Origin of the sequence: Rhodococcus sp. A14, from assembly GCF_011603105.1 — a bacterium.
Classification (GTDB): Bacteria; Actinomycetota; Actinomycetes; order Mycobacteriales; family Mycobacteriaceae; genus Rhodococcus_F; species Rhodococcus_F opacus.
The window spans coordinates 1-57671 of sequence record NZ_JAAOQS010000041.1 but is presented as its reverse complement, the minus strand read 5'-3'; the positions used below and the strand labels follow the sequence as shown (position 1 = coordinate 57671).

The following is a 57671-nucleotide window of genomic DNA, read 5'->3' as shown; positions in this document are numbered from 1 at the left end:
GATCATCGGCGCGGCGTCTTCCTCGGTGTCGCTGAAGGTCATCGACAAGGTGTCCAGCGCCGGCGTCGTGATGTTCTCCCCGGCCAACACGTCCGACCAGTTCGTCTGCTACCCGGACAAGGGCCAGTACTTCCGCACCGCCCCCACCGACGTGTTGCAGGCTCAGGCTGTGTCGCAACTCATCTCGGACGACGGCGGCCAGCGCGTGTCCATCCTGGCCCTCAACGACCCGTACGGAACCGGGCTCGCCGACAACATCCAGAAGAACCTCGTCGACGCGGGCATCCCCGAGGACCAGATCCAGAAGATCATCTACGACCCCAACGCGCAGTCCTTCAACTCCGAGATCGACCAGGTGAAGGACTTCGCCCCCGACGCCGTCGCGGTGGTCGGATTCGAGGAGTCCGCGAAGATCATCACCCGCATGCATGAGGTCGGCATCGGCCCGTCCGACGGGATGAAGGTCTACGGCGTCGACGGCAACATGGGTAACGCTCTCGGCGAGTCGGTGGCCGCACCGTTGCTCGACGGCATGCAGGGCACCACGCCGCTCACGGACGTCGGCCCGGCCTTCCAGGATCGTCTCAAGGGCATCAACCCGGGACTGATCGACTTCAACTACGCCGGTGAATCCTACGACGCCGTAGTCGTTTCCGCGCTCGCCGCGGAAGCCGCGAAGTCGACGGCCGGTCGCGACATCGCCGCGAACATCAACGCCGTCACCGAAGGCGGAACCCCGTGTACGTCGTACCAGGAGTGCCTGCCGCTCGTGCAGGCCGGCACGGACGTCGACTACAACGGCATCACCGGCAAGCTCGACTTCACCGCCGCGGGCGAGCCGTCCATCGGTTCGTACGGCAAGCTGAAGTTCGGTGCCGACAACAAGCTGACGACGGACGGATACATCGTCGTCGGCGGGTGATCGCACTCCCCTGAAACGGACTGTGGGCCAGGGAAACCTGGCCCACAGTCGTATCCGGAACCACCGGACCTACTTCTTCTCCTGACTTCCCGCGAGGGTCCCCAGGTACAGCTCGATCACCTTCGGGTCGTGCATCAGGTTGGGTCCCGAGTCGGTGTAGGCGTTGCGGCCCTGGTCCAGGACGTAGCCGCGGTCGCAGATCTGCAGGCACCGGCGGGCGTTCTGCTCGACCATGATCACCGAGACTCCCGCCGCGTTGATCCGCTTGCAGCGAATGAACACCTCGTCCTGGAACATCGGGGACAGTCCGGCGGACGGCTCGTCGAGCAGCAGCACGGACGGTTCCATCATCAGCGCACGTCCCATCGCGACCATCTGCCGTTCACCGCCGGACAGGGCGCCCGCCTTCACCTTCTTCCGCTCGACGAGCAGCGGGAAGAGGTCGCCGACGAACGCGAATCGCTCCGCGAAGAGCTTGGGCCGCAGATACATCCCCATCTCGAGGTTCTCCTCGATGGTGAGCGACGGAAAGACGTTCTGCGTCTGCGGGACGTAGCCGACGCCCTTCTGCACGAGAACGTGGGCGGGTTTGGACGTGATGTCCTCGCCCCTCAGGGTCACCGATCCCTCACGCACCGGTATCAGCCCGAACAGCGACTTCAGGAGCGTGGACTTCCCGGCGCCGTTGGGACCGATGATGCCGACGATCTCACCCTCGCGCAGGAAGAAGTTGCATTCGCGGAGGATGTTGACGCCGGGGATGTAGCCGGCCACCACACCGTCCGCGCGGACGAGGGCACCCTCGGCGAGCCGGGCATGCTCCTCGGGTGTGGCCGCGAATTCCGCAGGGGTCAGTTCGGTCATGGGTTCTCACGCCTCAGCTCGGTGATGTCGGGTTCGGAGAGGTCGCCGCCGGTCTCGAGGGTTTCGGCCTCGGCGTTCTCGAGTGCCTCGGCCAGAACGGCCGTCGCGCCCACCGGGTTTCCCTCGTCGTCGAACTCGAGTGCCTGATCGTGGTGGCTGCCCAGGTAGGCGTCGACCACCGCGTTGTTGGACGAGAGGTGTCCCGGTGTGGACTCGGCGATCACGCTGCCCTGCGCCATCACCACCACCCAGTCGCTGATGTCGCGGATGACGTCCATGTCGTGTTCGACGAACACGACGGTCATGCCCTCGTCCCGAAGCGATTTGATGTGACCGAGCAGGCTCTGGGTGAGCGCCGGGTTCACGCCGGCCATCGGCTCGTCGAGCATCACCACGGTCGGCTCCGTCATCAGCGCCCGCGCCATCTCGAGCAGCTTGCGCTGACCGCCGGACAGCGAGCCGGCGAGGTCGTCGGACTTGGTGTCGAGCTTGAACCGCGCGAGCAGTTCGTTGGCCCGTTCGGTGACGGCCCGTTCCTGCGCCTTCCACGTCCACGGCAGAAGCGTGTTGAAGATCCGCTCGCCGCGTTGCCCGGTGGCGCCCAGCCGCACGTTGTCGAGCACCGTCAGCTTCGACAACGCCTTGGTGAGCTGGAACGTGCGGACGACGCCGCGGCGGGCCACCTGGTGCGGATACATCCGGCCCAGCGAATGGCCATCCATCGACCACGTGCCGCTGTCCGGCCGGTCGAAACCGGTGAGCAGGTTGAACAGGGTGGTCTTACCTGCGCCGTTCGGACCGATCAGTCCGGTGATGCAGCCGCGCTGAATCTCCAGATGCGCCACGTCGACGGCCTTGAGCCCGCCGAACGTACGGGACACGTTGTCGACCACGAGGATCGGGTCGGGTTTCGGTGCGCCGGGGGAGTGCGGGACGTCGGCGAAGATCGAGGCCCGTTCCTCGGCGGTGAGCACGGTGGCGGTCTGCAGATGATCCGGCAGTCTGTGGTCAGGCATTGAGCTGCACCTCCCGCTTGTTGCCCAGTATGCCCTGCGGCCGGAAGACCATCAGCACCGCGATCATGATGCCGAGCAGGACGAACCGCATGGCCCCGACCTGCTGTTCCGTCAGCGGCAGCAGCGGATCCGGCCCGGAGATGGCCTGCCGCAACAGGGCGTCCGGGATGGCCAGCAGGAACCAGAACAGCATCGCGCCGACCACCGGTCCGAAGACCGTCGCCGCGCCACCGAGGATGAGGGCGCCGAACGCGAAGAACGTCTGCGCGGTGGAGTAGAAGTCGGGGTTGATCGACTTGGTCTGCAGCGCGTTGAACACGCCGCCGAGCCCGCCGATCATGCCGCCGAGGACCAGCGCCTGCATCTTGTAGACGAAGACGTTCTTGCCGAGTGCGCGAGCGGCGTCCTCGTCCTCGCGGACGGCCTTGAGGACACGGCCCCACGGACTGTGCGTCAGGAGGAACACGAACCCGCACAGCACCAGGACGAGAGTCCATCCGACGACCATCGACCAGAGGTCGTCGCCGTAGAACTTCACGCCGAGGAAGTTGTACTGCTTACCCGAGTCGAACGGGCTGAGCGTGGTGAACGGGTCGGCGAAACCGAACAGGCCGTTGGTGGATCCGGTGATCGAATCCGAAGCGGTGGACCGGAAGATCAGCCGCAGGATCTCGGACGCGGCGATCGTGACGATGGCGAGGTAGTCGGCCCGCAACCGCAGCGTCGGGATACCGAGGACGACGGCCAGCAACCCGGCCGCGGCGAGACCGACGAGGATGCCGACCCACAGCGGCTGCTGGTAGGTGACGGTCATGATCCCGACGCCGTAGCCGCCGAGGAGGGCGAACCCGATCTGACCGAAGTTCAGCAGTCCGGCGTAGCCGAAGTGCAGGTTGAGGCCGATCGCCAGCAGCGCGTAGAAGATCGCCGACGGGCCGATCAGCTGGGCGAGCGAGACCTGGAGTGCTCCTGCGATGTCCATGCCCTCACCCGATCCTTTGCCGGCTGCCGAGAATGCCCTGGGGCCGGACGACCAGGATGACGATCAAGATGAGCAGTCCTCCGATGTACTTGAGGTCGGGGTTGATCACCAGCGTCGACAGCTGGACGAGCAGACCGACGATCACACAGCCGAGCAGCGCGCCGTAGGCGGTGCCGAGTCCGCCGAGCGTGATACCGGCGAACATCAGCAGCAGGAGCTTGAAGCCCATCTCCCACTGCACGCGGCCGCCGAGTTCGGAGATGCCGAACAGGACGCCGCCGAGCGCGGCGAGACCGCCGCCGAGACCCCACACGAAGCGGATCACCCGTTCGACGTCGATGCCGGACGACGCGGCCAGGTCACGGTTGTCGGACACGGCGCGCATGGCCTTGCCGATGCGCGTCTTCTGCAGCAGCAGGGCCACTCCGACGAGAACGACGAGACTGATGCCGATGCTCACGAGGTTGGCGTCGGTGATCGCGATCGGACCCCAGTGCCTCTCCACCTGTGCCTGGTAGTCGACGAACGGCTCCGCGCGATCGGAGAAGAAGATCAGGATCAGGTAGCGCAGGGAAATCGCGAGTCCGATCGACACCACCAGCTGCGCTATCAGGCCGGTCTTGCGTCGTCGCAGCGGTTTCCAGATCCCGGCATTGTTCAGCAGTCCGATCAGGATTCCCACGAAGACCGCGAGGATCGTGGCCGGGATCAGCTGCACACCGAACGTCACATTGATCACCCACGCCGCGACCGCACCGAGGGTGACGAGTTCGCCGTGCGCGAAGTTCGTCAGGCCGGTGGTGCCGTAGATCAGGCTCAGCCCGACACCGGCGATGGCGATCACGAGACCGAACCGGAGCCCGTCGATGGTCTGGCGAATCAGCTTCTCGTAGAACGGGACCGCGGAACCGGTGCGGGCCTCGCCGAACGAGAAGATCACCGTGTTGGTGCGACCGGCCACCACCTCCCGCTGCACCGTGGCCTGCACGCTGACGTCGTCGGGAAGCGAGTCCGCCACGATCTCGAACGTGTACGTGCCGGGCGCGACCTGGAGTTCCCAGCGGCCGTTCGACTCCGACGTCGCCTTCGCCACCTCGTTGCCCGACGAATCGAGAGCGCGCACCTCGACGTCCGCGAGCCGTTCGCCCGCGTTGTTCAGATTGCCGCTGACCCGCACCGCGTTCTCCGGGGGCGCCGGTTGCCCGCTCGTCGCGGGCGGTGGGGGCGGTGGGGTAGGTTCCTGCGCCGCCGCGGGACCGCCGAATGCGATCGCCGCGACGAGGCCGAGCAGGACGAGGACGAACGCACGGCCGAGCTGCCGGGTGACCGACCCTCGCCTCGTGCGTTTCCTCGCGGATTTCGGTCGCGTCCTCACTGCTGGGAGTCGCTTCCTCACGGTTGGGGCCACGCAGGTCCTCCGGGGACGTGTAGATCGGTCAGGAACGTGCTGCGACGGACTCGACTACCGCCCGTGCCGCAATTTCCGGACTCTAACGGCTCCGGTCGCGCGAAATGGGGTTCTCGGATTTCCGGCACGTTTCGGTTGGGTATCGAACCATCCGGCTGATCGGTGTCGGATCGGCTCCCTAGACTGGGCAACCGTGAGCCCTGCAACCACCCCCCGGTCCACCACGTCCCCCGCGTCCGGCGCAGCCGCGTCGTCCGACGATCGCCCCACACTGATGCTGCTCGACGGCCACTCCCTGGCCTTCCGTGCGTTCTACGCCCTGCCCGCCGAGAACTTCAAGACGCACAGCGGTCAGGTCACCAACGCCGTCTACGGGTTCACATCGATGTTGATCAACCTGCTGCGCGACGAACAGCCGAGCCACGTGGCGGCGGCGTTCGACGTGTCCAGGCAGACGTTCCGGGCGGAGAAGTTCCCCGAGTACAAGGCGAATCGCAGCACGGCTCCGGACGAGTTCAAGGGGCAGGTCGAGATCACCAAGGACGTCCTCGGGGCTCTCGGCATCCCGGTGATGGCCGAGGCAGGCTTCGAGGCCGACGACATCATCGCCACGCTCACCACCCAGGCCGAGGCGCTCGGGTACCGCGTCCTCGTGGTGACCGGCGACCGGGACTCGCTCCAGCTGGTCACCGACGGGGTGACGGTGCTGTACCCGAAGAAGGGCGTCTCGGACCTCACCCGGTTCACGCCCGCGGCCGTCGAGGAGAAGTACGGGCTCACACCTGCGCAGTACCCCGACTTCGCGGCACTGCGCGGCGACCCGAGCGACAACCTGCCGGGCATCCCGGGTGTGGGGGAGAAGACCGCCACCAAGTGGATCAAGGAGTACGGCGATCTCGTCGGCCTGGTCGACAACGTCGACAAGGTCCGCGGCAAGGTGGGTGACGCGCTGCGGGAGAACCTGCCGAACGTCCTGCTCAACCGGGAACTCACCGAGATGGTGCGCGACGTCCCGCTGCCGTACACCCCGGACCAGCTGATGCTCGCGCAGTGGGATCGGGAGAAGATTCACGCGCTGTTCGACGACCTCGAGTTCAAGGTGCTGCGCGACCGGCTGTTCGCCACGTTGGCGCCGGTCGAAGCGGAGGCCGAGGAGGGTTTCGAGGTGCGCGGGAGCGCGCTCGATCCCGGGGCCGTCGCGGACTGGTTGTCGGCGCACGCGTCGACGGGCGAGCGATCCGGCGTGTCGGTGGTCGGCACCCGCACCCCGTACGGCGGTGACGTGACGGCGATCGCCATCGCCGCCGCAGACGGTGAGGGCGCCTACATCGCCACCGCGTCCGCCACCCCGGAGGACGAGAAGGCGCTCGGCACCTGGCTCGCGGACGCGGATCAGCCGAAGGCCCTGCACGAGGCCAAGTGGGCGATGCACGCCCTGCGCGGACGCGGCTGGGTGCTCGGTGGTCTCACCAGCGACACCGCGCTGGCGGCCTACCTGGTGCGCCCCGGGCAGCGCACGTTCAACCTCGACGACCTGTCGCTGCGGTACCTGCGCAGGGAGCTGCGGGTGGAGGAGACCGGCCAGGAGCAGCTGTCGCTGCTCGACGACGCCGACCAGGTCGACGCGGAAGCCGCCGAGACCGAAATTCTCAGCGCCCGCGCCGTCCTCGACCTCGCGGCCGCGCTCGACACCGAACTCGCGAACATCGAATCCACGGCGCTGCTGTCCGAGATGGAGTTGCCGCTGCTGGAGGTGCTGGCCGTCATCGAGGCGTCCGGCATCGCCGTCGACGGTGACCACCTGCACGACCTGCAGAGCCGGTTCGCGGCCGAGGTCTCCGCGGCGGCGGAGGCGGCCTACGGGGTCATCGGCAAGCAGATCAACCTCGGGTCGCCCAAACAGCTGCAGGTCGTGCTGTTCGACGAGCTGGAGATGCCCAAGACGAAGAAGACGAAGACCGGATACACCACGGACGCCGAGGCGTTGCAGAACCTGTTCGAGAAGACGTCGCACCCGTTCCTCGAGCACCTGCTCGCGCACCGCGACGCGACGCGGCTGAAGGTGACCGTCGACGGGCTGCTGAAGACGGTCGCCGAGGACGGGCGCATCCACACGACGTTCAACCAGACCGTCGCGGCCACCGGCCGGCTGTCGTCGACCGAGCCCAACCTCCAGAACATCCCGGTGCGCACCGACGCCGGCCGGCAGATCAGGGACGGTTTCGTCGTCGGCGAGGGCTACGACTCGCTGCTCACGGCCGACTACAGCCAGATCGAGATGCGGATCATGGCACACGTGTCCGGTGACGAGGGGCTGATCGAGGCGTTCAACACCGGGGAAGACCTGCACAGCTTCGTCGGCGCGCGTGCGTTCGGCGTGCCGATCGAGGAGGTCACGCCGGAGCTGCGCCGCCGTGTGAAGGCGATGTCCTACGGGCTGGCGTACGGGCTGAGCGCGTTCGGTCTGGCCGCCCAGCTCAAGATCTCGACCGAAGAGGCCAAATCGCAGATGGAGGCGTACTTCGCGCGGTTCGGCGGGGTGCGCGACTACCTGCACGAGGTCGTGGAACAGGCCCGCAAGGACGGCTACACGTCGACGCTGTACGGGCGTCGCCGCTACCTGCCCGACCTCACCAGCGACAACCGCCAGCGTCGGGAGGTCGCCGAGCGCGCCGCGCTCAACGCCCCCATCCAGGGCACGGCCGCCGACATCATCAAGGTCGCGATGATCAACGTGCAGCGCTCACTGCGCGAGGCGGGCCTGAAATCGCGGATGCTGCTGCAGGTCCACGACGAACTCGTGCTCGAGGTCGTCGATTCGGAACGGGAACAGGTCGAACAGCTGGTCCGCGACAAGATGTCCTCGGCCATCGAGCTGTCGGTGCCGCTCGACGTGTCCGTCGGCACCGGGCGCAGTTGGGACGCCGCCGCACACTAGGCGGCGGCGGTCCTCCGCCCTATTCGGCCGGCGCCTGCTCGGCGATCTGCTTGCGCACCTCGTCCATGTCGAGGGCCTTGACCTGCGTGAGAAGATCCTCGAGCGCCGCGGGCGGCAGCGCGCCGGGCTGGCTGAACACCAGCACACCCTCACGGAACGCCATGATGGTCGGGATCGACCGGATGTTCGCGGCGGCGGCGATGCCCTGTTCCGCTTCGGTGTCGACCTTGGCGTGTACGACGTCGGGGTGCTGCTCCGACGAGGCCTCGAAGGTGGGGGCGAAGGAGCGGCACGGTCCGCACCACGATGCCCAGAAGTCGACCAGAACGACATCGTTGCCGGTCACGGTCTCGTCGAAGTTCTGCTGAGTCAGAGTCTTGGTGGCCACGAGGGTCCTTTCTTTCGGTGACTGCTTTGCGTGTGCAACGCCGCGTCGCCGTCGATTCTTCCCTGCGGCGTCGTCAGCCGGTGCGCTCCGTGTCCCGGAACGTGCGGCGGTAGGCCTGCGGGGTGGTGTGGCGCAGCCGCAGGAAATGCTGCCGCAGGACGGCTCCGCCGCCGAAACCGACCCGTTCGGCGATCACGTCGACCGAGAGATCCGAGTTCTCCAACAGATGCTGCGCGGCCAGCACCCGCTGATCGCTGAGCCAGCGGGCCGGGGTGGTCCCGGTCTCGGCCTGGAACCTTCGCGCGAACGTGCGGGGAGACATGTTGGCCTTGGCCGCCACCGCGGTCACCGACAGGTCGAGGGCGAGGTGCTCGGTCATCCAGTCGAGCAACGGCCCGAGGGTGTCGATCGTCGTCGACGGCAGCGGCATCGCCACGTACTGCGCCTGACCGCCGTCCCGGTGCGGCGGGACCACCATGCGCCGCGCGATCCCGTTGGCCACCCGGCTGCCCTGTTCCTTGCGCACGATGTGCAGGCACAGGTCGATGCCCGCGGCGGTGCCCGCGCTGGTCAGGACGGGATCGTCGTCGACGTACAGGACGTTCGGGTCGACCGTGGCGGCCGGGTGGAGGTCGGCGAGCCGCTGGGCGTGCCGCCAGTGGGTGGTGCAGGTGCGTCCGTCCAGCAGCCCGGCCGCGCCGAGCACGAAGGCGCCGCTGCAGAGGCTGGCGACCTTGGCGCCCCGGTCCACCGCGGCCCGCAGTTTGTCGAGGAGGGGGTCCATGCACGGGTCGGGGTCCTTCGCGCAGACGAAGGTGCCGTCCGCCTCGGCGTAGGTTCCGCCCGCGGGAACGACGATGAGGTCGGCGTCGTCGAGCCGGTCGAGGTCGTACGGGACGTCGATGCCGTATCCGAAGCGGGTGCGGATGGGTTCCGGTGAGCCGGCGACGAGCGAGAAGTCGTACGTGGGGAGTCCGTCGTCGGATCGGTCGAAACCGAACACCTCGCAGGCGACACCGAGCTCGAACGCTTCGGTGAGCGGCATGAGCGGTACGACGACTTTTTTCAGCACCGTCCCAGTGTGGCAGAAATCCGGTCAACAATGTCGTTTCTGCCACTTTTTCTCGGAGGTCGATGCTACGAGGCTGAAGACATGACAATCCTGGTCGTGGTACTCCTCGTGTTCCTGGCGCTCGACGCGCTGGCGCTCGCCGGCCGCACGCCCGACACGCACAACGAAGTCATCCAGCACGGGGACTTCCGGTTTTGAAAGGGAATCTGGCGGTCCAGTATGCGGGCGCGGCGCTCGCCTGGGGCGCGAGTTTCCTCTTCATCAAGGTCGGCCTCGAGGGCCTGTCCTTCACGCAGGTCGTGCTGTGGCGACTCGTGTTCGGGGCGGTGACCCTCGGTGCCGTCCTCGGACTCACCCGGACACGGTTGCCGCGCGAAGCGGCGACGTGGGCGCACCTGTCGGTCCTGGCGGTCTCCCAGTGTGTGGTGCCGTGGTTGCTGTTCAGCTGGGCAGAGCAGAGCATCAGTTCGGGCCTGGCCAGCATCTACAACGCGACCACGCCCCTCATGACGATGTCGGTGGCCCTGGCGTTCCTGCCTGGGGAGAAGCTCACGGACGCAAAGCTGTTCGGCCTCCTGCTCGGATTCACGGGGGTGGTCGTGGTGCTGGCGCCGTGGCAGGCGGGGATCATCGGCAGTGTCCCCGCCCAGCTCGCGTGCCTCGGCGCCACCGCGTCGTACGGCGTGGCACTGGTCTACCTGAGGCGGTTCATCCTTCCGCGGGGCGTCGGCACGCCCACCATCGCGTTCATGCAGGTGTCGATCGCCGCAGCCGCCATGGTCCTCGCCGCCCCATGGGTCGCGAGCACGCCGATGCACCTGACTCCCGCGATCGTCGCGTCGATGATCGGGCTCGGGGCGTTCGGCACCGGGCTGGCGTTCGTGTGGAACACGAACGTGGTGCGCGGCTGGGGGCCCACCGCGGCCTCCACCGTCACTTACCTGACACCGGTGGTCGGCGTCGTGCTCGGTGCGGTCGCACTCGACGAGCACATCTCGTGGAACCAGCCCGTCGGGGCACTCGCGGTGATCGCGGGAATCGTCGTCACCCAACGGTCTTCGCGCACGGCAGCCGAGACGGTCGCCGCGGACGCGCCGTGATCATGGTGGTGCCGTGACGACCCACTCGCGTTTGGCGTCCCCGTCCCACCGGCGCACCACCGACGCCCGGCCGATGATGTCGCCGCCGTCGAGGAGCCGCGCGGCCTCTGCGATCTGATCGGCAGGCAGTCGCCGTGCGAGAGTCACGTGCGGCGTCCACTCGCCCGGGCGGATGTGCGGCGTGATCTCCGTGGCGTGCGCCGCGAGATCGAACACGCTGCGGTGCAGGGACAGCAGCGCCTTCGACGGCACCACCAACCGGGACAGCGTGACGTGCCTGCCGCCGAACATCACGAGCCCGCCCAGCCGGATGTGGAACGAGGGCGTCGCGATCCGGCGGCCCAGCAGTTCGTCGATCTCGGGTGGGATGTGGCGTGCCACGAACAGGGTGATGTGGGGCCGATTCGATTCGGCGCGAACGCGAGTGCGGCTGGGCATCCCGGCATCCCACAGGCGTTGCCACTCCGCGCGCACGGCAACGTCGGTCGCTTCGTCGAACAGCAGTTCCACCGACTGGACCATGGTAGGCAATGATGGCCTCATGAGCGGTGCTACGGCAAACATTTCCGATACCCGGATCGGGGTGCTCCTCGGCGACGGCATCGGTCACGAGATCGTCCCGGCAACCCAGCGGGTGGTCTCGGCCGCGGTGACCGCGGCAGGAGGCGGCGACGTCGACTGGGTGGAACTGCCCCTCGGCCTGGGCGCCATCGAGTCGCACGGAACGCCGATCCCCGAGTCCACGCTCTCCGCGCTGGACGAACTCGACGCCTGGATCCTGGGCCCGCACGACAGCGCCGCCTACCCGGAACCGTTCCGCGGCCGGCTGACCCCCGGCGGGGTGGTGCGCAAGAGATTCGACCTCTTCGCGAACATCCGCCCCGCGCGCTCGCTCGAGGGCGTCGCGTCGACGGTCCCGGACATGGACCTGGTGATCGTCCGGGAGAACACCGAAGGCTTGTACGCGGATCGGAACATGTTCGCCGGCAGCGGCGAGTTCATGCCCACTCCGGACGTGGCGCTGGCGGTCGGCGTCGTGACGAGGAAAGCGTGTGAGCGCATCGCGCACACCGCATTCGCGCTGGCGCGCACCCGCGGCCGGCACGTCACGATCGTGCACAAGGCCAACGTGCTGTCGATGACGACCGGGCTGTTCCGCGACGTCTGCCGGGAGGTGGGGGAGCGCGACTACCCGGACGTGCGGATCGACGACGAGCATGTCGACGCCATGACCGCGCACCTCGTCCGCAGGGGACGCGACTTCGACGTCGTGGTGACGGAGAACATGTTCGGCGACATCCTGTCGGACCTGACCGGTGAGCTGTCCGGCTCGCTCGGCACGGCCCCGTCGATCAACAGTTCCGAGACCAAGGTGATGGCGCAGGCGGCGCACGGAGCCGCCCCCGACATCGCGGGCCACAACCGGGCCAACCCCACGGCGCTGATGCTGTCGGCCGCGATGATGCTGGAGTGGCTCGGGGACCGTCGCAAGGACCGGCATCTGGGCGGCGCGGCCCACCGGATCCGCGACGCGGTCCGTGTGACGATCGCATCGGGAGTCGCCACGGCTGACCTGGGTGGACTCGCGTCGACCGGTGAATTCACCGAGACGGTCCTCGCCCGCACACTCCGTCGCTGAAACCGCCGCCACGGGCCGGGACAGGCCGTTAATGTTCGGTAACGACGTCCGCAGATGCGGGTGCCGTAACCTACCGTTCGACTATTCGGAGTTCGCGAGTTCTCCGTCGCCGTAGCTCGCTCGGTGTACCACGATTTCCTTGGAGGACATGCCAGTGTCTGGTCGATCCGTCTTCGCGCGAGGCCGAGTGGCCCGCACCATCTGTGCACTGGCGGGCGGCAGTGCTCTGCTGCTCGCCGGATGCGCCAGCAACACCGAGGGCGGTGGTACGCCTTCCGGAGAAGAGACCGTCGCCGTGGAAGTCGACAAGGTGGATGCCATCGCGGCGACACTGCCCGAGAAGATCGCCTCGTCCGGCAAGATCATCGTCGGTGTCAATATTCCCTACTCGCCCAACGAGTTCAAGGATCCGAGCGGCAAGATCGTCGGCTTCGACGTCGACCTCGTGGACGCCGTGAGCAAGGTGCTCGGCGTGACACCGGAGTACACCGAGGCGGACTTCGACAAGATCATCCCGTCGATCCAGGCCGGCAGCTACGACATGGGTATGTCGTCGTTCACCGACACCAAGGAACGCGAGCAGTCGGTCGACTTCACCACCTACTTCAGCGCCGGAGTGCAGTGGGCGCAGCCCGCCGGCAAGTCCGTCGACCCCACCAACGCGTGCGGCCTGCGGGTCGGCGTGCAGACCACCACCATCGAGGATCTCGAGGAGGTGCCCGCCAAGAGCGCGGCGTGCGTCGCAGCCGGGAAGCCGCCCATCGAGATCGTGAAGTTCGACAGCCAGGACGACGCGGCCAACGCCGTCGCCCTCGGCAAGGTCGACGCGATGTCCGCCGACTCGCCCGTCACCGCGTACGCGATCAAGCAGAGCGACGGCAAGATCGAGGCCGCGGGCGAGGTCTTCGACGCCGCGCCGTACGGCTGGCCCGTCGCGAAGGGGTCGCCGCTCGCACAGACCCTCCAGCAGGCCCTGCAGCATCTCATCGACGACGGCACCTACCGGACGATCGCGGAGAACTGGGGTGTCGAGGCGGGCGTCATCACCACGTCCCAGATCAACGGCGCCACGAGCTGAGCGGTTGACGAGTGTCTGACGTGGAGAAGGCCCCGGACCGGTCCGGCACCGAGACGGGGCAGGAACCGGAACCGATCAAGGCGATCCCGCTGCGGCGGCCCGGCCGCTGGATCGCCGCGATCGTCGTCGGCCTGCTGCTGGCGTTGTTCGTCAACGGTGCGCGCACCAACGAGGCGTACCGCTGGGACGTCTACGCCCGCTATCTGTTCGATGCACGGATCTCGGCCGCGGCGTGGAACACCATCCAGCTGACGATCCTGTCGATGGCGATCGCCATCATCCTGGGTGTCGTCCTCGCCGTCATGCGGCTGTCGCCGAACCCGGTGCTGAAGGCGGCGTCGTGGGGGTATCTGTGGATCTTCCGCGGGACCCCGGTCTATGTGCAGTTGGTGTTCTGGGGACTGTTCCCGTCCATCTACAAGCAGCTGGATCTGGGCATCCCGTTCGTCCACCAGTTCGTGCACATCGACCTGCAGGGAATCAACGCGGCGTTCCTGTTCGCGGTGATCGGGCTGGGACTCAACGAGGCCGCGTACATGGCCGAGATCGTCCGGGCCGGCGTGAACTCGGTGGCCGAGGGGCAGACCGAGGCGTCGGTGGCGCTCGGCATGACCTGGTCGCAAACCATGCGCCGCACGGTCCTGCCCCAGGCCATGCGGGTGATCATCCCGCCCACGGGCAACGAGCTGATCAGCATGCTGAAGACGACATCGCTGGTCACCGCGGTGCCGTACAGCCTGGAGTTGTACGGACGTGCCAGAGACATCTCGGGCGCGAACTTCCAGCCCATCCCGCTGCTGATGGTGGCCGCCACCTGGTACCTCGCCATCACCAGCCTGCTCATGATCGGCCAGTTCTACCTGGAGCGGTACTACTCGAAGGGTGCGTCCCGCAAGCTCACCCCGCGGCAACTGCAGGCGCTCGCCGACGCGCAGGGCAAGCCGCTCGTGATCGAACCCGGGCCGGAGACCTTGCCCGACACACCCGGAGGGGAACGACGATGACGCCGATGGTCAAGGCGGACCGGGTGTGCAAGAACTTCGGGGCGCTGAAGGTACTCAAGGGTGTGTCGCTGGAGATCGACGCCGGCCAGGTCCTGTGCCTGGTCGGGCCCTCGGGCTCGGGGAAGTCGACGTTCCTGCGATGCATCAACCACCTCGAGCAGGTCAACGCCGGGCGGCTGTACGTCGACGGCGAGATCGTCGGGTACTCCGAGCGGGGCGGCAAGCTCTACGAACTCCATCCCAGGGCGGCCGCGAAGCAGCGCCGCGACATCGGGATGGTGTTCCAGCACTTCAACCTGTTCCCGCACCGGACGGCACTCGAGAACATCATCGAGGCGCCCATCCAGGTGAAGAGGCTGAGCAAGAAGAAGGCGCTCGAGCGAGGGCGTGATCTCCTCGAGCAGGTGGGACTGAGCGAGAAGGCGGACGCATACCCGGCGCAGCTGTCGGGTGGTCAGCAGCAGCGCGTGGCTATTGCCCGCGCGCTGGCGATGGACCCCAAGCTGATGCTGTTCGACGAGCCGACGTCCGCCCTCGACCCGGAGCTGGTCGGGGAGGTGCTGACCGTGATGAAGGATCTCGCGGCCGGCGGCATGACGATGGTCGTCGTCACGCACGAGATGGGTTTCGCGCGCGAGGTGGCCGACCAGCTCGTGTTCATGGACGCCGGCGTCGTCGTGGAATCGGGCAATCCCCGCGAGCTGCTCGCCAATCCGCAGCACGACCGCACCAAGTTGTTCTTGTCGAAGCTGCTGTAGTGGCCTCCGGCCCCGTGAGTACTTCTCAACCGCGGGCGGTTAAGAAGTACTCACGGGTTTGCGGCAGCTGAAGATGGCGGTGCCGGGGAAGATTTGTCCCCGCAGCGGGCTCCACTGCCCCCATTCCCGGTCGAGCCACTCGGGCCACTCCGGCTCGATGATGTCGCGCACCTCCAGTCCGGCCGCCACGATCTCGCGCACCCGGTCGCCGATGGTCCGGTGGTGCTCGACGTAGGTGGGGACGCCGTCGCCGTCGACCTCCACGTAGGGCGTGCGGTCGAAGTAGGGAAGCGACGCAGTGAGTCCACGGGGGCCCGGATCGTCCGGGAAGATCCAGCGGATCGGATGGTTGACGGCGAAGACCCACAGCCCACCCGGGCGAAGAACCCGGGCCACCTCGCTCATCACCTGCTGTGAGTCCGCCACGAACGGAACTGCTCCAAAAGCCGAACACACGATGTCGAAGCTCGCGTCGGCGAAGGGGAGGTGCTCGGCTCCCGCATGAACGAGCGGCACGGTCGTGCCGCCGGCCCGCATGGCCTCGACCCCGCGGGTCAGCATCGACATGGACAGGTCGAGCCCGACTGCCCGGGCGCCCCGGCCGGCGAGCCACCGCGCGCAGGGAGCGGAACCGCAGCCCACCTCGAGGACGTCCTTGCCCGCCACGTCACCGAGAAGGTGGTAGTCGCCCTCGTGGAGTCCCTCCGGACACCAGACGAACTCACCCTCGGACGAGTCCACGCCGAGGAACTCGCCGTGGGTGCGGTGGTAGTCGTCCGCATCGGCGTCCCACCAGGCACGGCTCGCGCGTTCGCTGGACTCGGAATCGACGCGGACGCGGCTCACCCCGGACGTTCCGAGGACGCTGTTGGCGGTGCCGTGACGGTCGTCTTCGGGCGAGAGGGGAGAATCGGACGGGCGAGGATCGGGCATGGGCAACAGAGTAGAGCGTGGGAACGTGCCCGGGTTTGCCCAGCTTGCCCACGGGCGCGTAGCCTATTGCACGCGAGTGTCTCTGTGTGCGGCATCGGATTCGGTTCAGTTCGAGTTTGTTCGGTTCCAGTCGGGTGTCGTTCACTGCGCTTGCGGTGATCTGATTCGGCGGAATGATTCGTCGGTTCAGGTTGCTTGTCCGACAGAACACCATCAACCGACCACAACCCGTCCGGAGCAACTCAACACATGCCCTCCACCACCGTGACCTCGCCGCAGGTAGCCGTCAACGACATCGGCTCCGCCGAGGACTTCCTCGCCGCCATCGACGCAACGATCAAGTACTTCAACGATGGCGACATCGTCGAAGGCACCATCGTCAAGGTCGATCGTGACGAGGTCCTGCTCGACATCGGTTACAAGACCGAAGGCGTCATCCCTTCCCGTGAGCTCTCCATCAAGCACGACGTCGACCCCAACGAGGTCGTCTCCGTGGGCGATGAGGTCGAAGCTCTCGTCCTCACCAAGGAGGACAAGGAAGGCCGACTGATCCTGTCGAAGAAGCGCGCTCAGTACGAGCGTGCCTGGGGCACCATCGAGGAGCTCAAGGAGAAGGACGAGGCCGTCAAGGGCACCGTCATCGAGGTCGTCAAGGGCGGCCTGATCCTCGACATCGGTCTGCGTGGCTTCCTCCCCGCTTCGCTCGTCGAGATGCGCCGTGTCCGCGATCTGCAGCCGTACGTCGGCAAGGAGATCGAGGCCAAGATCATCGAGCTCGACAAGAACCGCAACAACGTCGTCCTCTCGCGCCGTGCGTGGCTCGAGCAGACGCAGTCCGAGGTTCGCAGCGAGTTCCTGCACCAGCTGCAGAAGGGCCAGGTCCGCAAGGGCGTCGTGTCCTCCATCGTCAACTTCGGTGCCTTCGTGGACCTGGGCGGCGTCGACGGCCTGGTGCACGTTTCCGAGCTGTCCTGGAAGCACATCGACCACCCGTCCGAGGTTGTCGAGGTCGGCACCGAGGTCACCGTCGAGGTTCTCGACGTCGACCTGGACCGCGAGCGCGTCTCCCTGTCGCTCAAGGCGACGCAGGAAGACCCGTGGCGTCAGTTCGCCCGCACGCACGCCATCGGCCAGATCGTGCCCGGCAAGGTCACGAAGCTGGTTCCGTTCGGTGCCTTCGTGCGCGTCGAAGAGGGAATCGAAGGCCTCGTCCACATCTCCGAGCTGGCCGAGCGCCACGTGGAGGTCCCGGACCAGGTTGTCGGCGTCAACGACGATGCACTCGTCAAGGTCATCGACATCGACCTCGAGCGTCGTCGCATCTCGCTGTCGCTGAAGCAGGCCAACGAGGACTACAACGCCGAGTTCGATCCGTCCAAGTACGGCATGGCGGACAGCTACGACGAGCAGGGCAACTACATCTTCCCCGAGGGCTTCGATCCCGAGACCAACGAATGGCTCGAGGGCTTCGACAAGCAGCGTGAAGAGTGGGAGAACCGCTACGCCGAGGCTGAGCGTCGCCACAAGATGCACACCGCTCAGATGGAGAAGACCGCTGCAGACGAGGCCGCCGAGGCTGCCACCGCTGCTGCCGGCTACTCCTCCGAGTCGGGTGCCGGCGACGCCGACGCCGCTTCGGCCGCCAGCACCTCGTCGTCCGAGTCTGCCGGCGGATCGCTGGCCAGCGACGCACAGCTCGCCGCTCTGCGCGAGAAGCTGTCGGGCAACGCCTAGCAAGTCCGCCTGACGCGTCAGGCAAAGCCGAAGACCCCGCTCCTGCACCGCAGGGGCGGGGTCTCGTCGTTGCCGGACATCCGAACATGACTGTGGCCCAACCTCTCCGGAGGTTGGGCCACAGTGGTGTGTCGGGTGAGGAGGGTGCTCAGTTCGCGGTGGCGGGAATCCAGTAGCCGGACGACGACTGCACCTCGGCACGCTTGCGCATCGTTGCGAAACTGTGCCTGCCCTGGCCGATGAGTGCGGTGAGCCAGGTCCGGCGATGCTCGGCGAGTGCGGACGCCACCTCGGGGATCTCGATGCAATGCACCCCGCCCGCGATGCCGAGGCGGTGCCGACCGAACTGGTTGCGGTGATCGCGCATGGCGTTCCTCTTCTTCGAGAAGGTGCAGGTCGGGTGCGTTCGGTCGAACATAACCGACCATGTCGGAGATCTGTGGTATTTGGGGCAGGTGAGTCTGCAGAGAGGGAAGAGGGTGGAGATCGGCGAGGGACGTGCGTACTCGGTCCGCGGCGGGTGCAACACTGGGAGGCGTGTTGAGAATCGGCCTCACTGGAGGCATAGGAGCCGGTAAGTCCACCGTGTCGAAGGTCCTCGCCGAACTCGGGGCCGTCATCGTCGACGCCGATCTGATTGCGAGGGAAGTTGTCGAACCCGGAACACCCGGCCTCGCTGCCCTCGTCGACCGGTTCGGTGAGGAGATCCTGACGGAGGACGGCGCACTCGACCGGCCCGCCCTGGCAGCGCGTGCCTTTGCCGACGACGAATCACGGCTGGCGCTGAATTCGATCGTCCACCCGCTCGTCGGGGCGCGCACCACCGAGACGATCGAATCGGCGCCAAAAGACGCGATCCTCGTTCAGGACATTCCACTGCTGGTCGAGGGCGGAATGGGCGCCGCGTTCCACCTGGTCGTCGTCGTATTCGTCGATGCCGAGGAGCGGGTGCGGCGGCTCGTCGGATCGCGGGGGATGCCCGAGAACGATGCGCGGGCGCGGATCGCAGCTCAGGCGGACGACGATCAGCGGCGGGCGGCGGCCGACGTCTGGCTCGACAACAGCGGCGCCCCGGGCGCGCTCGAGCCGGAGATCCGGGCACTGTGGTCGGAGCGACTCGTGCCCTTCGAGTCCAACATCCGCACACGGTCCGTCGTCCGTGTCCGGCCCGAACTCGCCCCGCCGAATCCGCAGTGGCCCGCGCAGGCGGATCGGTTGATCGCTCGATTGACACTGGTGTGCGGTGACCGCGCCGTCCGGATCGACCACATCGGGTCGACGGCCGTCGAAGGATTGCCCGCCAAGGACGTCATCGACGTCCAGGTGACCGTCGCGAACCTCGAGACGGCCGACGACCTCGCAGAATCTCTCGCCGACGCCGGTTTCCCTCGCATCGAGCACATCACCGCCGACGACCCGAAGCCCTCGTACCAGGGCGGAGAGACGGACCCGGCGCTGTGGGGCAAGCGGATCCACGGCGGCGCGGATCCGGGACGGCCCGTCAACATCCACATTCGTGTCGACGGATGGCCCGGACAGCAGTTCGCGCTCGTGTTCCGCGATTGGCTCCGCGCCGACGCCGACGCCCGGACCGAGTACCTCGCGGTCAAGGAAGGTGCGGCGGAGAAGGCGGCCGGTCACACGGACTACCGGGACGCGATCACCGCCTATGTGGACGCGAAGTCCCCGTGGTTCGACCGCGCCTATCACCGGGCGTGGGAATGGGCCGAGCGGACCGGCTGGAGCGCGTAGGTCACCGCCAGTCGATCGGCATTCCGATCGAGGCCAGCCAGCGGCCGAGGTCGTGGCCGTGCGCGGCGATGCCGTCGATCGCCGTGGTGGCGGTGAGGATCGCCTGCTCGACCGTCGCGGTGTCGAGCAGGCCGGTGCTGTGCGCCTCGATCAGCTCGTCGACGTCGAGGAGTTCGGTGTCGCGGCCGGTGCGGACGACCAGATCCAGGTAGTGGTCCTCCGACTTCCACACGTCGTCACCGCGGATGAAGGTGCCGATGTCGACATAGTGGTCCTGATCGCGCTGGTGGTAGGGGTGGTAGTGGAAGACCGACGCGCGCAGACCGAGGTCGGGGAGCAGCCACGACTCCAGGTAGTGGAACTGCCGGTGGTCGGAGGTGCGCGCCATGTACAGCCCCCACGGTTCGACCCGGTAGTGATCGACGTGGCGGACGAAACCCTTGGGGTCGGTGTTGGTGTGATCTCTCAGGTCGAAGTATTCGACCTTCGGTGGGTGGATGTCGTGACTCGCGCCTGCCATGGTGGGGAACCTACCGGGTTTTTCAGCTGACCGAGATCGTCGGGGAGTTTGTCGGTACCTGCGCCTACCCTGGTTGCATGGCGTTTGCATCCGAGCACCCCGTCGTGGCACATTCCGAGTTCCGTCCCATCGGGGACATCGAGCGGTCGGAAGCGCGGTTCGAGGTCGTCAGCGACCACAAGCCGGCCGGCGACCAGCCCACCGCGATCGCCGATCTGGAACGCCGCATCAACGCCGGCGAGAAGGACGTGGTCCTGCTCGGCGCCACCGGTACGGGTAAGTCCGCGACCACGGCGTGGCTGATCGAGAAGGTGCAGCGGCCCACCCTGGTGATGGCGCCCAACAAGACGCTCGCCGCACAGTTGGCCAACGAGCTGCGCGACATGCTGCCCAACAACTCGGTGGAGTACTTCGTCTCGTACTACGACTACTACCAGCCCGAGGCGTACATCGCGCAGACCGACACCTACATCGAGAAGGACTCGTCGATCAACGACGACGTCGAGCGACTGCGCCACTCCGCGACGTCGAGCCTGCTCTCGCGACGGGACGTGGTCGTGGTGGCGTCCGTGTCGTGCATCTACGGCCTCGGCACCCCGCAGTCGTACCTCGACCGGTCGGTGCAGCTCGAGGTCGGTGTGGAGGTTCCGCGCGACGCTCTGCTGCGGCTGCTGGTCGACGTGCAGTACACCCGCAACGATCTGGCGTTCACCCGTGGCTCCTTCCGGGTGCGCGGCGACACCGTCGAGATCATTCCCTCGTACGAGGAGCTGGCGGTCCGGATCGAGTTCTTCGGTGACGAGATCGAAGCGCTGTACTACCTGCACCCCCTCACCGGGGACGTGGTGCGGAAGGTCGACTCGGTGCGCATCTTCCCGGCCACGCACTACGTCGCGGGTCCCGAGCGGATGGAACGCGCCGTCAAGGACATCGAAGCCGAACTCGAGGAACGGCTCGCCGACCTCGAGAACAAGGGCAAGCTGCTCGAGGCGCAGCGTCTCCGGATGCGCACCCAGTACGACCTCGAGATGATCAAGCAGGTCGGGTTCTGTTCCGGCATCGAGAACTACTCGCGTCACATCGACGGTCGCGGGCCGGGCACGGCGCCCGCGACGCTCATCGACTACTTCCCGGAGGACTTCCTGCTCGTCATCGACGAGTCCCACGTGACGGTCCCGCAGATCGGCGCGATGTACGAGGGCGACATGTCGCGCAAGCGGAACCTCGTCGAGTTCGGGTTCCGGTTGCCGTCCGCCACCGACAACCGCCCGCTGACGTGGGAGGAGTTCACCCAGCGCATCGGGCAGACGGTGTATCTGTCGGCCACGCCCGGCAAGTACGAGCTGGGGCAGGCCGGCGGGGAGTTCGTCGAGCAGGTCATCCGCCCCACCGGTCTCGTCGACCCCCAGGTCGTCGTCAAACCGACCAAGGGGCAGATCGACGACCTCGTGCACGAGATCCGCGAACGCGCGGACCGGGACGAGCGCGTCCTCGTCACCACGTTGACGAAGAAGATGGCGGAAGACCTCACCGACTATCTCCTCGAGCTCGGTATCCGGGTGCGGTACCTGCACTCGGACATCGACACCCTGCGCCGGGTCGAGCTGCTCCGGCAGCTCCGGCTGGGGGAGTACGACGTTCTGGTGGGTATCAACCTGCTGCGTGAGGGCCTCGACCTTCCCGAGGTGTCGTTGGTTGCCATCCTCGACGCCGACAAGGAGGGGTTCCTGCGGAGTTCGACCAGCCTCATCCAGACGATCGGCCGTGCGGCTCGTAACGTCTCCGGCCAGGTCCACATGTACGCCGACAAGATCACCGACTCGATGCAGCACGCGATCGAGGAGACCGAGCGTCGGCGGGAGAAGCAGATCGCCTACAACGAGAAGATGGGCGTCGATCCGCAGCCGCTGCGGAAGAAGATCGCAGACATCCTCGACCAAGTCTACGAGGAAGCCGAGGACACGGCCAGCGGAGTCGACGTCGGCGGTTCCGGACGCAACGCCACCCGCGGGCGCCGCGCGCAGGGCGAGGCCGGGCGCTCGGTCAGCGCCGGGGTGTACGAGGGACGCGACACGAAGTCGATGCCCAGGGCGGAGTTGGCGGACCTGGTCAAGGAATTGACCGATCAGATGATGAACGCCGCCCGTGATCTGCAGTTCGAACTCGCCGGACGACTGCGCGACGAGATCGCCGACCTGAAGAAGGAACTGCGCGGCATGGACGCTGCGGGCCTGAAATAGCGACGGCGCCGAGGCAGTACGGTCTGAAGCATGGATGCACACAGCGCAGGTCGTACCGCCCGGTCATTGGAGCTGCTTCATTCCCTCAGCTACTTCGTTCCCGAGGTCGAGGATCGTCTGGTCGAGGCAGGTCTCGAGCCGGGTCGGATGGGCTACTTCGCGGGCCGCTCCGCGCCGATGGGCGCGGTCGGTGCGGGCGTTGTCACTGCGACCTTCTTCAACTTCAGTCCCGTCGTGATCGAGTCGGTCATTCCGCGTGCCTGGGGTCTGACCGCGCCCGGGGCAGTCGTCGAGGCGCGGTACCGGGCGGTCGGGGAGGCGTACGTGCGACTTCTCGGCGAATCGGTGACGAGTTCACCGGAGATGGCCGAGGCCGCCGAACTCGCGTCGATCGCGGCGCGGGGGATCCCGGGTGTCGAGGGCAGGCCGCTGTATGCGGGGTACGCGGAGGTGGCGTGGCCGGACGCACCGCACCTCGCTTTCTGGCATGCCCTCACACTGCTGCGGGAGTACCGCGGCGACGGTCACGTCGCCGCCCTGCAGACCGCGGGACTGAGCGGACTCGAATCGCTGATCACGCACACCGCGACCGGGTTCGGCTTCCAGAAGAAGTTCGCGATCACGCGCCGCGCCTGGACCCAGGACCAGTGGGACTCGGCATGCGACAGTCTCCGTGACCGGGAGATCCTGGACGCCCGGGGCGAACTCACCGCCAACGGTAAGGAACTGCGGGAACTGGTCGAGGATCTCACCGACGATCTCGCGCTGGCCCCGTGGGCCGCGCTGGGGGAGGACGGGGCGGCCCGGCTCGTCGAACTCGCGACCCCGTGGCGTGACGCGATCGTCGCGGCGGGGGTGTTCCCCGCCGGCGTGTTCGGTCCCAAGGTCGGCACGTCGCACTGACGCTGATCACAGCCTGCGCGCATCCGGAATGGGATCCGTCATGCACTGGGGATCTCCCTTGTGGCATGTGTTGCAAATGCACCTATGCGGGCACCGATACGGCTAGGGTCAGCGCAGTGGCTGCTGGGTCCAGGCATGACGTATGTCCGGACCCCGGCCAGTTGACCACCGCAGACATGGAGGAATGAATGAGCGCCTACCGGACCGTTGTCGTCGGAACCGATGGCTCCGAGTCGTCGTTTCTGGCCGTCGAGAAGGCTGCTGCCATCGCGGGGGACGCCGGTGCCAAACTGATCATCGCCTGCGCGTACTACCCGGCCGATCCGAAGGACGTCGGGCAGGCCGCCGACGCGCTCGGTGACGAGGCCTACCAGATCACCGGTTCCGCCCCGACGTACGACATCCTCCGCACCGCGAAGGAGCGCGCCCACGCGGCCGGCGCCAAGGAGGTCGTGGAGCGGGCTGTCGTCGGTGCCCCGGTCGAGTCGCTGCTGAACCTGGTCGACGAGGTCGAGGCCGGTCTTCTGGTGATCGGCAACCGCGGACTCAACACCCTCACCGGGCGTCTCCTCGGGTCCGTTCCTTCGGATGCCGCACGCAAGTCGACGTCCGACGTCCTGATCGTCCACACGGTGCGCTGAGACCGGAGACGGCTCAACAGTAGTTCGCCTCGGCGGCATCGAGATAGACCTGCGCCACCTGTTCGGTGGTGAGGCCGATATCCGATGTCGCCGAGGCGAACTGCGCCATGGGGGTCAGATGCGCGAGGATCGTGGCCTCGTCGGTGCCCTCGGACCGTTGACCGCAGATGCCGTTGGCCAACGCCATCACCGTGTCGTCGGGCAGCGCCGGTATGCCGGACTCGATCAGCGCCTCCTTGTAGCGCAGGCCACGCGAGTCCAGGTGTGATGCGGACGTAGTGGACGCAGGCGGGGCCGTCGGCGGCGGGCCGGAGGCGGTGGCCTCCGAGCACGCGGTCAGCACGATCGTGGTGAGGGCGAGCCCACACCCGATCAGCCGACCGCGACCGCCCGGTGTCACGACAGGATCCCGACCTCGGCCGGACCGAGTTCGGACAGCACCGCGGGCAACGCCTTCGTGTGCACCACACCGAGTCGTTGCGTCGCGCGGGTCAGGGCGACGTAGAGGTCGTTCATTCCCCGCGGCGACTCGTCGAGAATGTCCTGTGGCTCGGCGATGAGCACCGAGTCGAACTCCAACCCCTTGACGTCCCGCACCGTCAGGACGCTGACGGTGTCCGACTTCAGATCGGCCAGTGCGGCGACCAGGTCGTGGCCCCCGATCACGACAGTCGTGCCCGGTCCCGATTCCTGAGACACGCAGGTGCGCACCGTGTCCGCGAGTTCGGATTCGGACACCTGCAGTGCCCATGGTGCGAAACCGGATTCGCGCACCGACCGCGGCACGGTCTGCTCGGCGTCGATCTCGACGAGAACTCGCCGTGCCGACGTCATGATCTCCGCCGGAGTGCGGTAGTTGACGGTCAGTTCCGTGAGCTTCCACCGCGCGGCCACGTACGGCTCGAGGATCCGTTGCCACGACGACGTTCCCGCCGGGTCGCCGGTCTGCGCCGTGTCGCCGACGAGCGTCATCCAACGATTCGGTATGCGCCGCATCAGCATTCGCCAGGCCATCTCCGAGAGTTCCTGCGCCTCGTCGACGATGACGTGGCCGTAGGTCCAGGTTCGGTCGCCCGCTGCGCGCTCCGCGGTGGTCTGGTGCTGTCCCACGTCGTGGCGTTCGGCCAGCTGGCTGGCGTCGATCAGGTCGTACGCCATCAGAATTTCCGGGTCCAGCTCGTCCTCGAGATCCTGCGGCGCCGAACCTGTCAGGATGTCCAGGGCGCCCTGGGCATCCGCGATCTGCGCTCGCCACTGGCGGCGGGCGCGTTCCCGTTCGGCGGCGTCGTCGACGCCGAGCAGTTCAGCCAATTCGTCGAGGAGTGGCGCGTCGGCGGCGCTGAAGCCGCGCATGACGGGGCGTCGCAACGACTCACGTTGCGTTTCGGTCAGATTCGGGGCGGCGTCGGCCAGTCGCTTCGGCGACGCATACAGCTCGGCGAGGACCTGCTGCGGCGACAGTTCCGGCCACAGCGCGCTGATCGCCGTCATGATCTCCGGGTCTTCACGCATCTCGTCCCGCATGTCGGCGATGTCGTCCCGGCTCAGCAGGTTCCCGCCGTCGACGACGTTGGCGCCCAGTGTGTCCGCGAGTTGCTGGGCGAGCGCCTCGATGACCGACGAGACGAAGATGGGCCGGGCCAGGTTGTGCGGGCGCCGCGACGACCTCGCCCGGCCACGAGCGCGGGTGACGACTTTGCGGTCGAGGGTGATCCGGTAGGTGTCGAAGGTCAGCTCGACGGGACGCGACGGCACTTCCTGCCGATCCCGGACCGCCTTCTTGAGCACGTCCAGCATGTCGAGCGAGCCCTTGATCTCGCCGGCGTCGAGGCTGTCCTCGACGGTGGCGCGGACACCGGGGTAGAGGTCGCCGATGGTCGAGAGCAGCACACCGGTCTCGCCGAGCGACGGCAGCACCTGGCCGATGTAGTCGAGGAACGTGGCGTTGGGGCCGATGATGAGGACACCGGCTTTCGCGAGCTGCTGCCGGTAGGTGTAGAGCAGGTAGGCGGCGCGGTGCAGCGCGACCGCGGTCTTGCCGGTTCCCGGTCCTCCCTGGACCACCAGCACACTCTTGTGCTCCGACCGGATGATGGCGTCCTGCTCACCCTGGATGGTCTCGACGATGTCGTTCATCTGACCGGTGCGGGCCGCGTTGAGCGCGGCGAGCAGTGCACTTTCACCCGCGACGCCGTCCGAGCCGGTGATCGTGCCCGCGGCCTCCGCCGCCGCCAGATCCAGATACTCGTCGTTGACGGCCGTCACTCGGCGGCTTCGCGTCCGGATGTGCCGTCGACGGGAGACGCCGTCGGGGGCTGCGGGGGTGGCGAGGTAGAACGGGCGGGCCAGGGGCGCACGCCAATCGAGGAGCATCGTCTCGTAGTCGTTCTCCTCGTCGAGGATTCCGAGTCGGCCGATGTAGCGGTGCTCGCCGTCGAGATCGATGCGCCCGAAGCACAGCCCGTTCTCGGCGGCGTCGTACTTGGCGAGGTCTTCGGTGTAGAGCTGGTTGAACGACTCCCGCTCGCTGCGGGCCTGCGGGGTCCCGCCGGTTTCGAGCAGTACACGGCTCAGCCGGTTCGCCGCGTATTGGCGAAGGCCGTCCAGTCGGGTGTAGAGCATCGTCACGTACTGCTGCTCGAGCTCGCGCTCGTCGCGTGACGTGTCCTCGTCGGGCAAGAGGTCTCCTTGACTGGTTCGGCTGCAACCGGATCGGCTGCAAAAGTGCCTGGACAGTCTAGTCGGCCCCGGAGGCCGCCCGCTGACATTGCAGGTCAGGGGCGGTCTCCGGGGCCGATCAGATCGATTATCCGGCGCAGGTCGGCGCCGCGACTCGGGGGTCAGTGGGACAGTTCGTCCCGCTTCGCTCGGGCCTTCTCGAGCGCGGCTTCGGCTTGCTTGCGGGCCCGCTTGCTCAGCACCTCGCCGCGTTCTGCGGCGGTGCCGGCCCATTCGCCGCCCTTTTCGCGGGCGACCTCGGCCCACTCCGGGCCGCGTTCCTTCGCGACGTCGACGAGTTCCGCTCCGCGTTCCTTCGCCAGTTCGACGAGTTCCGCGCCGCGCTCCTTGGCGACCTCGGCCCATTCGGAGCCGTGTTCCTTCGCGACCTCGGCCCATTCGGAGCCGTGTTCCTTCGCGACGTCCGCCCACTCGGGGCCGCGATCCGCCGCTACCTTCGCGAATTCGGCGCCACGGTCTTTCGCGACCTCGAGGATTTCGGACCCGCGCTCGGCGGCCTCACCGGACAGGATGCGTGCGCGCTCCGACGCCGCAGCCAACGCTTCCCCGATCTCGGGACCGTGATGGTCGTGACCCGATCCGAGCGGCAGAGCCGCGGCCACGGCCTCCTGTGCGTGCCGGGCGGCGCGACGGCCACGCCAGCCGAGGGACGGCTTGCCCTCGGTGTCGACGGCGGCGATCAGCAGTCCGCCGAGCAGGCTGACGTTCTTGAGGAACTGAGTGCGCTGCGCCGCCTTCTTCGCCGGGTCGGTCTCGTTCCAGAAGTCGTGCCCCACAACGGTAGTGGGGACCAGGCTGCCGGCCAGTGCGAGCGATGCGAGTCGCGGCGCCTTCCCGGTGGCGAGAAGCACTCCGCCGCCGATCTGCACGGCGGCGTTGATCTTGACCAACGTCTCCGGGTCGGACGGGATCTTCTGCGTGACGGACTCGGGAAGCGTTTCGGTGGACTTGTCGATCAGTGGTGCGGCGGCCTGTGCTCTCTGCGCCGGATTTCGAAGTGCATCGATCCCTCCGCTGATGAAGACTGCGGACAGCAGTGGGCGAGCGATACGACGGACAAGCATTCCTGGCCTCCCAATCTCGAGTTCTCCCGTCTCACACTAACGAGAGTTCAGGGCAGTCGTCGGCGTACGACGATGTTGCCGAACCGACGGGCTGCCCATTCACCAGTACCCAGGGAGGCCGATCGCCAATCGTGGACCGTCCGGTGCGCAATCGGCGATCGGATGCGGTCACCAGCCGCGCGCGCGCCACTCCCCGAGGTGGGGGCGTTCGGTGCCGAGGGTGGTGTCGTCCCCGTGGCCGGGGTAGACGACCGTGTCGTCGCCGTAGCGGTCGAAGAGCTTGGTTTCGACGTCGGAGAGCAGTGATGCGAACTTGCCGGCGTCGGCGGTCTTGCCCACGCCGCCGGGGAAGAGGGAGTCACCGGTGAAGAGGTGGGTGCGTCCGCCGCCGGCCTCGGTGAGCGCGAGCGCGACGGAACCGGGGGTGTGGCCGGCGAGATGGATCACGTCGAGGGTGACGTCGCCGACGGTGACCGTGTCACCGTCTTCCAGGAGACGGTCGGGCCGGACGGGCAGTGCGTCGGCGTCGAGTGGATGCGCGGCGGTGTCCACGCGGGTGGCGGCCGCGACGTCCTCGAGCGCCAGCCAGTGGTCGCCGTGCTGGTGCGTGGTGACGATCAGCTCGAGGGACGGAGCGTGTTCGCCGATTAACTGGTTGACACGGTCCGCCTCGTTGGCGGCGTCGATGAGGACGGATTTTCCGGTTGTGGAACAGACGACCAGGTACACGTTGTTGTTCATGGGGCCGACGGACATCTTCGTGATCGTGGCTCCCGGAACCGTGCGGCGCTGTGGCGCCGAACCGGGGGAGACGTGGCCGGTGTACGAGTCTTCTATCACCATGGGCTGCTCGGTCATGATGGGGAGGCTACCGTCGAATACAGGCAGGTGAGTGGCAGGGCGGCCATCCGTCCCACAGAACGTGTCGGTGCCCCGGCTTACCATGGCACGGCCAGAGGGCCCAGCGTTCATGCGCGTCCTCGGCTGTCGAACAATGAAGGGACTTGGAGTGGCGGATCGCCTTATCGTGCGGGGTGCCCGTGAGCACAATCTGCGAGGGGTCGATCTCGATCTGCCCCGCGACAGCCTGATCGTGTTCACCGGGCTGTCGGGCTCGGGCAAGTCGAGTCTGGCGTTCGACACGATCTTCGCCGAGGGCCAGCGACGCTATGTCGAGTCGCTGTCGGCGTACGCGCGCCAGTTCCTCGGTCAGATGGACAAGCCCGACGTCGACTTCATCGAAGGTCTGTCGCCTGCGGTGTCCATCGACCAGAAGTCGACCAACCGCAACCCGCGGTCGACGGTCGGCACCATCACGGAGGTCTACGACTATCTCCGTCTGCTGTACGCCCGGGCGGGCACCGCCCATTGCCCGGTGTGTGGCGAGCAGATCGCGCGGCAGACGCCGCAGCAGATCGTCGACCAGGTCCTCGACATGGAGGAAGGCACCCGGTTCCAGGTGCTCGCTCCCGTCGTGCGTACCCGCAAGGGTGAATTCGTCGACCTGTTCGACCAGCTCAACATGCAGGGCTACTCGCGTGTGCGGGTCGACGGCGTGGTGCATCCGCTCTCCGATCCGCCGAAGCTCAAGAAGCAGGAGAAGCACGACATCGAGGTCGTCGTCGACCGCCTCACTGTCAAGGCCGGCTCCAAGCAGCGGCTCACCGACTCCGTCGAGACCGCGCTGCGGTTGGCGGAGGGCATCGTCGTCCTCGACTTCGTCGACCGCGAAGAGGACGCCGCGGACCGGGAACGCCGATTCTCGGAGAAGCTGGCGTGCCCGAACGGCCACGCTCTCTCCATCGACGACCTCGAACCCCGGTCGTTCTCGTTCAACTCCCCGTACGGCGCCTGCCCCGAGTGCACGGGTCTCGGAATTCGCAAGGAGGTCGACCCCGACCTCGTGGTCCCCGACCCCGAGCTGTCCCTCGAGGACGGAGCCATCGCGCCGTGGTCGATGGGGCAGAGTTCCGAATACTTCGGCCGCCTGCTGTCCGGGCTCGGCGACATTCTCGGCTTCGATATGAAGACGCCGTGGAACAAGCTGCCCGCGAAGGCACGCCGGGCGATCCTCGAGGGCAGTGAGGAGCAGGTCCACGTCCGGTACAAGAACCGGTACGGGCGTACCCGTTCCTACTACGCCGAGTTCGAGGGCGTCATGCCCTTCCTGCACCGCCGCCTCGAGCAGACCGAGTCGGACCAGATGAAGGAACGCTACGACGGCTACATGCGAGACACCCCCTGTCCCGCATGTGGCGGCGCGCGTCTGCGCCCCGAGATCCTGTCGGTCACGATCGCGAACGAGAAGTTCGGCATGAAGTCGATCGCCGAGGTCTGTGAATTGTCGATCTCCGATTGCGCCGACTTCCTGAACAGCCTCACGCTGGGCAGTCGCGAGGAGGCCATCGCCGGTCAGGTGCTCAAGGAAGTTCAGGCACGTCTCGGCTTCCTGCTCGACGTCGGCCTCGAATACCTGTCGCTCGCCCGCGCCGCCGGGACCCTGTCCGGTGGTGAGGCGCAGCGTATCCGCCTCGCCACTCAGATCGGCTCGGGCCTGGTGGGCGTCCTGTACGTGCTCGACGAACCGTCGATCGGTCTGCATCAGCGCGACAACCGGCGTCTCATCGAGACCCTGACGCGCCTGCGCGACCTCGGGAACACGCTCATCGTGGTCGAGCACGACGAAGACACCATCCGCACGTCCGACTGGGTGGTCGACATCGGACCGCTCGCCGGCGAACACGGAGGCAAGGTCGTCCACAGCGGGCCGTACGAGGAACTGCTCGACTGCGAGGAATCCCTCACCGGGGCCTACCTGTCGGGCCGCAGTCACATCGAGATTCCGGCCATCCGCCGGCCGGTCGATCGCAAGCGGCAGGTCACGGTCATCGGTGCGCGCGAACACAACCTCGGGGGCATCGACGTCAGCTTCCCGCTGGGCGTGCTCACGTCGGTCACCGGTGTGTCCGGGTCCGGTAAGTCGACGCTCGTCAACGACATCCTCGCGACGGTGATGGCGAACAAGCTCAACGGCGCCCGCCAGGTGCCGGGCAGGCACACCCGCATCAACGGGCTCGACCAGCTGGACAAGCTCGTGCAGGTCGACCAGTCGCCGATCGGCCGCACCCCGCGGTCCAACGCGGCCACCTACACCGGGGTGTTCGACAAGATCCGCACCCTGTTCGCCGCCACCACCGAGTCGAAGGTGCGCGGCTACCAGCCGGGCCGGTTCTCGTTCAACGTCAAGGGCGGCCGGTGCGAGGCCTGCTCCGGCGACGGCACGTTGAAGATCGAGATGAACTTCCTTCCCGACGTGTACGTGCCGTGCGAGGTCTGTCACGGCGCCCGGTACAACCGCGAGACCCTCGAGGTCCACTACAAGGGCAAGACCATCGCCGAGGTGCTGGACATGCCGATCGAGGAGGCCGCGGAGTTCTTCGAGCCCATCACCTCGATCCACCGCTACCTCAAGACCCTGGTCGAGGTCGGTCTCGGGTACGTGCGGCTCGGTCAGCCCGCACCCACGCTGTCCGGTGGTGAGGCGCAGCGCGTGAAGCTCGCCGCCGAGCTGCAGAAACGGTCGACGGGCCGCACGGTGTACATCCTCGACGAGCCCACGACCGGTCTGCACTTCGAGGACATCCGCAAGTTGCTCGGGGTCGTCAACGGGTTGGTCGACAAGGGCAACACGGTGATCGTGATCGAGCACAACCTCGACGTGATCAAGACCTCCGACTGGGTGGTCGACATGGGGCCCGAGGGCGGGTCCGGCGGCGGCACCGTCGTCGCGCAGGGCACCCCGGAGGAGGTGGCGCAGGTTCCGGAGAGTTACACGGGTCGGTTCCTGGAAAACGTCCTCGAGGTGCCGGCGCCTCCCGCTGCGGCGAAGTCGAAGGCGGCCAAGTCGTCGTCGCGGAAGCCCGCTTCGACGAAGAAGACTGCCGCGGCCGCCACAGCGACACCGCGCAAGCGGGCGCCGAAGAAGGCCGCAGCAGTCAGCTGAGTTCGGTCAGTCCCTCGCGGCCGCGTCGATCGCGGTCGCGAGGTCCGCGGGCCGCGACCACATCGGCCAGTGGCCGGTCGGCAGATCGACGTAGTCGACCTTCGTGATCTGCGCGAGTTCGGCGGCCATCGGATGACCCGCGCCGGCCATCTGCTGGATGACCTCCGACGGAAAGCTCGTGCAGATCACCGTGGTCGGCACATCCAGACGGCTGCTGTCGACGAGTTCGAGCCTGTCCCTCGCCGGGCCTGCCGGTTCGGGCACTGCGCGGCTGCGAAATATCTCGAGCGTGGCGTCGTCCAGCCCGTCGAGGCTGCTGCCTTCGGCCTCGAGTTCGGACCACGACGGAAGCGGGATCTCGGTGACCGAAGCGTCGAGATCCTCCCGGAGCGCGGTGCCGGTCTGCAGCGGTCCCGAGTCGACGTAGACGATGCGGGCCAGTCGGTCGGGCACCCGATCGCTCGCCGCGTAGGCCACCGGACCCGCGCCGCTGTGCGCCACGAGCACCACCCGCTCCGAGGACGGTGTGGCCGCGACGGCATCCGCGATCGCGGAGATGTGATCGTCCAGTCGGATGCCTGCACGGTCGCTGTCCGCGGAGTCGAGTCCGGGCAAGGTCACCGCGGTGACGTGGTGTCCTCGCCGGACCAGGTCGGAAGCCACTGCCTCCCAAGCCCATGCGCCGAGCCAGAATCCGGGAGCCAGGATGATGTGAGTGCCTGTGCTGTCGTGTGCTTCGCTTGTCTGGGTCATGAGACAAGAGTGAACCCGTAACGGTGACAACTGCGTGTCACCGTATGTGTCACAGTCGCGTAACGGAATCGGTCGGCGAGAATCGGGACTTTGCCGCGGTCGTTCGGCAGACTGCCCTCATGGACCGTCCAGCCCGCCTCCACGCCCTGACGGAAGAACTGCGCCGCGCGGGGAACCGGGGCCGGACCGCGGAGCAGTTGGCGGCGCAGTTCGAGGTGACCACCCGGACGATCAAGCGGGACATCGCCGTGCTGCAATCCTCGGGCGCCCCGATCCGGGCCACTGCCGGGCCGGGCGGGGGATACGGGATCATCGGGAACGGCACGTTGCCACCGGTGAATTTCACTCCCGCTCAAGCGGTCTCGGTGGCGTTGGCCCTCACGGCGTTTCGCGATGCGCCGTTCGCGACCGACGGCCGGGCCGCGCTGGCCAAACTGCTCGACGTGATGGACGCCGAGTCGAGGGAGCGAGTGGAGCGACTCGGCGCGAAGGTGTGGATCCGGCGAGACGCCGACACGGCGAGCGCGGAACCACGCATCCGCCGCGTCGTCGAGGACGGCGTGCAGCGCGAGCTGATGGTGTCGCTCCGGTATGTGGACCGGGACGGTGAGCGCACCGAACGCGTCGTCGAACCGCACCTTCTCGCTCACACGAGGGGATCGTGGTTCCTCGTCGCGTGGTGTCTGAGCCGCGCGGGTGTGCGGTGGTTCCGGCTGGATCGGGTGTCCGACGCCACCCTCACCGGCCGGTCGTTCGTCCCACGCGATCCGAGCCTCTTCGGCGAACCGCCGGCCGACGCGCGCAGCGTGTTCGAACGGTGAGATCCGATCAGAGCGCGCGGGCGGCGGCCACGGATCGGTTCAGCAACGAGACGAGAACCGACTCGTCGACGTCGGCGAGCTTCTTGACGTAGAGGCAGCCCTTGCCGAGTGTGTGCTTGCCGAGGGTGGCGAGTTCGGCCTCGTGCTCGGTGAAGTCGAGCGAGAGGTACAGGGTGAGTGCCGCGGCCCGGGGCGAGAAGCCGATCAGTGCGGTATCGCCCTCGTGTCCGCTGGCGTACCTGTAGTGGCGGGAGCCGAACCCGACGATGCTCGTGCCCCACATCGCGGCGGGCTCTCCGCTCGCGGCGGTGAGCAGTTCCACCAGTCGTGCGCTGTCGGCGCACTTGACCGGGTCGGCGATCGTGGCGAGGAACTCGTCGACGCCGGCGGGCGTCCGCGCGGTCTTGTTGCGGCTCGCCATGTCAGTACACGGGGCCGGTGTACTTCTCGCCTGGACCCTTGCCCGGCTCGTCCGGGTGCGACGACGCTTCGCGAAACGCGCGCTGCAGCGCCTGGAGGCCTTCCCGGATCGGTCCCGCGTGCGGTCCGAGGTACTCGATGGACGCGGTCACCAGGCCGGCGAGGGCGGTGATGACCCGCCGGGCCTCGTCGAGGTCGCGGTGGGGGCTGGAGTCGGGGTCGGCGTCGGAGAGGCCCAGTTTCTCGGCTGCCGAACTCATGAGCATGACCGCGGCGCGGCTGATGACCTCGACCGAGGGAACGTCGGCCAGTTCCCGGACGTCGGTATTCTGGTCACCGCCGGTCAGGGTGCCGTCGTTCGGGGTGTCATCGATGTTGTCCGTCATGCCTTAGAGGATTCCACCAGCGTCCGCCGGCGCAACGTCCCGGTATCGATTAGCTCACGACGTGCGCAAATGTTACTCTTGACGCAACGACCGCCTTCGGATTTGTCGGGGGCAGCAAGTGGAGTCCGACTCCCACCTCTGCGCGGCAGGTAAAACTGCAGTTCAGTGGTCCGGTCGCTCGGTCCGAGGCTACTCGGTTCGAGTTCCTCGAGTGTGAGGAGACGAGGGATCGGCGTGAGCCGTGAGTTCGTCTGACCGGTCGACATCGGGCCCCGCATGGTGAGAGTCATTCACCGCAGCGGGGCTTTTTTGTTGGGAATCCGGGCGTACGGGCTGCTGGCGGTCTCGAGACAAGACCGTTCAACCTAGGAGGCCCCATCAGCACTGAGACCCGCATCAACGATCGCATCCGAGTTCCCGAGGTCCGCCTCGTCGGACCCGGAGGTGAACAGGTTGGCATCGTGCGTGTTGAAGATGCACTCCGCTTGGCCCTCGAGGCCGATCTCGACCTGGTCGAGGTGGCCCCCGACGCTCGCCCGCCGGTCTGCAAGATCATGGACTACGGCAAGTTCAAGTACGAGGCCGCGCAGAAGGCGCGTGAGTCGCGCAAGAACCAGCAGCTCACGGTCATCAAGGAGCAGAAGCTCCGCCCCAAGATCGACGATCACGACTACGAGACGAAGAAGCGCAACGTCGTGCGCTTCCTCGAAGCCGGATCCAAGGTCAAGGTCACGATCATGTTCCGCGGACGTGAGCAGTCGCGTCCGGAGCTCGGATTCCGGCTGCTGCAGCGTCTCGGTGCAGACGTGGCGGATCTCGGGTTCGTGGAGACGTCCGCCAAGCAGGACGGTCGAAACATGACGATGGTGCTCGCTCCGCACAAGGGCGCGAAGACCCGTGTGAAGGCGCAGGAAAGCGCCGCTGCGCCGCCGGCGCAGCGGGCAACTCCCGCGCCGGCCGCGCCGGCACAGGCTCCTGCGGCACCTGCGGAGCAGGCGGGCGACAGTGCGCCCGGCGAAGCGCCGACCAGCTAGTCCGACTACACCAGCACGACCCGGATCACGGTCCGGATACAGAGAACTGAGGACTCCATGCCCAAGTCGAAGACCCACAGCGGCACCGCGAAGCGATTCAAGGTGTCCGGCAGCGGAAAGATCCTGCGCCAGAAGGCCGGTCGCCGCCACCTGCTCGAGCACAAGGCCTCGAAGGTGACCCGTCGCCTCGATGGCGTGGCTGTCGTCAGCAAGGCTGACACTCCTCGCATCAAGCGCCTGCTCGACATCTGAGTCGACACCCTTTTACTGACCACCCGGGGCAGCTCACCGCCCCAAGATTGACAGGATTTTTCAGTGGCACGCGTAAAGAGGGCGGTAAACGCCCAGAAGAAGCGTCGTTCGATTCTCGAAGCCTCCAGCGGCTACCGCGGACAGCGCTCGCGCCTGTACCGCAAGGCGAAGGAACAGCAGCTCCACTCGCTGACCTACGCCTACCGTGACCGCCGCGCGCGCAAGGGCGACTTCCGCAAGCTGTGGATCACGCGTATCAACGCTGCTGCACGGGCGAACGACATCACGTACAACCGCCTGATCCAGGGTCTGCGTCTGGCCGAGATCGAGGTCGACCGCAAGAACCTCGCCGAGCTGGCCGTTTCCGACGCGGCGGCATTCGCCGGCCTCGTGGCCCTCGCCAAGGCGGCGCTCCCGGCCGACGTGAACGCTCCGGCCGGAGAAGCAGCCTGAGTCTCGCAGCACCCCGGCCTTCAGAGCCTCGGAAACGACCCGTGGACCCGCTCACCGAGCGCACCCCACGGGTCGTTTCTGCTGTCAAGCTGCTGCGCACCGCGGAACGCCGCAAGGTCGGGCGCTTCCTGGTGGAGGGCGAGAACTCCGTCGGCGAGGCACTCGACACCCGCCCCGTACACGACCTCTTCTACACCGAGGACGCGGAGCAGCGGTACTCGCGGCTGATCGACCGGGCACACACGGCGGGCGTCCGTACGTCGCTGGTGACGGACCGGGCGGTCCGAGCTCTCAGCGACACGGTGACCCCGCCGGGTCTCGTCGCGGTGTGCGATCTCCTCGACGTTCCGCTGGCGGAGGCGATAGGCCCCGGAACTCGTCTGCTCGCGGTTCCGGTCGCGGTCGCGGAGCCCGGTAACGCGGGCACCGTCATCCGGGTCGCGGACGCGGTGGGCGCGGACGCGGCGATTCTCGCGGGCGACAGCGTCGACCCGCACAACGGCAAATGTGTCCGGGCGTCCGCCGGAAGCCTCTTCCACCTTCCCGTCGTGCGTGAACGGGACACCGCTGCGGTCCTCGACAGCATCAGCGCGGCGGGAATTCAACTGCTCGCCACGGCGGCCGACGGCGAAGTCGATCTGGACGATGCCGACGAACTGCTGGCCCGCCCCACGGCGTGGCTGTTCGGCAACGAGGCCCACGGCCTCGACGCAGCCACCTCGGCGCGAGCCGATCATCGTGTCCGGATTCCGATCCACGGTCGAGCCGAGAGCCTCAACCTGGCGACGGCGGCGTCGATCTGCCTGTATTCGAGCGCGCGGGTCCAGAACCGCAAGCGAACCGACAGCTGAAACGGCGAGAATCGGATCGCATAGGATTTGACGGCGAGCTGTTTCGGTTTCGTCGAGAGTGTTGACTGAAAGAACTTAAGGAGTGGCACCGGTCGTGGCTAAAAAAGAGGGCGCTGCCTCCACGGGGGTCGAAGGCGGCGCGGTCGATGCGAGTGCGCTCACCGAAGACGCTCTGACTGCGGCGGCGGAGAGCGCCGAGAAGGCGTTCGCGTCGGCGGCGGATCTCGACGACCTGGCGAAGGCCAAGGTCGAGCACATGGGTGACAAGTCGCCGATCGCCCTCGCCCGCCGCGGACTCGGAGCCCTCCCGGGCAAGGAGAAGGCCGACGCAGGCAAGCGCGTGAACGTCGCCCGCACCCGGATCAGTGCGGCGTTCGACGAGCGCCGCGCCGTCCTGCTCGCCGAGCGTGACGCGGCCGTCCTCGTGGCCGAGGCCATCGACGTGACCCTGCCGTCGCAGCGTCAGCCGGTAGGCGCCCGCCACCCGATCAGCATCATCTCCGAGCAGGTCGAGGACGTGTTCGTGGCGATGGGCTGGGAGGTCGCCGAGGGCCCGGAGGTGGAGACCGAGCACTTCAACTTCGATGCCCTCAACTTCCTGCCCGATCACCCCGCGCGGACGATGCAGGACACGTTCCACATCGCACCGGAGGGCTCGCGCCAGGTGCTCCGCACGCACACGTCGCCGGTACAGGTGCGCACGATGCTCTCGCGCGAGGTGCCGATCTACGTGGTGTGCCCGGGGCGGACGTTCCGCACCGACGAACTCGACGCGACCCACACCCCGGTCTTCTCTCAGGTGGAGGGACTCGCCGTCGACAAGGGCCTCACCATGGCCCACCTGCGCGGGACACTCGACGCGTTCGCCCGCGCACTGTTCGGTCCCGAGACCCGCACCCGGATGCGCCCGAACTACTTCCCGTTCACGGAACCGTCCGCCGAGGTGGACGTCTGGTTCCCGAACAAGAAGGGCGGCGCAGGCTGGGTCGAGTGGGGCGGCTGCGGAATGGTCAACCCGAATGTGCTGCGCGCTTCCGGAATCGACCCCGACGTGTACACCGGGTTCGCGTTCGGCATGGGGCTCGAGCGCACACTCCAGTTCCGGAACGGGATCCCGGACATGCGCGACATCGTCGAGGGCGACGTGCGATTCACACTGCCCTTCGGTGTCCAGGGCTGACCCCGCGTCACCCGGATCCTGTCCACCACAGTCACGACATTTTCACGAACGAGAGAGCTGAGCAGACGTGCGAGTAGCGCAATCCTGGCTGACCGAGATCCTGCAGCGTGCCACCCCGGACTGGGACGTCACCGCCGAGGAACTCGACGCAGGTTTCGTCCGGGTCGGGCTCGAGGTCGAGGAAGTCGACCGGCTCGAGCCCGTCGACGGCCCCCTCGTGGTCGGCAAGGTTCTCGAGATCACCGAGCTCACCGAGTTCAAGAAGCCGATCCGCTTCTGCAAGGTCGATGTGGGGGCGGCCGAGCCGCAGGGCATCGTGTGCGGCGCCCGGAACTTCGACGTAGGCGACCTCGTGGTGGTCGCACTCCCCGGCGCAGTCCTTCCCGGCGGTTTCGCCATCGCGTCCCGCAAGACGTATGGGCAGGTCTCCGACGGGATGATCTGCTCGGTGGCCGAACTCGGCATCGGCAAGGACCACTCGGGCATCCTCGTCCTCGAGCCGGGCACCGCGCTCCCCGGCGCGGACGCCAACGAGTTGATGGGCCTGCACGACACGGTCATCGAACTCAACATCACCCCGGACCGCGGCTACTGCTTCTCCGTCCGCGGGCTCACCCGTGAACTGGCGTGCGGGTTCGACCTCGACTTCGCCGACCCGGCGTCGGTGGCGCCGTACCCGGCGGAGGGGGAGGCGTGGCCGATCCGCGTCGAGCCGGAGTCGAAGGCGACGCGTTTCGCGGCCCGCCGGGTGACGGGTATCGATCCGAAGGCGGTCAGCCCGTGGTGGCTGCAGCGCCGGTTGCTGCTGTCGGGGGTCCGCCCGATCTCGCCGGCCGTCGATGTCACCAACTACGTTCTGCTCGAACTGGGCCAGCCGTTGCACGCGTTCGATGCTGCGAAGATCAGCGGCGAACTCGTCGTGCGCCGCGCGGTGGCGGGGGAGAAACTGACCACTCTCGACGAGACCGAGCGCGTCCTCGACCCCGAGGACGTCGTGATCGCCGACGATTCGGGCGTCCTGTCGCTGGCCGGGATCATGGGTGGCGCGTCCACCGAGGTCGGCTCGGAAACCACCGACATCCTGCTCGAGGCGGCCACCTGGGATCCGCTCGCGGTGTTCAAGACCGCGCGCAGGCACAAGCTGTCGAGTGAGGCCGGCAAGCGTTTCGAGCGTGTGGTCGACCCCGAGATCCCCGTGGCGGCACTGGACCGGGCGGCCGCGCTGCTCGTCGACATCGCCGGCGGGCGGGTCGATCCGGCGCTCACCGACATCGGTGAGGTCACCCCGCACGAGCCCATCCACATGGACATCGACCTCCCCGACCGCGTGGCGGGTGTCGACTACCCCAACGGCACCGCTGCACGCCGGCTCACGCAGATCGGCTGCAACGTGGAGGTCGGGGTCAGCGACAGCGGACACGGTCAGCTCGTCGCCGGCCCGCCATCGTGGCGGCCCGATCTGGTGCAGCCCGCCGACCTGGTGGAGGAGGTGCTGCGCCTCGAGGGACTCGAGAAGATTCCGTCGGTGCTGCCCGCAGCCCCCGCGGGTCGTGGGTTGACTCCGGCGCAGCGCCGCAAGCGCGCCGTCGGCCGGGCCCTGGCGTTCTCGGGATACGTCGAGATCCTGCCTCCGGTCTTCCTGCCCACGGCGATCTTCGACACGTGGGGGCTGGATCCCGAGGATCCGCGCAGGAACACCAGCAGGGTGCTCAACCCGCTCGAATCCGATCGGCCGGAACTGCCCACCACGTTGCTGCCCGGACTTCTCGAGGTCCTCGCCCGCAACGTCTCCCGCGGTCAACGCGACCTGTCGCTGTTCGGCATCGCGCAGGTCGTGCTGCCCGGTGCGGACACCAAGCCGGTCGAGGCGCTGCCGGTGGACCGGCGCCCGACCGACGAGCAGATCACGGCACTGCTGCAGTCGTTGCCGGATCAGCCGGTGCACGTGGCGGCGGTGCTCACGGGGCAGCGTGAGCCGAGCGGTCCGTGGGGCGCGGGCCGAGCGGCCGACGCCACCGACGCGTTCGCCGCCGCCCGGACGGTAGCTGCCGCTGCCGGTGTCGAACTGGAGTTCCGCGCGACGCAGTACCTGCCGTGGCACCCGGGTCGCGGCGCGGAGCTGCTCGTGAACGGTGTCGTCGTCGGACACGCGGGCGAGTTGCATCCCGCCGTGCTCGAGCGCGCCGGACTTCCCCCGCGGACGAGTGCCGTGGAGATCGATCTGGACGCCCTGCCGCTGGTGGAGAACCTGCCCGCGCCGAAGGTCTCGCCCTTCCCCGCGGTCCTTCAGGACGTGGCGGTCGTGGTCGACGCCGCGGTACCCGCCGCCGAGGTCCAGGCGGCCCTGCGGTCGGGCGGAGGGGAGCTGCTCGAGGACATCCGGCTGTTCGACGTGTTCGAAGGTGAGCAGGTCGGGGAGGGCCGGAAGTCGCTGGCGTTCGCGCTGCGATTCCGCGGCGTCGACCGCACCCTGACCGAGGACGAGGCGAGCGCCGCCCGCGACGCCGCGGTGGCTGCGGCGTCCGCTGCCGTGGGTGCCGAACTCCGCAGCTGACCCGTAGCCTGGGTGGAGGGCCAGGGACGGTGAGGAGCGGTGCGATGACCGAAGTGCGCGACGTCGTGGCGGCGGCGAGTCAGTTGACCGACGCCGAGTTCCTCCAGGTGGTGCGTGCGGTGGCCGCGGGTCGTCCGGGCCTCGGTGCGCTCCTCGCGGCGGTGGACGTGGGTGCGGCGATTCCGGCCGAGGATCCGGTGACCGCGGAGGTCGTGCCCCACATCGCACCGGATGTGCCCGAGCCGGACTACACGCCGGGTGGGGTCCCGACGTTCGACCGGGTGCGTGAGCGGATCGAGGGACGGTTCGGGACGGCGATGGGCTCCTCCGAACTCGCGCACGACAGCCCGTCGGGGCAGTCGCTGGACGAGGCGTGGGAGAAGCGGGAGAAGGCGGGTAAGGCCAAGCTCGACGAGATTCGGCGGTCGCTCGGCAAGCAGTGACCACGGATTGCGGCCCGTCCAGAGACCGCGGTGTGTATTAGCTTGCATGATGATGCATAATCAATCGTATGACTGAGCACGCGGGAAAACCGATCAGGATTGCTGTCGCCGGCGCGAGCGGATACGCCGGTGGCGAAGTGCTGCGTCTGCTGCTGGGGCACCCGTCGTATGCGGACGGTTCGCTCGTCATCGGCGCGCTCACAGCCGGCGGCAACGCCGGATCGACTCTGGGCTCGCACCATCCGCACCTGCTTCCCCTCGCCGACCGAGTGCTCGAGGACACCACCGTCGAGACGCTCGCCGGACACGACGTGGTGTTTCTCGGTCTGCCGCACGGTAATTCGGCGCAGTACGCGAAGGCGCTGCCCGAGTCCACCGTCATCATCGACTGCGGTGCCGACTTCCGGCTGACGAACGCCGAGGACTGGGAGCGGTACTACAAGAGCCCGCACGCGGGCAGCTGGCCGTACGGACTTCCGGAACTCCCGGGTGCCCGCGAGAAACTCGTCGGCGCCACCCGCATCGCCGTCCCCGGGTGCTTCCCGACGGTGTCGAGCCTGGCGATGGCTCCGGCGGTCGCGGCGGGTGTCGTCGAACCGCGGGTCACGATCGTCGCCGTCACCGGCGCCTCCGGCGCGGGACGCGCACCCAAGGCCGATCTGCTCGGCTCCGAGGTGATGGGTTCGGTTCGTGCCTACGGTGTGGGCGGCGTGCACCGCCACACCCCGGAGATCATCCAGAACCTCTCCGAACTCGCCGGTGAGCGCGTCACCGTGTCGTTCACCCCCGTGCTGGCGCCGATGCCGCGCGGCATCCTCGCCACGTGCACCGCGGCCACCACCGCGTCCGAGGACGAGGTGCGCGCGATCTACGAAAAGGCTTACGCGGACGAGCCGTTCGTGCACGTGCTGCCCCGGGGCGTGCTGCCACAGACCGGTGCCGTCGTCGGATCGAACGCGGTCCAGATCGCGGTGACGGTCGACGCCGACGCCGGTCAGATCGTCGTGGTCGCGGTGATCGACAACCTTGCGAAGGGCACCGCCGGGGGAGCGGTGCAATCGATGAATCTTGCGCTTGGACTACCCGAGACCGCCGGTCTCTCGACAGTGGGAGTTGCCCCGTGAGCAGTGACAGCACGATCGATCCGCATCCGACCCGGGAGGTCGCCGGCGGCACCCTGGTCCGAACCCAGGGAGTGTCGGGGCCCGCAGGCTTCCGCGCAGCCGGGATCAAGGCGGGTATCAAGGCGAGCGGCAACGCCGACCTGGCTCTCGTCGTCAACGAGGGACCCGAGCTTGCAGCGGCGGGCGTCTTCACCGCGAACAAGGTGAAGGCCGCCCCCGTGCTGTGGTCGCAACAGGTGCTCACCACGGGCAGGCTGCGCGCCGTCGTGCTCAATTCCGGTGGGGCCAACGCGTGCACGGGTGCAGGCGGGTTCCAGGACGCGCACAAGACGGCCGAGGAAGTGGCGTCCGCGCTGAGCAACTGGGGAACCGAGACCGGCGCCGTCGAGGTCGCGGTGTGTTCCACCGGCCTGATCGGCGACCGCCTGCCCATGGACAAGGTCCTGGCCGGTGTCACGGAGGCCGTGCACGAGCTCGCCGGGGGAATCTCGGGTGGCACCGACGCCGCGTACGCGATCATGACCACCGACACGGTGCCGAAGCAGGCCGCCCTGCACCATGCGGACAAGTGGAACGTGGGCGGAATGGCGAAGGGCGCGGGCATGCTGGCCCCCGCGCTGGCGACGATGCTGTGCGTGGTGACGACCGACGCCGTCGCGACCGCCGCACAACTCGACGCCGCGCTGCGGGCGGCCACCCGGGTGACGTTCGACCGGCTGGACGTCGACGGCGCCACGTCGACCAACGACACGGTGCTGCTGCTCGCGTCCGGTGCGAGCAACGTGACACCGACCCAGGAAGAACTGAACGCGGCTGTGACGGCCGTCTGCGACGATCTGGCCGATCAGATGATGGCCGACGCGGAGGGCGTCACCAAGCGGGTGCGGGTCACGGTCAGCGGCGCCGTCAGCGAGGACGACGCCTTGATCGGCGCCCGGACGGTGGCGCGGGACAGCCTCGTCAAGACGGCGCTGTTCGGGTCCGACCCCAACTGGGGCCGGGTGCTCGCCGCAATCGGCATCGCGCCGATCGAACTGGACCCCGACAAGATCTCGGTGTCGTTCAACGGCGCCCCCGTCTGCATCGACGGCGTCGGCGCACCGGGTGCGCGGGACGTGGACCTGAGCGACATCGACATCTCCCTCGACATCGACCTCGGTCTCGGCGAACACGCGGTGACCATCCGGACCACCGACCTCTCGCACGCGTATGTCGAAGAGAACTCGGCGTATTCGTCATGACAGCGACCAGCGAGGCACTCAGCGGCATCACCGATCACCAGAAGGCGCACGTCCTGGCGGAGGCGCTGCCGTGGCTGCAGCAGTTCCGCGACAAGGTCGTCGTCGTGAAGTACGGCGGCAACGCCATGGTCGACGACGCGTTGAAGACGGCGTTCGCGGCCGACATGGCGTTCCTGCGGACGGTCGGAATTCAGCCGGTCGTCGTGCACGGCGGCGGCCCCCAGATCAATGCCATGCTCGGAAAGCTCGGCATGACAGGTGAATTCAAGGGCGGCTTCCGCGTCACCACCCCCGAGGTCATGGACGTCGTCCGGATGGTGCTGTTCGGTCAGGTCGGCCGCGAACTGGTCGGACTGATCAATGCGCACGGACCGTACGCCGTCGGCATCTCCGGCGAGGACGCGCACCTGTTCACCGCCACCAAGCGCACCGTGATGGTCGAGGGCACGCCGACCGACATCGGTCTCGTCGGCGACGTCACGACGGTGAACCCGGAGGCGGTCCTCGATCTGATCCGTGCGGGCCGAATTCCCGTGGTGTCCACCATCGCCCCCGACTCGGACGGTGTGGTGCACAACATCAACGCGGACACCGCCGCCGCAGCGCTCGCCGAGGCCATCGGCGCCGAGAAGCTCGTGGTCCTCACGGATGTCGAAGGGCTGTACACGAACTGGCCGGACCGCGATTCGCTGGCCACCGAGATCGACGTGGACGCGCTCGCGCAACTGCTGCCCAGCCTCGACGCCGGCATGGTGCCGAAGATGGAGGCCTGCCTGCGCGCGGTCCGCGGCGGCGTGCCCACCGCGCACGTCATCGACGGCCGTGTCGCCCATTCCGTTCTGCTCGAACTGTTCACCGGCGAGGGCATCGGCACGATGGTCACGCCCGGCCCGACTTCACCTACCGAGGGAGTTGCCTCATGACCGGAACCCCGGAACTCCAGCAGCGCTGGTCCGGCGCTCTGATGAACACGTACGGCGTCCCCCGGGTGGCACTCACGCGCGGGCAGGGAGCGGTGCTGACCGACGCCGACGGCAAGGAGTACGTCGACTTCCTCGCCGGCATCGCCGTCAACATCCTCGGACACGCCCACCCGGCGATCATCGAGGCCGTCACCACGCAGTTGTCGATCCTCGGGCACGTGTCGAACCTGTACGCCAGCGAGCCGGCGATCGAACTGGCCGAGAAGCTGCTCTCCCATCTGGGCGCCCCCGGACGTGTCTTCCTGTGTAATTCCGGCACGGAGGCCAACGAGGCGGCGTTCAAGCTCGCGCGGGCCACGGGACGATCGAAGATCATCGCCGCGGAGAACTCCTTCCACGGCCGCACGATGGGTGCTCTCGCGCTCACCGGCCAGGCCGCCAAGCGCGCGCCGTTCGAGCCGATGCCCCCGGGCGTCGAGCACGTGCCGTACGGCGATCTCGACGCACTCGACCGCGCCGTCGACGCCGACACCGCGGCCGTGTTCCTGGAGCCGATGATGGGTGAAGGCGGTGTCGTCGTTCCGCCGGAGGGGTACCTCGCGGGCGCACGGCAGATCACCGCCGATCGCGGCGCCCTGCTCGTGCTCGACGAAGTGCAGACCGGGATCGGCCGCACGGGCTGGTTCTACGCACACCAGGCGGTCGGGATCGTGCCCGACGTCATGACCCTCGCGAAGGGTCTCGGTGGCGGGATGCCGATCGGCGCGTGCATCGCGACCGGCGCGGCCGCGGACCTGTTCGGGCCGGGCAAGCACGGCACGACGTTCGGCGGGAACCCCGTCTGCGCGTCGGCGGCGCTCGCCGTGCTGCGGACGATCGCCGAAGACGACCTCATCTCCCGCGCCGACACGCTCGGCAAGTCGCTGTCGGCCGGTATCGAAGGTCTCGGACATCCGTTGATCGACCACGTCCGCGGGGCCGGGCTGCTGCTCGGCATCGTCCTGACCCAGGACGTGGCCCCCGCGGTGGAGAACTCCGCGCGTGAGGCCGGATACCTGATCAACGCCGCACAACCGGGCGTCGTCCGGCTGGCTCCGCCCCTGGTCCTCACGGACGATCAGGCCGAAGGATTCGTCGCGGCGCTGCCCGCGATTCTCGACAACGCGCAATCGGCCGCTCAGCCGGGAAAGCAGTGACGACCGTGGCCAAACACTTTCTCCGGGACGACGACCTCACCCCTGCACAGCAGGCCGAGGTCCTCGAGCTCGCCGCCAGGCTGAAGAAGGCCCCATTCGCGGAGCGCCCGCTCGAAGGCCCCCGCGGGGTCGGCGTGATCTTCGAGAAGAATTCGACGCGTACCCGGTTCTCGTTCGAGATGGGCATCGCCCAGCTCGGCGGTCACGCGATCGTCGTCGACGGGCGCAGCACCCAGCTCGGCCGTGAGGAGACGCTGCAGGACACGGGCCGCGTCCTGTCGCGGTACGTCGACGCCGTGGTGTGGCGCACGTTCGGGCAGAAGCGGCTCGAGGCGATGGCGTCGGGCGCCGACGTCCCGATCGTCAACGCGCTGTCCGACGAGTTCCACCCGTGCCAGGTCCTGGCCGACCTGCAGACGCTCGTGGAGCGGAAGGGTTCGCTGAAGGGACTGAAGCTCACCTACCTCGGCGACGGCGCCAACAACATGGCGCACTCGCTGATGCTGGGCGGTGTGACCGCAGGCGTCGACGTGACCATCGCCAGCCCCGAGGGGTTCGCACCGCTGCCGTGGGTGGTCGAGGCCGCCCGCGCGCGGGCGGGCGAGACCGGCGCGACCATCACCCTCAGCGGTGACCCGCAGACGGCGGTCGTCGGCGCGGACGCACTCGTCACCGACACCTGGACGTCGATGGGCCAGGAGAATGACGGGCTCGACCGGGTCGGTCCGTTCCGCCCGTTCCAGATCAACGAGGCGCTCCTCGCGAAGGCCGACGCCGACGCGGTGGTCCTGCACTGCCTGCCCGCCCACCGCGGGGAGGAGATCACCGACGAGGTTCTCGACGGACCGCAGAGCGTCGTCTGGGACGAGGCGGAGAACCGGCTTCACGCGCAGAAGGCCCTGCTCGTGTGGCTGCTGGCGCAGCGAACCGGGGACCGTCCGTGAGTGCGGCACCCCCGCAGCGTGCAGGTGCGGCTCAGCCGCAGCGCGCCGCCAACGCGGCGACGGCACCCACTCGGGCGGGACGGCAGGCGCGCATCGTCGCGATCCTGTCGAACAACCCTGTCCGCAGCCAGACCGAACTCGCGGCGCTGCTCGCGGCCGAGGGCATCGACGCCACCCAGGCCACGCTGTCGCGAGACCTCGAAGAACTGGGTGCCGTGAAACTTCGCGCCGCAGACGGCGGGGCCGGGGTCTATGTGGTGCCCGAGGACGGAAATCCCGTCCGCGGCGTCTCCGGCGGAACCGACCGGCTGTCGCGGTTGCTGGGGGAGTTACTGGTGTCGACCGATGCCAGTGGCAACATGGCGGTGCTGCGAACTCCCCCGGGGGCAGCGCACTATCTGGCGAGTGCACTCGATCGGGCATCATTACCTGACGTCGTGGGAACCATCGCGGGGGATGACACCATTCTCGTGGTGGCACGCGAGCCGCTGAGCGGGGCGGAACTCGCGGCCAAGATCGAATCCCTCGCCTGACAACTGAATCATCTCTACAGATCTTCAACCTAAGGAGCACAAGGACCATGGCCGATCGCGTCGTACTCGCCTACTCGGGCGGGCTGGACACCTCAGTCGCCATCAGCTGGATCGGCAAGGAGACGGGCAAGGAAGTTGTTGCTGTCGCCATCGATCTCGGCCAGGGCGGCGAGGACATGGAGGTCGTGCGTCAGCGTGCACTCGACTGCGGTGCGGTCGAGTCGGTCGTGGTGGATGCGCGCGACGAGTTCGCCGACGAATACTGCCTGCCGACCATCCAGGCCAACGCCCTCTACATGGACCGCTACCCGCTCGTGTCGGCCATCAGCCGCCCGCTGATCGTCAAGCACCTCGTCGAGGCGGCGCGCGCCCACGGCGGCACCACGGTCGCGCACGGCTGCACCGGCAAGGGCAACGACCAGGTCCGGTTCGAGGTCGGCTTCGGATCGCTCGCTCCCGACCTCGACGTGATCGCACCGGTCCGCGACTACGCGTGGACCCGTGAGAAGGCGATCGCGTTCGCCGAGGAGAACGAGATCCCGATCAACGTCTCCAAGAAGTCGCCGTTCTCGATCGACCAGAACGTGTGGGGCCGCGCCGTCGAGACCGGGTTCCTCGAGGACCTGTGGAACGCGCCGACCAAGGACGTCTACGACTACACGCAGGATCCGACCGTCAACTGGCAGGCCCCGGACGAGCTGATCATCAGCTTCGAGGCCGGCCGCCCCGTCGCGATCGACGGCAAGCCGGTCAGCGTCCTCGAAGCGATCCAGGAGCTCAACCGCCGCGCCGGCGCTCAGGGCGTCGGGCGCCTCGACGTCGTCGAGGACCGTCTCGTCGGCATCAAGAGCCGTGAGATCTACGAGGCTCCGGGAGCCATGGTCCTCATCAACGCCCACCAGGAACTCGAGCACGTCACGCAGGAACGCGAGCTCGGCCGCTACAAGCGTCAGACCGAACAGCGCTGGAGCGAGCTGGTGTACGACGGCCTCTGGTTCTCCCCGCTGAAGGTCGCGCTGGACACGTTCATCGAGAAGACGCAGGAACGCGTCTCCGGCGACATCCGGCTGGTGCTGCACGGCGGTGCGATCATCGTCAACGGCCGCCGCAGCAACCAGTCCCTGTACGACTTCAACCTGGCCACCTACGACGAGGGCGACACGTTCGACCAGTCCTACGCCAAGGGATTCGTGCAGATCCACGGACTGTCCTCGAAGGTCGCGGCGAAGCGCGATCTGGGCCTCTAGGTATGAGTGCTCACGGCACCAACGAAGGAGCCCTCTGGGGCGGCCGGTTCGAGTCCGGACCGGCCGCCGCCATGGCGGCGCTGAGCAAGTCCACCCACTTCGACTGGGTGCTGGCTCCGTACGACGTGCGCGCGTCCCAGGCCCATGCCCGGGTGCTGCACAAGGCCGGCCTGCTGGCTGACGACGACCTGGCGGCGATGCTCGACGGTCTCGGCAGGCTCGCGGCCGACGTCGCGAGCGGCGAGTTCGTCCCGAGCGAATCCGACGAGGACGTGCACGGGGCGCTCGAGCGAGGCCTGATCGATCGGGTCGGTCCCGAGGTCGGGGGACGCCTGCGCGCCGGGCGTTCGCGCAACGATCAGGTGGCGACGCTGTTTCGGATGTGGCTGCGGGACGCCGTCCGCCGCGTGGCCGCGGGTGTCCTCGACGTCGTCGACGCACTCGCGACGCAGGCCGCGGCGCACCCCTCCGCGGTGATGCCGGGCAAGACGCACCTGCAGGCCGCGCAGCCGGTGCTGCTCGCGCACCACCTGCTGGCACACACGCACCCGTTGCTCCGCGACGTTCAGCGGCTGCGGGACTTCGACGTGCGGGCGGCCGTGTCGCCGTACGGGTCCGGAGCGCTGGCCGGATCGTCACTCGGACTCGATCCCGAGGCGATCGCCGCGGAGCTCGCCTTCGATTCGTCGGCCGAGAACTCGATCGACGCCACGTCGTCGCGGGACTTCGCGGCCGAGGCGGCGTTCGTGCTCGCGATGATCGGCGTCGACCTGTCGCGGATGGCCGAGGAGGTCATCCTCTGGAGCACTCCGGAATTCGGCTACATCACGCTCGCCGACGCCTGGTCGACCGGCTCGTCGATCATGCCGCAGAAGAAGAACCCGGACGTGTCCGAGCTCACCCGCGGCAAGTCCGGGCGGCTGATCGGCAACCTGACCGGTCTGCTGGCCACCCTGAAGGCGCAGCCGCTCGCGTACAACCGGGATCTGCAGGAGGACAAGGAGCCGGTCTTCGATTCGGTGGCACAGCTCGAGTTGCTGCTCCCGGCGATCACCGGACTGGTGTCCACTCTCGAATTCCACACGGACCGAATGGCGGAACTGGCACCGGCGGGCTTCACGCTGGCCACCGACATCGCCGAGTGGCTCGTTCGTCAGGGCGTCCCGTTCCGGGTCGCGCACGAGGCGGCGGGGGCGTGCGTCCGCGTTGCCGAGGCGCGGGCCGTCGGACTCGAGGATCTCACCGACGACGAACTCGCCGGGGTCGATCCGGCGCTCACTCCGGACGTGCGGGAGGTGCTCACCGTCGAGGGCTCGATCGCCTCGCGTAACGCCCGCGGCGGTACAGCCGGTATCCGTGTGGCCGAACAGTTGGGCGGGGTCCGTCAGCTGTCCGAGTCGCTGCGTGAGTGGTGTCGATGACGCCCGTGTCGGACGCCCCGGATTAGGGGCTGTGTGACGCGTCGAGCGCAGTAGGGTGAGGGCGGGCGGCAGTGAGACGTGCGTCACAGTTCGAGAGTCTGGGAGAGTGTTCGTGGGACTGAATACCGAAACGGTGATGGGCCCGATCCGTCGCGTGGTGGCGACGGCGCAGAACGGGTTGGAGGTAGTTCGCCTCGGTGGACTCGAGACGGACCTCACCACGTCGCCGTTCGAGGTGGTCGAACGCGCACCGATGTATCGGCTCCGCAGGTATTTCCCCGACACCGACCCTGCCGACGCCGGGCCCCCGATCGTTCTGGTCCCGCCGATGATGATGTCGGCCGACGTCTACGATGTGACCCGCGATCAGGGCGCAGTCGGCATCCTGCACTCGATGGGGATCGACCCGTGGGTGGTCGACTTCGGATCGCCGGATTCCGAAGAGGGCGGGTGGGATCGGAATCTCGCCGACCACATCGTCGCGATCAGCGAGATCATCGACCAGGTGCGGGCGCACACCGGTCGTGACGTCTACCTGTCCGGATACTCGCAGGGCGGCATGTTCGCCTACCAGGCCGCCGCCTACCGCCGCAGTCGCAACATCGCCGGCCTCGTGACGTTCGGCAGTCCGGTCGACACGCTCGCCGGGTTGCCGTTCGGTATTCCTGCGGGGTTCGCCACCGACGCTGCCGGCTTCCTCGCCGACCACGTCTTCAACCGGCTCGCGGTCTCGGGGTGGATGGCGCGCACCGGTTTTCAGCTCCTCGATCCCGTAAAAACGCTGAAGTCGAGGCTCGACTTCCTGCGTCAGTTGCACGACCGGGAAGCGTTGTTGCCGCGGGAGCAGCAGCGGCGCTTCCTCGCGACCGAGGGCTGGGTGGCGTGGTCCGGTCCGGCTGTTGCGGAGTTGCTCAAGCAGTTCATCGTGCACAACCGCATGATGACCGGCGGGTTCGTGATCAAGGATCAGGTGGTGTCGCTCGCGGAGTTGACCTGCCCCATCCTCGCGTTCGTCGGGGAAGTCGACGACATCGGTCAGCCGTTGGCTGTCCGCGGTATCCGCCGGGCCGCCCCACGGGCGAATGTGTACGAATCAACTTTGCGGGCAGGACATTTCGGCCTCGTCGTCGGTTCGGCTGCGGCGACCCACACGTGGCCCACGACCGGGAAATGGGTGCTGTGGAACGAGGGTCTCGGCCCACGGCCCACCACTATCGAGCTCATGCGTTACGACGAACATTTCGGCAGCGAATCCGGAGTCTCCATCAGCGACCGCATCATTCACACCGTGGCGTCGGTCGCCGAGGTCGGCGTCGGTGTCGGCAAGGGGATCAGTGATTTCGCTTCGGGGGCGCTGCGGGGAACGGTGGAGCTGTCCGGCGAGGCCACGCGGGCGCTGCCGCGGCTGGCACGGCTCGGTCAGATGCAGCCCCACACCCAGATCTCGCTCAGCCGGTTGCTGGCCGAACAGGGGCGGAAGGCGCCGGGCGGCGAGTGCTTCCTCTTCGACAATCGCGTCCATACCTACGCGGCGGTCAATCAGCGGATCGACAACGTGGTGCGCGGCCTGATCCAGGCCGGTGTCCGTCCCGCCGCTCACGTCGGCGTCGTGATGCAGACGCGCCCGAGTGCGCTCGCCGCCATCGCGGCGCTGTCCCGTCTCGGTGCCGTGGCTGTCTTGCTGCCCCCGGGCCGGGAGGTCCACACCGCGATCCGCATCGACGGTGTCGAACGCATCGTCACCGACCCGGAGAATCTCGACGCGGCGATCGCGACCGGGATGCAGGTCCTGGTTCTGGGCGGTGGCGACCAGCGCGACCTCGACGTGGATCCCTCGGCGAACGTCGTGGACCTCGAGAAGATCGACCCCGCCGCCGTGACACTGCCGGGCTGGTACCGGCCCGATCCCGGTCTCGCTCGTGAACTGGCATTCATCATCTGCAGTGAGTCCAACGGCCACTGGGAGACGAAACAGATCACCAACTACCGGTGGGCGCTGTCGGCGTTCGGAACGGCCTCGGCCGCCGATCTGGACCGTGGCGACACCGTGTATTGCCTTGCACCCCTGCATCATTCGTCGAGCCTACTGGCCGCGATCGGTGGTGCCGTGGCAGGTGGCTCCCGGATCGCGCTCTCACGCGGAGTCGATCCCGAGCGGTTCGCCGAGGAAGTCCACCGCTACGGGGTGACCGTGGTGAGCTACACGTGGACGATGATGCGAGAAATCCTCGACGCCGAGAACCTCGCGCTCGACGGCAGTCACCCCGTCCGGCTCTTCATCGGATCCGGAATGCCGCAGGGGTTGTGGCGTCGCACGACGGAGCGGTTCGCACCGGCGAAGGTCCTCGAGTTCTACGCGTCCACCGAGGGCGACGTGGTTCTCGCGAACGTCGCAGGCGCGAAGGTCGGGGCAAAGGGGCGCCCCCTCCCGGGGAGCGCGGAGGTTCGGCTCGCGGCCTACGACCCGATCGCCGGGCGACTGCTGGAGGACGAGCAGGGGTTCGTCCGGGAATGCCAGGACGACGAGGTCGGTCTGCTCCTCGGCAGGGCGGGCGTGCACGCCGAGATGTCCGGCGGCGCGATGCGGGGGATCTTTGCCGCGGGCGACGCCTGGATTCCGACGGAGAACCTCTTCCGTCGCGACGCCGACGGGGACTTCTGGCTGGTCGACCACAGGAAGACCGTCATCGCGACTTCGAGGGGAGCCGTGTTCACCCAGCCGATCGTCGATGCGCTCGTGTCCGTCGATCGCGTCGACCTCGCGGTTGCCTACGGGGTGGAGGTCGGCGGCCGGACACTGGCCGTGGCCGCGTTCACCCTCCGCGAAGGGCGGGCGCCGAGGCTGGCGGAGATCTCCGACGCCTTCGAGGTGCTTCCTCCCGCGCTGCGACCCGACATCTTCCAGGTGGTGGAGGACATCCCGCTGGGGTCCTCGTACCGTCCGAACGCCGAGGCGCTGAGCGCGGCCGGACTGCCCAAGCCGGGAACCCGTGTGTGGTACGTCGATCCGGAATCGCAGCAGTACAAGCGACTGACCAAGGCGGTGGCCGCGGAGTTTCGGAACGGCTCGGCCGGGGTGCCTGCCGGTGCGCGGTAATCTGACACTGCTCACCCGAACGGTTGGAGAGGACTTCCGTGGTTATTGATCCGACGTTGCTCGGCATTCTCGCGTGCCCACAGGACAAGGGTCCTCTGCTGTTGGTCGGCGACGAGCTGCTCTACAACCCTCGACTGCGACGGGCGTATCCCATCGAGAACGGGATTCCCGTCCTCCTCATCGACGAGGCCCGGGACGTCGGCGCGGACGAGCACGAGACGCTGCTCGCCCGGGCTGCCGGCGAGGCCTGATCACACCGGACTCGGGCGAGCCCGATCACACCGGCAGAGCTCCGGTGAGGTAGCGCTGCAACGTCGGTCCGACGATCGCGACGAGGTCGTCGACGGGCAGCGACGCGAGTGGCTCGAATTCGAGGATGTACCGCGTCACCAGAACCCCGGCCATCTGGGATGCCACCAGCTGCATGCGCAGCATCCCGGTTCCCGGTGGCTCGTCGACGCGCGGTCCGAGGTCTCGGAGCACGACCTCCAGGAGGAACGTGCGAATGAGATTGGGTTCGTTTCCCGCCATCGCGGACCGGAACGCCGCGACCACGGCGGGCTTGTGCGGCGACTCCCAGATGGAGAAGACGGCCCGGGCGAGGTGACTACCGACCTCGCCCGTCGGAATGTCGAGCACCGGAGCGATCACCTGCGTCGGATCCACGGGAATGTCGACCGAGGCGAGGAACAGATCTCGTTTGGTTCCGAAGTAGTGGTGGATCAGGGCGGAGTCGACGCCGGCACCGGTGGCCACGGAGCGCACGCTGGTTTTGTCGAAGCCGTTCTGTGCAAACAGTTTCCGTGCACTCGCCAGGATTCGTGACCGTGTGTCCGGGTTGCCCGGGCGTCGTCCCGTGCGCAGACCCGGGGTGGCGTCCGCGCGTGTCGCGGGGCCGGTCATGGTGTGCGACGCCTCAGAGTCGCGGCGCCCAGCGACAGTGCGAGGAGCGCGAAGGCGGCGACCACCGCCAGGTCGCGCCACATGAGCCCCGTCGCCCCGGGATGGGTGGCGACCTGCTGCAGCGCCTCGACCGCGTAGCTCAGCGGGAGGGCGTTGCTGATCCACTCGAGCCAGGTGGGGAGCTGATCTCGCGGAACGAGCAGACCGCACAGGAAGAGCTGGGGCACCACGACCACCGGCATGAACTGCACCGCCTGGAACTCGGTGCGCGCGAAGGCGCTGCACAATAGGCCGAGGGCGACGCCGAGTATCGCGTTCAGCACGGCGATCAGCAGCACCCACGTCACGCTGCCCTCGGTGGTGAGGCCGAGGAATCCGAACGAGACGACGCAGGCGAGCGCCGCCTGCGCAGCAGCGGCCGTGGAGAACGCGGCAGCGTAGCCGCCGAGCAGGTCGAGTTTGCCCATGGGGGTCGTGAGCAGGCGTTCGAGTGTTCCCGACGTCCGTTCGCGCTGCATCGCGATCGACGTGACCAGGAACATCACGACGAACGGCAGGATGCCGAGCATCGTGATCGCGACGCGCTCGAACAGCGACAGCTGACCGGGTGGCGCCGGAACGTTCTGATACAGGAAGTACAGCAACACCATCAGCAGACTGGGTACCACCAGAATCATGGCGACGGTGCGGTGATCCGTCCGTAGTTGCGCGAGGATCCGGCCCGCAGTGGCTGCGAAGATCGTGACGTTCATCAGTTCTCGCTCCCGACATGTGATGCGCGAATGAGGTTAAGGAAGGCGTCTTCGAGGCTCGCCTCACCGGTCTGCTCCCGGAGTTCGCCGGGGGAGACCTGCGCGAGAACGTAGCCGTCGCGCATGAGGAGGAGCGAAGCGCAATGTTCGGCCTCGTCCATGACGTGGCTCGACACGAGCAGGGTGGTACCGGTGTCGGCGAGAGCGTCGAACCGTTCCCACAGTTCGACGCGCAGGAGTGGGTCCAGGCCGACGGTCGGCTCGTCGAGGACGAGGACCTCGGGGCGTGCCACCAGCGCGCAGGCGAGGCTGACCCGTCCCAGCTGTCCTCCCGACAGATCCGCCGCCTTCTGGGTTGCGAAGCGTGTCAGACCCACCGCCTCGACGGCTTCGGTGACCGCGTCCGACGGTTGGCCGTAGAGCGCGGCGAAGTAGGCCACGTTCTTCTTGACCGTGAGGTCGGCGTACACGCTGGGTGACTGGGTGACGTATCCGATGCGGCTTCGCAACGAGACCGAGCCTGCGGGGGCGCCCAGCACCGTGACCGTCCCCGATTCCACGATCTGCGTGCCGACCACGCACCGCATCAGCGTGGTCTTTCCGCAGCCGGAGGGTCCCAGGAGGCCGGTGATGGATCCGCTCGGCACCTGAACGTCGATGCCGTGCAGCACTTCGTTCCTGCCTCTTCGCACGTGCAGATCTCGGATGTCGATCACCGGGCTGCCGGTCATGGCGGGCCTCAATTCATCACTGGGTGAATTCATTGCTTGATGAATTATGCGACCGACGGGGTGGCGAGTCAACGGTTGTGGAGAATCGGGACGTGACCATCGATCGACTTGACCGGGCGGACCCCGTCGACGCCGCGCGAATCGTTCTCGGATCCACGCTGATCGTCGGAGACGTCCGCATCCGCATCGTCGAAGTGGAGGCGTACGGCGGGGAGAAGGACGGCCCGTGGCCCGATCCGGCATCGCACTCGTACCGAGGGAGGACGCCGCGCAATGAGGTGATGTTCGGCCCGGCCGGGCACCTGTACGTCTACCGCAGCTACGGGATGCACTTCTGCATGAACGTGTCGTACGGGCCGGTCGGAAGCGCGGGCGGGGTGCTTCTCCGGGCGGGCGAAGTGCTCGACGGCTGCGCCACGGTTCAGGCGCGCCGGCCCCGCGTCACGCGACCTGCGGATTGGGCGCGCGGTCCCGGCAACCTGGGGTCCGCGACCGGCGTGACCCTCGCGGAGAACGGTGCGGCGTTGTTCGAGCACGATTCGCCGGTTCGGCTGGAGGTCGCGGAGTCGGACGGATGGGCGAGTGGCCCCCGGGTCGGCGTCAGCGCGGCCGCGGACCGGCCGTGGCGCTTCTGGATTCCGGAGTCGCCGGCCGTCTCCGTGTACCGGAGGAGCCCGCGTGCGATGCCCGCCGACGAGCAGATGGGATGATCGGACCCGTGACTGAGAACATCATCGATGAACTGACCTGGCGCGGGCTCATCGCCCAATCAACCGATCTGGACGCGCTGCGTCGTGATCTCGACGCCGGACCGGTCACGCTCTATGCCGGTTTCGATCCGACCGGGCCGAGTTTGCACGCCGGCCATCTCGTGCCCCTGCTCGCACTGAAGCGATTCCAGCGTGCGGGCAACCGCCCCGTCGTGCTGGCCGGTGGAGCGACGGGTCTGATCGGCGATCCCCGCGACGTCGGTGAGCGGACGATGAACTCCGCCGACACCGTGGCCGAATGGGCCGATCGGATCCGGGGTCAGCTCGAACGTTTCGTCGACTTCGACGACTCGCCGAGCGGCGCGATCATCGAGAACAACATGAACTGGACCGGCAAGCTGTCGGCCATCGACTTCCTGCGCGACGTGGGCAAGCACTTCTCCGTCAACGTGATGCTCGCGAGAGACACCGTCAAGCGGCGCCTCGAATCCGACGGCATGTCCTACACCGAGTTCAGCTACATGCTGCTCCAGGCCAACGACTACCTGCACCTGCGGCGCAGTCACGGCTGCTCGCTGCAGGTCGGCGGATCCGACCAGTGGGGCAACATCATCGCCGGCGTCGAATTGAACCGTCGCATCGACGCCGAGTCGGTGCACGGTCTGACCGTCCCGCTCGTCACGTCGGCGGACGGCAAGAAGTTCGGGAAGTCGACCGGAGGCGGAAGCCTGTGGCTCGACCCGGAGATGACGAGCCCCTACGCGTGGTACCAGTACTTCGTGAACACCGGCGACGCCGACGTCATCAAGTACCTGCGGTGGTTCACCTTCCTCACGGCCGAGGAGTTGGCGGAACTGGAGACGGCGACGGCCGAGCGGCCGCATGCACGGGAGGCGCAGCGCCGGCTCGCCGCCGAAATGACGACTCTCGTGCACGGCGAAGCCAACACTCGTGCCGTGGAGCTCGCGAGCCAGGCGCTGTTCGGCCGCGCGGAACTGCAGGACCTGGATGAGCCGACGCTCGGTGCCGCCCTTCGGGAGGCGTCCGTCGCGGAACTTGCGCCGGGGGAGCCCGCCGGCATCGTCGACCTCCTGGTTCTCAGCGGATTGTGCGAGAGCAAGGGTGCGGCCCGCCGCACCGTGAAGGAAGGCGGCGCTTCGGTGAACAACCAGAAGGTCTCGAGTGAGGACTGGACCCCCGCACCGACCGATCTGCTGCATGGAACGTGGCTCGTGATTCGCCGTGGAAAGCGGAACTTCGCCGGCATCAAGGTGCTGTCGAACTAGCGTGCGGCGGGTCACACCGGCGTAATTCGGCGAATTCCGGTCCGGTGGCCCGCGCGCAGCACGGGCCACCAGCGGATTTTACATACCGGATGCCTGTGACCTGGGGATTTGACGCTCCGTTTCCCGTCGCGTAACTTATTCCAGGTCAGAGCGACACGGACACCAACCCCGACCGAGAGGCCGGGGACACGAGGTTGGACGCAGGCGCCTGAACTTCCCGAGAATACCGAACCTGGTTCGATGCTTTCGAGATGTCCTGACGCCCCGGTTTGCGCCGGGATGCGGCAGGAGATAAACTGGAAAAGTTGCCCCGGAGCGGCTGGCGAGTGAGCCAGAAGTGATGGTGTGTGCGTGTTCTTTGAGAACTCAACAGTGTGTCGATGAATGTCAGTGCCAAATGTTTTTGGTACTCCGCATCACGAATTGCTTTCGGGGCCTTCGGGTTTCGGGGGTTGTGTGGTGTGGGTATTTGCTGGCTCTTCTCCTTCTTCCGTCGGAGGGGGGTCAGTGTTTGAAAATGCTAGTTTGAGTTTTTGATTGCTAGTGATTTGACTCGATGTCTATGACTGATTAGGGACCCTGTGGGGTTTCGAAATCTAGAGTCTTCAACGGAGAGTTTGATCCTGGCTCAGGACGAACGCTGGCGGCGTGCTTAACACATGCAAGTCGAGCGGTAAGGCCCTTCGGGGTACACGAGCGGCGAACGGGTGAGTAACAC

The 57671-nt window shown here is 67.6% G+C and carries 53 protein-coding genes and 1 rRNA gene (1 of these 54 running past the window's edge); 34 read left to right on the top strand and 20 right to left on the bottom strand.

All coding sequences use genetic code 11. The features are described 5' to 3' along the window. A protein-coding gene (locus G9373_RS21850) for an ABC transporter substrate-binding protein (RefSeq protein WP_007295814.1) crosses the window boundary here: on the top strand, positions 1-922 show its 3' portion. Its footprint begins 401 nt before the window's first position; the window shows 922 of its 1323 coding nt (coding positions 402-1323); its start codon lies beyond the left edge, outside the window; it ends in the stop codon at positions 920-922. A gap of 69 nt (positions 923-991) precedes the next feature. Here G9373_RS21850 and G9373_RS21845 read toward each other — a convergent pair whose 3' ends face one another. From G9373_RS21845 to G9373_RS21830, 4 genes are read right to left on the bottom strand one after another with little or no spacing between them, the layout of a single operon-like run. Beyond that, positions 992-1786: an ABC transporter ATP-binding protein gene (locus G9373_RS21845; protein WP_005247455.1), complete on the bottom strand. Its 795-nt coding sequence runs from the start codon at positions 1784-1786 to the stop codon at positions 992-994. Continuing rightward, positions 1783-2802 carry an ABC transporter ATP-binding protein gene (locus G9373_RS21840; RefSeq protein WP_005565487.1) on the bottom strand — a complete coding sequence of 340 codons (1020 nt, stop codon included), beginning with the start codon at positions 2800-2802 and terminating at the stop codon, positions 1783-1785. The genes G9373_RS21845 and G9373_RS21840 overlap by 4 nt, the downstream gene beginning before the upstream one ends. Further along, on the bottom strand, positions 2795-3784 hold the full coding sequence (locus tag G9373_RS21835; RefSeq protein WP_005247450.1) for a branched-chain amino acid ABC transporter permease: 990 nt from the start codon (positions 3782-3784) through the stop codon (positions 2795-2797). The genes G9373_RS21840 and G9373_RS21835 overlap by 8 nt, the downstream gene beginning before the upstream one ends. 4 nt (positions 3785-3788) lie before the next feature. Beyond that, positions 3789-5159, bottom strand: a complete 1371-nt coding sequence (locus tag G9373_RS21830) for a branched-chain amino acid ABC transporter permease (protein WP_005565485.1) — start codon at positions 5157-5159, stop codon at positions 3789-3791. Between the two features lie 226 nt (positions 5160-5385). Here G9373_RS21830 and polA point away from each other — a divergent pair, with 226 nt between their 5' ends. Then, positions 5386-8130, top strand: a complete 2745-nt coding sequence (polA, locus tag G9373_RS21825) for a DNA polymerase I (protein WP_039950442.1) — start codon at positions 5386-5388, stop codon at positions 8128-8130. 19 nt (positions 8131-8149) lie between these two features. On the opposite strand, the gene trxA is transcribed toward polA, so the two are convergent. After that, positions 8150-8518 (bottom strand): thioredoxin, encoded by a 369-nt coding sequence (gene trxA, locus G9373_RS21820; protein ID WP_005260388.1) that lies wholly within the window; start codon positions 8516-8518, stop codon positions 8150-8152. 73 nt (positions 8519-8591) lie between these two features. Next, the gene (locus G9373_RS21815; protein ID WP_037204891.1) at positions 8592-9590 is read right to left on the bottom strand and encodes a helix-turn-helix domain-containing protein; all 999 of its coding nucleotides are present in this window, start codon (positions 9588-9590) and stop codon (positions 8592-8594) included. Positions 9591-9784: 194 nt separating this feature from the next. On the opposite strand from G9373_RS21815, the gene G9373_RS21810 reads away from it, so the two are divergent. Continuing rightward, entirely contained in the window at positions 9785-10690 is a 906-nt protein-coding gene (locus G9373_RS21810; protein ID WP_167116758.1) for a DMT family transporter, read from the top strand. Here the strand turns inward: G9373_RS21810 and G9373_RS21805 are convergent, their stop codons facing one another. Next, the gene (locus G9373_RS21805) at positions 10691-11212 is read right to left on the bottom strand and encodes a 2'-5' RNA ligase family protein (RefSeq protein ID WP_005571116.1); all 522 of its coding nucleotides are present in this window, start codon (positions 11210-11212) and stop codon (positions 10691-10693) included. Between the two features lie 19 nt (positions 11213-11231). Between G9373_RS21805 and G9373_RS21800 the strand changes: the two genes are divergently transcribed. The 4 genes from G9373_RS21800 to G9373_RS21785 all read left to right on the top strand — a co-directional run bounded on the left by G9373_RS21800 (position 11232) and on the right by G9373_RS21785 (position 15169). After that, positions 11232-12329, top strand: coding sequence for an isocitrate/isopropylmalate dehydrogenase family protein (locus tag G9373_RS21800; protein ID WP_043792300.1), 1098 nt, complete (start codon positions 11232-11234; stop codon positions 12327-12329). Positions 12330-12477: 148 nt separating this feature from the next. Continuing rightward, the gene (locus tag G9373_RS21795; RefSeq protein ID WP_050787246.1) at positions 12478-13407 is read left to right on the top strand and encodes an ABC transporter substrate-binding protein; all 930 of its coding nucleotides are present in this window, start codon (positions 12478-12480) and stop codon (positions 13405-13407) included. Between the two features lie 20 nt (positions 13408-13427). Continuing rightward, on the top strand, positions 13428-14411 hold the full coding sequence (locus G9373_RS21790) for an amino acid ABC transporter permease (RefSeq protein ID WP_005571114.1): 984 nt from the start codon (positions 13428-13430) through the stop codon (positions 14409-14411). Next, the gene (locus tag G9373_RS21785) at positions 14408-15169 is read left to right on the top strand and encodes an amino acid ABC transporter ATP-binding protein (RefSeq protein ID WP_005247428.1); all 762 of its coding nucleotides are present in this window, start codon (positions 14408-14410) and stop codon (positions 15167-15169) included. The genes G9373_RS21790 and G9373_RS21785 overlap by 4 nt, the downstream gene beginning before the upstream one ends. A gap of 39 nt (positions 15170-15208) precedes the next feature. Here the strand turns inward: G9373_RS21785 and G9373_RS21780 are convergent, their stop codons facing one another. After that, positions 15209-16102, bottom strand: a complete 894-nt coding sequence (locus tag G9373_RS21780; protein WP_005571113.1) for a class I SAM-dependent methyltransferase — start codon at positions 16100-16102, stop codon at positions 15209-15211. A 249-nt stretch (positions 16103-16351) separates the two neighbouring features. Between G9373_RS21780 and rpsA the strand changes: the two genes are divergently transcribed. After that, a complete protein-coding gene (rpsA, locus tag G9373_RS21775; protein WP_005260398.1) occupies positions 16352-17836 on the top strand; it encodes a 30S ribosomal protein S1 in 1485 nt (494 codons plus the stop codon). Between the two features lie 148 nt (positions 17837-17984). Here the strand turns inward: rpsA and G9373_RS21770 are convergent, their stop codons facing one another. Then, on the bottom strand, positions 17985-18203 hold the full coding sequence (locus tag G9373_RS21770; protein WP_005260399.1) for a hypothetical protein: 219 nt from the start codon (positions 18201-18203) through the stop codon (positions 17985-17987). Between the two features lie 170 nt (positions 18204-18373). Between G9373_RS21770 and coaE the strand changes: the two genes are divergently transcribed. Next, positions 18374-19588, top strand: coding sequence for a dephospho-CoA kinase (coaE, locus tag G9373_RS21765; protein ID WP_043792284.1), 1215 nt, complete (start codon positions 18374-18376; stop codon positions 19586-19588). 1 nt (position 19589) lies between these two features. On the opposite strand, the gene G9373_RS21760 is transcribed toward coaE, so the two are convergent. Continuing rightward, a complete protein-coding gene (locus G9373_RS21760) occupies positions 19590-20108 on the bottom strand; it encodes a DUF402 domain-containing protein (protein WP_005571099.1) in 519 nt (172 codons plus the stop codon). Positions 20109-20185: 77 nt separating this feature from the next. On the opposite strand from G9373_RS21760, the gene uvrB reads away from it, so the two are divergent. The 3 genes from uvrB to G9373_RS21745 all read left to right on the top strand — a co-directional run bounded on the left by uvrB (position 20186) and on the right by G9373_RS21745 (position 23892). Next, positions 20186-22348, top strand: coding sequence for an excinuclease ABC subunit UvrB (gene uvrB, locus G9373_RS21755; RefSeq protein ID WP_005260403.1), 2163 nt, complete (start codon positions 20186-20188; stop codon positions 22346-22348). 30 nt (positions 22349-22378) lie between these two features. Further along, positions 22379-23251 (top strand): hypothetical protein, encoded by an 873-nt coding sequence (locus G9373_RS21750; RefSeq protein ID WP_054245875.1) that lies wholly within the window; start codon positions 22379-22381, stop codon positions 23249-23251. 188 nt (positions 23252-23439) lie between these two features. Further along, complete coding sequence (locus G9373_RS21745; RefSeq protein WP_005260405.1) at positions 23440-23892, top strand: universal stress protein; 453 nt, start codon at positions 23440-23442, stop codon at positions 23890-23892. A 13-nt stretch (positions 23893-23905) separates the two neighbouring features. Here G9373_RS21745 and G9373_RS21740 read toward each other — a convergent pair whose 3' ends face one another. From G9373_RS21740 to G9373_RS21725, 4 genes are all read right to left on the bottom strand, one after another. After that, positions 23906-24292, bottom strand: a complete 387-nt coding sequence (locus G9373_RS21740; protein ID WP_005571097.1) for a DUF732 domain-containing protein — start codon at positions 24290-24292, stop codon at positions 23906-23908. Further along, complete coding sequence (locus G9373_RS21735; protein ID WP_133984413.1) at positions 24289-26571, bottom strand: ATP-binding domain-containing protein; 2283 nt, start codon at positions 26569-26571, stop codon at positions 24289-24291. The genes G9373_RS21740 and G9373_RS21735 overlap by 4 nt, the downstream gene beginning before the upstream one ends. Positions 26572-26732: 161 nt before the next feature. After that, positions 26733-27695 (bottom strand): DoxX family protein, encoded by a 963-nt coding sequence (locus G9373_RS21730; RefSeq protein WP_005571095.1) that lies wholly within the window; start codon positions 27693-27695, stop codon positions 26733-26735. 168 nt (positions 27696-27863) lie between these two features. Next, the gene (locus G9373_RS21725; protein WP_005260409.1) at positions 27864-28553 is read right to left on the bottom strand and encodes an MBL fold metallo-hydrolase; all 690 of its coding nucleotides are present in this window, start codon (positions 28551-28553) and stop codon (positions 27864-27866) included. 151 nt (positions 28554-28704) lie between these two features. Between G9373_RS21725 and uvrA the strand changes: the two genes are divergently transcribed. After that, positions 28705-31698, top strand: a complete 2994-nt coding sequence (uvrA, locus tag G9373_RS21720) for an excinuclease ABC subunit UvrA (protein ID WP_005260410.1) — start codon at positions 28705-28707, stop codon at positions 31696-31698. Between the two features lie 6 nt (positions 31699-31704). Here the strand turns inward: uvrA and G9373_RS21715 are convergent, their stop codons facing one another. Next, complete coding sequence (locus tag G9373_RS21715) at positions 31705-32451, bottom strand: alpha/beta fold hydrolase (RefSeq protein ID WP_120660718.1); 747 nt, start codon at positions 32449-32451, stop codon at positions 31705-31707. 119 nt (positions 32452-32570) lie between these two features. Here G9373_RS21715 and G9373_RS21710 point away from each other — a divergent pair, with 119 nt between their 5' ends. Beyond that, positions 32571-33272, top strand: coding sequence for a WYL domain-containing protein (locus G9373_RS21710; RefSeq protein ID WP_005571092.1), 702 nt, complete (start codon positions 32571-32573; stop codon positions 33270-33272). 7 nt (positions 33273-33279) lie between these two features. Here G9373_RS21710 and G9373_RS21705 read toward each other — a convergent pair whose 3' ends face one another. Both G9373_RS21705 and G9373_RS21700 read right to left on the bottom strand, forming a co-directional pair. Beyond that, on the bottom strand, positions 33280-33693 hold the full coding sequence (locus tag G9373_RS21705) for a DUF1801 domain-containing protein (protein ID WP_005571086.1): 414 nt from the start codon (positions 33691-33693) through the stop codon (positions 33280-33282). A 1-nt stretch (position 33694) separates the two neighbouring features. Then, positions 33695-34078, bottom strand: a complete 384-nt coding sequence (locus tag G9373_RS21700; protein ID WP_005247396.1) for a DUF1844 domain-containing protein — start codon at positions 34076-34078, stop codon at positions 33695-33697. Positions 34079-34455: 377 nt separating this feature from the next. Between G9373_RS21700 and infC the strand changes: the two genes are divergently transcribed. From infC to G9373_RS21615, 17 genes are all read left to right on the top strand, one after another. Then, positions 34456-35112, top strand: coding sequence for a translation initiation factor IF-3 (infC, locus tag G9373_RS21695; RefSeq protein ID WP_080606194.1), 657 nt, complete (start codon positions 34456-34458; stop codon positions 35110-35112). A gap of 57 nt (positions 35113-35169) precedes the next feature. Further along, a complete protein-coding gene (gene rpmI / locus G9373_RS21690) occupies positions 35170-35364 on the top strand; it encodes a 50S ribosomal protein L35 (RefSeq protein ID WP_005571085.1) in 195 nt (64 codons plus the stop codon). A 63-nt stretch (positions 35365-35427) separates the two neighbouring features. After that, positions 35428-35817, top strand: coding sequence for a 50S ribosomal protein L20 (rplT, locus tag G9373_RS21685; RefSeq protein ID WP_005247385.1), 390 nt, complete (start codon positions 35428-35430; stop codon positions 35815-35817). A gap of 41 nt (positions 35818-35858) precedes the next feature. Then, positions 35859-36668: an RNA methyltransferase gene (locus G9373_RS21680; protein ID WP_005247382.1), complete on the top strand. Its 810-nt coding sequence runs from the start codon at positions 35859-35861 to the stop codon at positions 36666-36668. A 94-nt stretch (positions 36669-36762) separates the two neighbouring features. Next, positions 36763-37848 (top strand): phenylalanine--tRNA ligase subunit alpha, encoded by a 1086-nt coding sequence (gene pheS, locus G9373_RS21675; protein ID WP_037204920.1) that lies wholly within the window; start codon positions 36763-36765, stop codon positions 37846-37848. Between the two features lie 67 nt (positions 37849-37915). Next, positions 37916-40402: a phenylalanine--tRNA ligase subunit beta gene (pheT, locus tag G9373_RS21670; RefSeq protein WP_005571084.1), complete on the top strand. Its 2487-nt coding sequence runs from the start codon at positions 37916-37918 to the stop codon at positions 40400-40402. A 44-nt stretch (positions 40403-40446) separates the two neighbouring features. Next, positions 40447-40845 carry a hypothetical protein gene (locus G9373_RS21665; RefSeq protein WP_005260418.1) on the top strand — a complete coding sequence of 133 codons (399 nt, stop codon included), beginning with the start codon at positions 40447-40449 and terminating at the stop codon, positions 40843-40845. Positions 40846-40913: 68 nt separating this feature from the next. After that, a complete protein-coding gene (gene argC / locus G9373_RS21660; protein ID WP_005247372.1) occupies positions 40914-41969 on the top strand; it encodes an N-acetyl-gamma-glutamyl-phosphate reductase in 1056 nt (351 codons plus the stop codon). Beyond that, positions 41966-43210 (top strand): bifunctional glutamate N-acetyltransferase/amino-acid acetyltransferase ArgJ, encoded by a 1245-nt coding sequence (argJ, locus tag G9373_RS21655; RefSeq protein WP_054245879.1) that lies wholly within the window; start codon positions 41966-41968, stop codon positions 43208-43210. The genes argC and argJ overlap by 4 nt, the downstream gene beginning before the upstream one ends. Then, positions 43207-44133, top strand: coding sequence for an acetylglutamate kinase (argB, locus tag G9373_RS21650; RefSeq protein ID WP_005571081.1), 927 nt, complete (start codon positions 43207-43209; stop codon positions 44131-44133). The genes argJ and argB overlap by 4 nt, the downstream gene beginning before the upstream one ends. After that, positions 44130-45329, top strand: coding sequence for an acetylornithine transaminase (locus tag G9373_RS21645; RefSeq protein WP_005571080.1), 1200 nt, complete (start codon positions 44130-44132; stop codon positions 45327-45329). Before argB ends, G9373_RS21645 begins: the two co-directional genes overlap by 4 nt. Beyond that, the gene (argF, locus tag G9373_RS21640) at positions 45326-46273 is read left to right on the top strand and encodes an ornithine carbamoyltransferase (RefSeq protein ID WP_054245880.1); all 948 of its coding nucleotides are present in this window, start codon (positions 45326-45328) and stop codon (positions 46271-46273) included. Before G9373_RS21645 ends, argF begins: the two co-directional genes overlap by 4 nt. After that, positions 46270-46806, top strand: coding sequence for an arginine repressor (locus tag G9373_RS21635; RefSeq protein WP_167116755.1), 537 nt, complete (start codon positions 46270-46272; stop codon positions 46804-46806). Before argF ends, G9373_RS21635 begins: the two co-directional genes overlap by 4 nt. A 47-nt stretch (positions 46807-46853) precedes the next feature. Then, positions 46854-48053, top strand: coding sequence for an argininosuccinate synthase (locus tag G9373_RS21630; RefSeq protein WP_005247359.1), 1200 nt, complete (start codon positions 46854-46856; stop codon positions 48051-48053). Between the two features lie 2 nt (positions 48054-48055). Further along, positions 48056-49474: an argininosuccinate lyase gene (gene argH / locus G9373_RS21625; RefSeq protein ID WP_005260423.1), complete on the top strand. Its 1419-nt coding sequence runs from the start codon at positions 48056-48058 to the stop codon at positions 49472-49474. A 106-nt stretch (positions 49475-49580) separates the two neighbouring features. Next, positions 49581-52571, top strand: a complete 2991-nt coding sequence (locus G9373_RS21620; RefSeq protein ID WP_283290268.1) for an acyl-CoA synthetase — start codon at positions 49581-49583, stop codon at positions 52569-52571. Positions 52572-52609: 38 nt separating this feature from the next. After that, the gene (locus G9373_RS21615) at positions 52610-52822 is read left to right on the top strand and encodes a Trm112 family protein (protein WP_005247353.1); all 213 of its coding nucleotides are present in this window, start codon (positions 52610-52612) and stop codon (positions 52820-52822) included. A gap of 25 nt (positions 52823-52847) precedes the next feature. Here the strand turns inward: G9373_RS21615 and G9373_RS21610 are convergent, their stop codons facing one another. Genes G9373_RS21610 through G9373_RS21600 form a run of 3 tightly spaced genes read right to left on the bottom strand, consistent with a single transcriptional unit; the run spans position 52848 to position 54957 of the window. After that, positions 52848-53474 carry a TetR family transcriptional regulator gene (locus tag G9373_RS21610; protein ID WP_005260425.1) on the bottom strand — a complete coding sequence of 209 codons (627 nt, stop codon included), beginning with the start codon at positions 53472-53474 and terminating at the stop codon, positions 52848-52850. Beyond that, positions 53471-54226 carry an ABC transporter permease gene (locus G9373_RS21605; protein WP_037204898.1) on the bottom strand — a complete coding sequence of 252 codons (756 nt, stop codon included), beginning with the start codon at positions 54224-54226 and terminating at the stop codon, positions 53471-53473. Before G9373_RS21605 ends, G9373_RS21610 begins: the two co-directional genes overlap by 4 nt. Further along, positions 54226-54957 carry an ABC transporter ATP-binding protein gene (locus G9373_RS21600; protein ID WP_005260427.1) on the bottom strand — a complete coding sequence of 244 codons (732 nt, stop codon included), beginning with the start codon at positions 54955-54957 and terminating at the stop codon, positions 54226-54228. The genes G9373_RS21605 and G9373_RS21600 overlap by 1 nt, the downstream gene beginning before the upstream one ends. A 92-nt stretch (positions 54958-55049) precedes the next feature. Between G9373_RS21600 and G9373_RS21595 the strand changes: the two genes are divergently transcribed. The 3 genes from G9373_RS21595 to G9373_RS21585 form a co-directional block, all read left to right on the top strand. Then, positions 55050-55667, top strand: a complete 618-nt coding sequence (locus G9373_RS21595; RefSeq protein ID WP_005260428.1) for a DNA-3-methyladenine glycosylase — start codon at positions 55050-55052, stop codon at positions 55665-55667. 8 nt (positions 55668-55675) lie between these two features. After that, on the top strand, positions 55676-56953 hold the full coding sequence (gene tyrS, locus G9373_RS21590) for a tyrosine--tRNA ligase (RefSeq protein ID WP_005260429.1): 1278 nt from the start codon (positions 55676-55678) through the stop codon (positions 56951-56953). A gap of 605 nt (positions 56954-57558) precedes the next feature. Next, positions 57559-57671 (top strand): 16S ribosomal RNA (locus G9373_RS21585); the annotation flags it as partial.

Coding starts and splice junctions, on each gene's coding strand:
- G9373_RS21795 (WP_050787246.1), top strand. CDS start 12,478: ATGCCAGTGTCTGGTCGATCCGTCTTCGCGCGAGGCCGAGTGGCCCGC.
- G9373_RS21750 (WP_054245875.1), top strand. CDS start 22,379: ATGGATGCACACAGCGCAGGTCGTACCGCCCGGTCATTGGAGCTGCTT.
- G9373_RS21600 (WP_005260427.1), bottom strand. CDS start 54,957: ATGACCGGCAGCCCGGTGATCGACATCCGAGATCTGCACGTGCGAAGA.
- argB (WP_005571081.1), top strand. CDS start 43,207: ATGACAGCGACCAGCGAGGCACTCAGCGGCATCACCGATCACCAGAAG.
- G9373_RS21835 (WP_005247450.1), bottom strand. CDS start 3,784: ATGGACATCGCAGGAGCACTCCAGGTCTCGCTCGCCCAGCTGATCGGC.
- G9373_RS21780 (WP_005571113.1), bottom strand. CDS start 16,102: ATGCCCGATCCTCGCCCGTCCGATTCTCCCCTCTCGCCCGAAGACGAC.
- G9373_RS21665 (WP_005260418.1), top strand. CDS start 40,447: ATGACCGAAGTGCGCGACGTCGTGGCGGCGGCGAGTCAGTTGACCGAC.
- argC (WP_005247372.1), top strand. CDS start 40,914: ATGACTGAGCACGCGGGAAAACCGATCAGGATTGCTGTCGCCGGCGCG.
- G9373_RS21805 (WP_005571116.1), bottom strand. CDS start 11,212: ATGGTCCAGTCGGTGGAACTGCTGTTCGACGAAGCGACCGACGTTGCC.
- G9373_RS21645 (WP_005571080.1), top strand. CDS start 44,130: ATGACCGGAACCCCGGAACTCCAGCAGCGCTGGTCCGGCGCTCTGATG.
- G9373_RS21715 (WP_120660718.1), bottom strand. CDS start 32,451: ATGACCCAGACAAGCGAAGCACACGACAGCACAGGCACTCACATCATC.
- G9373_RS21630 (WP_005247359.1), top strand. CDS start 46,854: ATGGCCGATCGCGTCGTACTCGCCTACTCGGGCGGGCTGGACACCTCA.
- G9373_RS21760 (WP_005571099.1), bottom strand. CDS start 20,108: ATGGCAGGCGCGAGTCACGACATCCACCCACCGAAGGTCGAATACTTC.
- G9373_RS21700 (WP_005247396.1), bottom strand. CDS start 34,078: ATGACGGACAACATCGATGACACCCCGAACGACGGCACCCTGACCGGC.
- rpmI (WP_005571085.1), top strand. CDS start 35,170: ATGCCCAAGTCGAAGACCCACAGCGGCACCGCGAAGCGATTCAAGGTG.
- G9373_RS21785 (WP_005247428.1), top strand. CDS start 14,408: ATGACGCCGATGGTCAAGGCGGACCGGGTGTGCAAGAACTTCGGGGCG.
- G9373_RS21725 (WP_005260409.1), bottom strand. CDS start 28,553: ATGACCGAGCAGCCCATGGTGATAGAAGACTCGTACACCGGCCACGTC.
- G9373_RS21605 (WP_037204898.1), bottom strand. CDS start 54,226: ATGAACGTCACGATCTTCGCAGCCACTGCGGGCCGGATCCTCGCGCAA.
- G9373_RS21840 (WP_005565487.1), bottom strand. CDS start 2,802: ATGCCTGACCACAGACTGCCGGATCATCTGCAGACCGCCACCGTGCTC.
- argH (WP_005260423.1), top strand. CDS start 48,056: ATGAGTGCTCACGGCACCAACGAAGGAGCCCTCTGGGGCGGCCGGTTC.
- G9373_RS21610 (WP_005260425.1), bottom strand. CDS start 53,474: ATGACCGGCCCCGCGACACGCGCGGACGCCACCCCGGGTCTGCGCACG.
- G9373_RS21730 (WP_005571095.1), bottom strand. CDS start 27,695: ATGCTTGTCCGTCGTATCGCTCGCCCACTGCTGTCCGCAGTCTTCATC.
- G9373_RS21745 (WP_005260405.1), top strand. CDS start 23,440: ATGAGCGCCTACCGGACCGTTGTCGTCGGAACCGATGGCTCCGAGTCG.
- G9373_RS21845 (WP_005247455.1), bottom strand. CDS start 1,786: ATGACCGAACTGACCCCTGCGGAATTCGCGGCCACACCCGAGGAGCAT.
- G9373_RS21770 (WP_005260399.1), bottom strand. CDS start 18,203: ATGCGCGATCACCGCAACCAGTTCGGTCGGCACCGCCTCGGCATCGCG.
- rpsA (WP_005260398.1), top strand. CDS start 16,352: ATGCCCTCCACCACCGTGACCTCGCCGCAGGTAGCCGTCAACGACATC.
- G9373_RS21705 (WP_005571086.1), bottom strand. CDS start 33,693: ATGGCGAGCCGCAACAAGACCGCGCGGACGCCCGCCGGCGTCGACGAG.
- G9373_RS21710 (WP_005571092.1), top strand. CDS start 32,571: ATGGACCGTCCAGCCCGCCTCCACGCCCTGACGGAAGAACTGCGCCGC.
- G9373_RS21800 (WP_043792300.1), top strand. CDS start 11,232: ATGAGCGGTGCTACGGCAAACATTTCCGATACCCGGATCGGGGTGCTC.
- uvrB (WP_005260403.1), top strand. CDS start 20,186: ATGGCGTTTGCATCCGAGCACCCCGTCGTGGCACATTCCGAGTTCCGT.